The 56780-nt window shown below is 60.6% G+C and carries 53 protein-coding genes and 1 tRNA gene; 19 read left to right on the plus strand and 35 right to left on the minus strand.

Annotation, left to right across the window (positions count from 1 at the left end; all coding sequences use genetic code 11):
• Window positions 1–192 precede the first annotated feature (192 nt).
• Entirely contained in the window at window positions 193–633 is a 441-nt protein-coding gene (locus M5B99_RS11960; RefSeq protein ID WP_248804212.1) for a hypothetical protein, read from the minus strand.
• Window positions 634–1481: 848 nt separating this feature from the next.
• Between M5B99_RS11960 and M5B99_RS11965 the strand changes: the two genes are divergently transcribed.
• The 3 genes from M5B99_RS11965 to M5B99_RS11975 are packed head-to-tail and all read left to right on the plus strand — an operon-like array spanning window position 1482 to window position 7415.
• Entirely contained in the window at window positions 1482–3905 is a 2424-nt protein-coding gene (locus M5B99_RS11965) for a TerB N-terminal domain-containing protein (protein ID WP_248804320.1), read from the plus strand.
• Window positions 3902–5197, plus strand: a complete 1296-nt coding sequence (locus M5B99_RS11970; protein WP_248804213.1) for an ATP-binding protein — start codon at window positions 3902–3904, stop codon at window positions 5195–5197. Before M5B99_RS11965 ends, M5B99_RS11970 begins: the two co-directional genes overlap by 4 nt.
• On the plus strand, window positions 5172–7415 hold the full coding sequence (locus M5B99_RS11975; protein ID WP_248804214.1) for a DEAD/DEAH box helicase: 2244 nt from the start codon (window positions 5172–5174) through the stop codon (window positions 7413–7415). Before M5B99_RS11970 ends, M5B99_RS11975 begins: the two co-directional genes overlap by 26 nt.
• A gap of 324 nt (window positions 7416–7739) precedes the next feature.
• Here M5B99_RS11975 and M5B99_RS11980 read toward each other — a convergent pair whose 3' ends face one another.
• The 11 genes from M5B99_RS11980 to thrS form a co-directional block, all read right to left on the minus strand.
• Complete coding sequence (locus M5B99_RS11980; RefSeq protein ID WP_248804215.1) at window positions 7740–8381, minus strand: DUF4276 family protein; 642 nt, start codon at window positions 8379–8381, stop codon at window positions 7740–7742.
• Window positions 8378–9547 carry an AAA family ATPase gene (locus M5B99_RS11985; protein ID WP_248804216.1) on the minus strand — a complete coding sequence of 390 codons (1170 nt, stop codon included), beginning with the start codon at window positions 9545–9547 and terminating at the stop codon, window positions 8378–8380. Before M5B99_RS11985 ends, M5B99_RS11980 begins: the two co-directional genes overlap by 4 nt.
• A gap of 144 nt (window positions 9548–9691) precedes the next feature.
• A tRNA-Pro gene (locus M5B99_RS11990) sits at window positions 9692–9768 on the minus strand.
• A gap of 91 nt (window positions 9769–9859) precedes the next feature.
• The gene (locus M5B99_RS11995; RefSeq protein ID WP_121132491.1) at window positions 9860–10216 is read right to left on the minus strand and encodes a MerR family transcriptional regulator; all 357 of its coding nucleotides are present in this window, start codon (window positions 10214–10216) and stop codon (window positions 9860–9862) included.
• Window positions 10197–10499, minus strand: coding sequence for an integration host factor subunit alpha (gene ihfA, locus M5B99_RS12000; protein ID WP_002553164.1), 303 nt, complete (start codon window positions 10497–10499; stop codon window positions 10197–10199). The genes M5B99_RS11995 and ihfA overlap by 20 nt, the downstream gene beginning before the upstream one ends.
• 3 nt (window positions 10500–10502) lie before the next feature.
• Window positions 10503–12884 carry a phenylalanine--tRNA ligase subunit beta gene (pheT, locus tag M5B99_RS12005; RefSeq protein ID WP_248804217.1) on the minus strand — a complete coding sequence of 794 codons (2382 nt, stop codon included), beginning with the start codon at window positions 12882–12884 and terminating at the stop codon, window positions 10503–10505.
• An 83-nt stretch (window positions 12885–12967) separates the two neighbouring features.
• Complete coding sequence (pheS, locus tag M5B99_RS12010) at window positions 12968–13984, minus strand: phenylalanine--tRNA ligase subunit alpha (protein WP_248804218.1); 1017 nt, start codon at window positions 13982–13984, stop codon at window positions 12968–12970.
• Between the two features lie 110 nt (window positions 13985–14094).
• Window positions 14095–14451: a 50S ribosomal protein L20 gene (rplT, locus tag M5B99_RS12015; protein WP_002553161.1), complete on the minus strand. Its 357-nt coding sequence runs from the start codon at window positions 14449–14451 to the stop codon at window positions 14095–14097.
• Window positions 14452–14480: 29 nt separating this feature from the next.
• Window positions 14481–14675 (minus strand): 50S ribosomal protein L35, encoded by a 195-nt coding sequence (rpmI, locus tag M5B99_RS12020; RefSeq protein WP_002553160.1) that lies wholly within the window; start codon window positions 14673–14675, stop codon window positions 14481–14483.
• Window positions 14676–14735: 60 nt separating this feature from the next.
• The gene (gene infC, locus M5B99_RS12025) at window positions 14736–15287 is read right to left on the minus strand and encodes a translation initiation factor IF-3 (RefSeq protein ID WP_191486997.1); all 552 of its coding nucleotides are present in this window, start codon (window positions 15285–15287) and stop codon (window positions 14736–14738) included.
• Window positions 15287–17209 (minus strand): threonine--tRNA ligase, encoded by a 1923-nt coding sequence (gene thrS / locus M5B99_RS12030; RefSeq protein WP_248804219.1) that lies wholly within the window; start codon window positions 17207–17209, stop codon window positions 15287–15289. The genes infC and thrS overlap by 1 nt, the downstream gene beginning before the upstream one ends.
• Window positions 17210–17585: 376 nt before the next feature.
• On the opposite strand from thrS, the gene M5B99_RS12035 reads away from it, so the two are divergent.
• Together M5B99_RS12035 and M5B99_RS12040 are read left to right on the plus strand one after the other, a co-directional pair.
• Window positions 17586–17885: a hypothetical protein gene (locus M5B99_RS12035; RefSeq protein WP_248804220.1), complete on the plus strand. Its 300-nt coding sequence runs from the start codon at window positions 17586–17588 to the stop codon at window positions 17883–17885.
• A gap of 293 nt (window positions 17886–18178) precedes the next feature.
• Window positions 18179–18391, plus strand: a complete 213-nt coding sequence (locus M5B99_RS12040) for a cold-shock protein (RefSeq protein ID WP_003179963.1) — start codon at window positions 18179–18181, stop codon at window positions 18389–18391.
• A gap of 71 nt (window positions 18392–18462) precedes the next feature.
• Here M5B99_RS12040 and M5B99_RS12045 read toward each other — a convergent pair whose 3' ends face one another.
• From M5B99_RS12045 to M5B99_RS12085, 9 genes are all read right to left on the minus strand, one after another.
• On the minus strand, window positions 18463–18789 hold the full coding sequence (locus M5B99_RS12045; RefSeq protein ID WP_248804221.1) for an I78 family peptidase inhibitor: 327 nt from the start codon (window positions 18787–18789) through the stop codon (window positions 18463–18465).
• 171 nt (window positions 18790–18960) lie between these two features.
• Window positions 18961–19266 (minus strand): hypothetical protein, encoded by a 306-nt coding sequence (locus M5B99_RS12050; RefSeq protein WP_248799965.1) that lies wholly within the window; start codon window positions 19264–19266, stop codon window positions 18961–18963.
• Between the two features lie 4 nt (window positions 19267–19270).
• Window positions 19271–20299, minus strand: coding sequence for a nucleoside hydrolase (locus M5B99_RS12055; protein WP_248804222.1), 1029 nt, complete (start codon window positions 20297–20299; stop codon window positions 19271–19273).
• A 27-nt stretch (window positions 20300–20326) separates the two neighbouring features.
• Window positions 20327–20731 carry a D-ribose pyranase gene (gene rbsD, locus M5B99_RS12060; protein ID WP_248804223.1) on the minus strand — a complete coding sequence of 135 codons (405 nt, stop codon included), beginning with the start codon at window positions 20729–20731 and terminating at the stop codon, window positions 20327–20329.
• The gene (gene rbsK, locus M5B99_RS12065) at window positions 20728–21648 is read right to left on the minus strand and encodes a ribokinase (protein ID WP_248804224.1); all 921 of its coding nucleotides are present in this window, start codon (window positions 21646–21648) and stop codon (window positions 20728–20730) included. Before rbsK ends, rbsD begins: the two co-directional genes overlap by 4 nt.
• A 23-nt stretch (window positions 21649–21671) precedes the next feature.
• On the minus strand, window positions 21672–22691 hold the full coding sequence (locus M5B99_RS12070) for a LacI family DNA-binding transcriptional regulator (RefSeq protein ID WP_248804225.1): 1020 nt from the start codon (window positions 22689–22691) through the stop codon (window positions 21672–21674).
• Window positions 22692–22694: 3 nt separating this feature from the next.
• Window positions 22695–23672, minus strand: a complete 978-nt coding sequence (locus M5B99_RS12075) for an ABC transporter permease (RefSeq protein WP_248804226.1) — start codon at window positions 23670–23672, stop codon at window positions 22695–22697.
• Window positions 23669–25222 carry a sugar ABC transporter ATP-binding protein gene (locus M5B99_RS12080; RefSeq protein ID WP_248804227.1) on the minus strand — a complete coding sequence of 518 codons (1554 nt, stop codon included), beginning with the start codon at window positions 25220–25222 and terminating at the stop codon, window positions 23669–23671. Before M5B99_RS12080 ends, M5B99_RS12075 begins: the two co-directional genes overlap by 4 nt.
• A gap of 56 nt (window positions 25223–25278) precedes the next feature.
• Complete coding sequence (locus tag M5B99_RS12085; RefSeq protein ID WP_248804228.1) at window positions 25279–26238, minus strand: sugar ABC transporter substrate-binding protein; 960 nt, start codon at window positions 26236–26238, stop codon at window positions 25279–25281.
• A gap of 359 nt (window positions 26239–26597) precedes the next feature.
• On the opposite strand from M5B99_RS12085, the gene M5B99_RS12090 reads away from it, so the two are divergent.
• Both M5B99_RS12090 and M5B99_RS12095 read left to right on the plus strand, forming a co-directional pair.
• Entirely contained in the window at window positions 26598–26870 is a 273-nt protein-coding gene (locus M5B99_RS12090; RefSeq protein ID WP_248799973.1) for a DUF1654 domain-containing protein, read from the plus strand.
• Window positions 26871–26874: 4 nt separating this feature from the next.
• Complete coding sequence (locus M5B99_RS12095; RefSeq protein WP_248804229.1) at window positions 26875–27564, plus strand: endonuclease; 690 nt, start codon at window positions 26875–26877, stop codon at window positions 27562–27564.
• Window positions 27565–27763: 199 nt separating this feature from the next.
• On the opposite strand, the gene M5B99_RS12100 is transcribed toward M5B99_RS12095, so the two are convergent.
• Window positions 27764–28144, minus strand: coding sequence for an SPOR domain-containing protein (locus M5B99_RS12100; protein ID WP_248804230.1), 381 nt, complete (start codon window positions 28142–28144; stop codon window positions 27764–27766).
• A 250-nt stretch (window positions 28145–28394) separates the two neighbouring features.
• Here M5B99_RS12100 and csrA point away from each other — a divergent pair, with 250 nt between their 5' ends.
• Window positions 28395–28586 (plus strand): carbon storage regulator CsrA, encoded by a 192-nt coding sequence (csrA, locus tag M5B99_RS12105; RefSeq protein ID WP_121132523.1) that lies wholly within the window; start codon window positions 28395–28397, stop codon window positions 28584–28586.
• A gap of 91 nt (window positions 28587–28677) precedes the next feature.
• Here csrA and bkdR read toward each other — a convergent pair whose 3' ends face one another.
• Window positions 28678–29166 (minus strand): Bkd operon transcriptional regulator BkdR, encoded by a 489-nt coding sequence (gene bkdR, locus M5B99_RS12110; protein WP_177093589.1) that lies wholly within the window; start codon window positions 29164–29166, stop codon window positions 28678–28680.
• A 195-nt stretch (window positions 29167–29361) separates the two neighbouring features.
• On the opposite strand from bkdR, the gene M5B99_RS12115 reads away from it, so the two are divergent.
• Genes M5B99_RS12115 through lpdA form a run of 4 tightly spaced genes read left to right on the plus strand, consistent with a single transcriptional unit; the run spans window position 29362 to window position 34328 of the window.
• Window positions 29362–30597, plus strand: a complete 1236-nt coding sequence (locus M5B99_RS12115; protein WP_248804231.1) for a 3-methyl-2-oxobutanoate dehydrogenase (2-methylpropanoyl-transferring) subunit alpha — start codon at window positions 29362–29364, stop codon at window positions 30595–30597.
• A gap of 3 nt (window positions 30598–30600) precedes the next feature.
• Window positions 30601–31656, plus strand: coding sequence for an alpha-ketoacid dehydrogenase subunit beta (locus M5B99_RS12120; protein ID WP_248804232.1), 1056 nt, complete (start codon window positions 30601–30603; stop codon window positions 31654–31656).
• On the plus strand, window positions 31657–32937 hold the full coding sequence (locus tag M5B99_RS12125) for a dihydrolipoamide acetyltransferase family protein (protein ID WP_248804233.1): 1281 nt from the start codon (window positions 31657–31659) through the stop codon (window positions 32935–32937).
• A 2-nt stretch (window positions 32938–32939) separates the two neighbouring features.
• On the plus strand, window positions 32940–34328 hold the full coding sequence (gene lpdA, locus M5B99_RS12130) for a dihydrolipoyl dehydrogenase (RefSeq protein WP_248804234.1): 1389 nt from the start codon (window positions 32940–32942) through the stop codon (window positions 34326–34328).
• Window positions 34329–34555: 227 nt separating this feature from the next.
• On the opposite strand, the gene M5B99_RS12135 is transcribed toward lpdA, so the two are convergent.
• Window positions 34556–35341 (minus strand): class II aldolase/adducin family protein, encoded by a 786-nt coding sequence (locus tag M5B99_RS12135; RefSeq protein WP_248804235.1) that lies wholly within the window; start codon window positions 35339–35341, stop codon window positions 34556–34558.
• Window positions 35342–35685: 344 nt separating this feature from the next.
• On the opposite strand from M5B99_RS12135, the gene M5B99_RS12140 reads away from it, so the two are divergent.
• The 3 genes from M5B99_RS12140 to M5B99_RS12150 all read left to right on the plus strand — a co-directional run bounded on the left by M5B99_RS12140 (window position 35686) and on the right by M5B99_RS12150 (window position 39828).
• The gene (locus M5B99_RS12140; protein WP_248804236.1) at window positions 35686–36786 is read left to right on the plus strand and encodes a DNA alkylation repair protein; all 1101 of its coding nucleotides are present in this window, start codon (window positions 35686–35688) and stop codon (window positions 36784–36786) included.
• Between the two features lie 110 nt (window positions 36787–36896).
• A complete protein-coding gene (locus M5B99_RS12145; RefSeq protein WP_248804237.1) occupies window positions 36897–38273 on the plus strand; it encodes a nucleobase:cation symporter-2 family protein in 1377 nt (458 codons plus the stop codon).
• Window positions 38274–38475: 202 nt separating this feature from the next.
• Window positions 38476–39828: an OprD family outer membrane porin gene (locus M5B99_RS12150; protein ID WP_248804238.1), complete on the plus strand. Its 1353-nt coding sequence runs from the start codon at window positions 38476–38478 to the stop codon at window positions 39826–39828.
• A gap of 186 nt (window positions 39829–40014) precedes the next feature.
• Here M5B99_RS12150 and M5B99_RS12155 read toward each other — a convergent pair whose 3' ends face one another.
• Window positions 40015–40230, minus strand: a complete 216-nt coding sequence (locus tag M5B99_RS12155) for a DUF2790 domain-containing protein (protein WP_248804239.1) — start codon at window positions 40228–40230, stop codon at window positions 40015–40017.
• A 622-nt stretch (window positions 40231–40852) separates the two neighbouring features.
• On the opposite strand from M5B99_RS12155, the gene M5B99_RS12160 reads away from it, so the two are divergent.
• Both M5B99_RS12160 and M5B99_RS12165 read left to right on the plus strand, forming a co-directional pair.
• Complete coding sequence (locus tag M5B99_RS12160) at window positions 40853–42712, plus strand: DAHL domain-containing protein (RefSeq protein ID WP_248804240.1); 1860 nt, start codon at window positions 40853–40855, stop codon at window positions 42710–42712.
• A 70-nt stretch (window positions 42713–42782) separates the two neighbouring features.
• A complete protein-coding gene (locus M5B99_RS12165) occupies window positions 42783–43361 on the plus strand; it encodes a DUF4337 domain-containing protein (RefSeq protein ID WP_248804241.1) in 579 nt (192 codons plus the stop codon).
• Between the two features lie 69 nt (window positions 43362–43430).
• On the opposite strand, the gene M5B99_RS12170 is transcribed toward M5B99_RS12165, so the two are convergent.
• From M5B99_RS12170 to M5B99_RS12205, 8 genes are all read right to left on the minus strand, one after another.
• Window positions 43431–43739, minus strand: a complete 309-nt coding sequence (locus M5B99_RS12170; protein WP_248804242.1) for a hypothetical protein — start codon at window positions 43737–43739, stop codon at window positions 43431–43433.
• A gap of 319 nt (window positions 43740–44058) precedes the next feature.
• A complete protein-coding gene (locus tag M5B99_RS12175; RefSeq protein ID WP_248804243.1) occupies window positions 44059–45381 on the minus strand; it encodes an AAA-associated domain-containing protein in 1323 nt (440 codons plus the stop codon).
• 15 nt (window positions 45382–45396) lie between these two features.
• Window positions 45397–47139, minus strand: coding sequence for an ABC transporter permease (locus tag M5B99_RS12180; protein WP_248804244.1), 1743 nt, complete (start codon window positions 47137–47139; stop codon window positions 45397–45399).
• 351 nt (window positions 47140–47490) lie between these two features.
• Entirely contained in the window at window positions 47491–48255 is a 765-nt protein-coding gene (locus M5B99_RS12185) for an ABC transporter permease (RefSeq protein WP_248804321.1), read from the minus strand.
• On the minus strand, window positions 48255–49454 hold the full coding sequence (locus M5B99_RS12190) for an ABC transporter substrate-binding protein (RefSeq protein WP_248804245.1): 1200 nt from the start codon (window positions 49452–49454) through the stop codon (window positions 48255–48257). Before M5B99_RS12190 ends, M5B99_RS12185 begins: the two co-directional genes overlap by 1 nt.
• Window positions 49441–50262: an ABC transporter ATP-binding protein gene (locus M5B99_RS12195; RefSeq protein ID WP_248804246.1), complete on the minus strand. Its 822-nt coding sequence runs from the start codon at window positions 50260–50262 to the stop codon at window positions 49441–49443. The genes M5B99_RS12190 and M5B99_RS12195 overlap by 14 nt, the downstream gene beginning before the upstream one ends.
• Window positions 50259–51329 carry an acyl-CoA dehydrogenase family protein gene (locus M5B99_RS12200; protein WP_248804247.1) on the minus strand — a complete coding sequence of 357 codons (1071 nt, stop codon included), beginning with the start codon at window positions 51327–51329 and terminating at the stop codon, window positions 50259–50261. The genes M5B99_RS12195 and M5B99_RS12200 overlap by 4 nt, the downstream gene beginning before the upstream one ends.
• 49 nt (window positions 51330–51378) lie before the next feature.
• Window positions 51379–51939, minus strand: a complete 561-nt coding sequence (locus M5B99_RS12205; RefSeq protein WP_248804248.1) for a carboxymuconolactone decarboxylase family protein — start codon at window positions 51937–51939, stop codon at window positions 51379–51381.
• Window positions 51940–52043: 104 nt separating this feature from the next.
• Between M5B99_RS12205 and M5B99_RS12210 the strand changes: the two genes are divergently transcribed.
• Window positions 52044–52955, plus strand: coding sequence for an AraC family transcriptional regulator (locus M5B99_RS12210; protein ID WP_248804249.1), 912 nt, complete (start codon window positions 52044–52046; stop codon window positions 52953–52955).
• A gap of 231 nt (window positions 52956–53186) precedes the next feature.
• Here M5B99_RS12210 and M5B99_RS12215 read toward each other — a convergent pair whose 3' ends face one another.
• Window positions 53187–54677, minus strand: a complete 1491-nt coding sequence (locus M5B99_RS12215) for a hypothetical protein (RefSeq protein WP_248804250.1) — start codon at window positions 54675–54677, stop codon at window positions 53187–53189.
• Window positions 54678–54816: 139 nt separating this feature from the next.
• Window positions 54817–55782: an NAD-dependent epimerase/dehydratase family protein gene (locus M5B99_RS12220; protein WP_248804251.1), complete on the minus strand. Its 966-nt coding sequence runs from the start codon at window positions 55780–55782 to the stop codon at window positions 54817–54819.
• A gap of 107 nt (window positions 55783–55889) precedes the next feature.
• Between M5B99_RS12220 and M5B99_RS12225 the strand changes: the two genes are divergently transcribed.
• Window positions 55890–56780, plus strand: coding sequence for a LysR family transcriptional regulator (locus tag M5B99_RS12225; protein WP_412548726.1), 891 nt, complete (start codon window positions 55890–55892; stop codon window positions 56778–56780).

Consider the following 56780-nt stretch of genomic DNA (forward strand, 5'->3'; position numbering starts at 1 on the left):
ATCGAGCCATTATATGTCGATCCTGCCGCGCAGGCCCCAAGTGAGATGTGTTCGGGCAAGCAAGGTTTGATCGACCTGACAACTAGATGATCAAGCCAACCGTGTGCCAGACGTTGGCACAAGGCTTTGCCCGGGCCCTTACGAAAAAGAGATCAAGCTGCCAAGCGCTTGATCTCTTTCTGCGCAACAACCTCAATCAATCGGAAGGTTGTCCAACGCGGACGTTAGTTGACGGGACGGGGACGCCCCCTCAAGCAGCGCATCCACGACCGCCCGCGCTACCTCCACCGAATGCAGCATGCCCCAGAACAGCGCCCGTTCGACGGGGTTGGTGTGCAGGCTGATTTCATCACCATTGAGTTCCGCCGTTTCGAGCAGATTGGAAACGTAAATCAGGGCGTCCTGGGCGCTTACCCCGTGTTGGATGGCGAATAGTGTGGGTTTGTACGGGGCTTCGGGCGTGACGGGCTTGGAGCAGGTGAACGCGAGGGTGTCGAGCAAACGGTGCGTGTTTGCCGGAGCCGGCTCGGGTTGACTGGATGGGGTATCAGAGAGTTTACGTAGGTACATCGCCCTGTCGGCAGTGCTGAGAGCTTTACGAATGGGGGGATCGGGGGTGATTTTCTTAGCCATGGTGAATCTCCTGTTTAATAAAAGGAGTTCATCCATCCTCGCTGCGACGCAAGGGTGGCGAACTGCGCGCAGGTTCGCAGACCAGGGTAAACAGGAACCCGGCAGGCCGAAGCCTCCTGCGCACAGCTCGCCATAACGCGAACACAAAAAAACCGCTTCCGCGGCGCTGTGCGCCTGTTTACGACCGGGCTGCGAAACCCGTATCGCTGAATTTGCAGCGACAACAGGAATGTAGACCCGGCAGCGAGTGCACACAACATTCTCCCACGACTAAAACACGTAGGAAATATTAGTTTTTCTGGAAGGCCATTTCTCGTCATTACCAGGCGCTGGCGAGCTACGGACGAGTAAGGGAATCACCATCAAAGAACTCGAGTCGCTGTCACTATCGGTGGGGCGAGCGGAACTAAGAGTACGTCTGCGGCGTCTTGGCCGCGCAAATCCCTGATAGGCATCCGCAGGCACGCAACCAAGCCCAAGCGCTCACCTATGAGCAGATCAATCCCAACGAGCACAAGAAAACCGCCAAGGCATAGGCGCGCGCCGAGGCTAGTCGAATAGAGATGGCCAACGCAACAATCCTAGCTTCGGCGAACGGGGCTAACATCATTGACTAGTGAGCTTCCACTACTGGCCGATAGCTACCCACAATGAATCGCAGCTATCAGCAATGGAGCGGGGATGATCTGCGCGCTTCCTGCTGAGAAAGCTACTTTCGATGATTGTAGCTATTCGTGCGCAAGCAAAATTTTCCGATCAATAGCTTTCCTCAGCACATGGTTCTCGTGGGGAAATTATCGGATACTGCCATTGCGCCAGCACCCATCTTTTCAAGGTTGAAACGACTCATGGCAAGGAAGAAGGCAAAAAACTCCACAAGTAACGGCATCCTGATCATTTTCGCTCTGGCCTTCGGCGCAGTCGCATCAATCCCGAAAAATGCTTGGATCGCCATTGGTGTTATTGCTTGCATTGCCGCGGTTTTTTGGCTGCTGGTTCGTCGCTCAAGGCGGCATGCTGAGCAATTGTCAGTGACCATTTCGGAGGCGGAACATCTGCGAGAGCATCAACGATCCGGCCTCACTTTCTCTATGCGTGAGGTTTCAGGGAGCCATATGGGTACTGAGGAAGCCTCTGACTTTTACACTGTCCAACTCGGCTCAGCACCTTCAAAGTCCTTCAAAATTCCAAATGCGAGCACGCAAAAACCTGATGTTCGCTGGGTACCAGCGGGTGAATCTGTCACCGTTTCCGGCTTTTCAATTCCCGGTGGCATGTTCTATATGGGCAGCGTGCTAGGTGGCCGGCACGATGCCGAAGAACCCTCACTGATAAACCCCAAGCTCCGTATCGCAAAGACACACGTCGATCTAGAAGAACCGCTGATGTCCTATTGGCCCAGTTTTCACTCCATCACGTCAGAGGCTCGCCGTGGATACCTTCAATGGCTGGAGGGTGGTCGTCGTTACCCACTGGCAGACACCGGCTACGTCTTTTTGTATTTCTATGGTCTAGAACGTCGAGCACTCGTTGACGCAGTTAGTGACCCGGGCGTCAAGGCTGAGCTTCCTTTGATCCTCGAAGAAGTCCAACGCCTATTGAGTATCTATGGGGAAAATAGGTCATTCAGGGGATATGCGGAAGGTTTTCTGGATTACCTGAGCAACACCAAGATCGATCCAGACCTTTACCTTGGCCCACCTCCCAACGTTGTCGCTTGTAGCTACGAGATGCCACTGCCACTGCGCGTAGGCCTGGGGCAATTCGCTTCCAACAAGCGCCCCCTTGATGCCGATTGGGCATTAGCCTGGGTGCTAGCTGACCCCAACATCAGCAAACGCACGCCCGTGACCCGCTGTAAGGATGTCTTTTCGAGACTGTTCAAGCTTAAGTACACAAGCGCCCATCCTAAGGGTCTTGTCCTGGCGCAGAACAAGACCAAACTTAAAACCAGCTATCGGCCGGCCTCGGCGGTCTTAATGGCGCCCACGCTTAGCTTGGGTGACCTTCCTGATGTCCTAGCCACGTCAGGCACACGAAAGAGCCTGCAGTTGCTGGTTGAGCTATGCACTACCGAGCTTGAACCCTACAGCCGATATTTGGGCCGCAACCCTGATAGCGCAGAAGCTCTCGAAGGTCTTCTGCAGCTTCCCGTCGCTCTCTGGCCGACGGCAGCTCGTACAGAATTGGACGAGCTTCAACTCAGAATTGGCGACGACCTGATTGTCATGAGCTTTGGCGAACTCGCAGGCCGGTTCAAGAGCGCCGGCGCCCTGTCCCGCGACAAAGTACTTGCACTTGCCCGCGCACTGGAATCGCTTCACATCGGTATTGAACCCGACGTACTGGCTGGCAGTAAGACACCGAAGACAGAGGATCAAATCGCGCTGTTCGTGACTCAACCAGAAGACGGGGCACTGCGAGCTTCTGCAGCTTACAATGCTGCTTCGGTGACGCTCGACCTTGCTAGTGCTGTGGCTTCTGCCGATGGTGATACCTCCACTGAGGAAGTTGCGCTGCTTGCTCAACACATCGACTCCTGGAATCACCTGAGTGTGGCCCATCGCAAACGCCTTAAAGCACACCTGCGAATCCAGATCCAACAACCACCAACGCTGACCAGCCTGAAGAAAAAACTCGCCCCACTAACGGTCGAAGCCAAACGCACGATTGCCAGCTTTCTGGCCCATCTGGCGCAAGCTGATGGCATCGTCAGCCCATTGGAAGTGAAACTTCTTGAGCGCGTTTACAAGGCCCTGCAGCTAGACAGTCAGTTGCTGTACAGCGATCTCCACGGTGCTGCATCTGGAGCAAGTATTGCCTCCGTAAAACCAAAAGCCGGCACTCCTCGTTCCGAGCCTGGTACCCCGATCACCGCCACTGCGAATCAAGGGTTCGTGCTTGATCACAAGCGCATTGCAGAACTGCAACGAGAAACCGCAGAGGTCTCCGCCCTCCTTGCCAAAGTCTTCACTGATGACCAAGTTGACGAACCGGAACAGTTGGTCGATGTGGCAGAATCAGTACAGGAATCGAGTGCAGACATTGATGGTCTCGATTTAAAACACTCTGCATTCCTTCGGTTGCTGATCTCACGCCCTGAGTGGAGCCGCTCCGAACTTGAAGCTGCCGCCAGCGACATGGAGCTGATGCTCGATGGTGCCCTGGAACAAATTAACGACATGGCTTTTGAACGTTTCGACATGCCCGTCACTGAGGGTGATGACCCTGTCGAGATCAATACAGACATTCTGGAAGAGTTAGCCCTATGAGCACTATCAGAGCCAAGGATCGCGATGCGGTCATCCAGTCGCTACGCGCAGGCGTCGTTCCTCGCGTGGGCCAACACCTGATTCAGGTTGGCCGGGTAGGCGAACTAGATGCACTGATCAAGGACGTCAATCGCCTGGTTGAAAGTGGATCGGCATTTCGAGTCGTCATTGGCGAGTACGGTGCGGGCAAGACGTTTTTTCTGAACCTGGTACGAGCCATTGCCATGGAGCGCAAGCTTGTCACCATGCATGCCGACTTGAACCCAGATCGCAGATTACATGCCACGGGTGGACAAGCACGTTCGCTTTACTCCGAGTTGGCTAAAAACATGTCGACGCGTACGAAGCCCGACGGTGGGGCTATGCAAGGCATTGTTGAGAAATTCATCTCTCAGGCCAAAACCGAAGCCAAGGCGGCGGGTACGGACAGCGAGACTGTTATTCGTGCTCACCTGGCCGAACTGACCGAGATGGTCAACGGGTATGATTTTGCGGAGGTGATTGCCGCCTATTGCCGAGGTTTCGAAGAAGGCAACGAGCAGCTCAAGGCCGACGCCACCCGTTGGTTGCGTGGAGAGTTCACCACTAAGACTGATGCCCGAGCAGCCTTGGGCGTACGAACCATCATTGATGATGCCTCCGTCTACGATCAGCTCAAGCTCCTGTCGAGATTCGTCAGACTTGCAGGTTTTGGCGGTCTGATGATCTGCCTCGACGAACTGGTCAATCTCTACAAACTGGCCAATACCCAAGCTCGTAATGCCAATTACGAACAGATCCTCCGTATTCTCAACGACTCTCTGCAGGGATCGTCCGAAGGGCTTGGTTTCGTTTTAGGTGGCACGCCTGAGTTTTTGATGGACACTCGTCGAGGGCTATTCAGCTACCCTGCCCTGCAATCTCGATTGGCCGAGAACTCGTTTGCGAAATCAGGATTGGTGGATCTGTCGGGGCCGGTCATTCGCCTGACCAGCCTGACCCCGGAAGACTTCTACGTACTGCTTCAGAAACTTCGTCACGTATACGCTGGCGGAGATGCTGAAAAGTACTTACTGCCTGACGAGGCGCTCCCACTGTTTATGGCGCATTGTAATCAGCGCTTGGGGGAAGCCTACTTCCGTACGCCGCGCACCACGATCACAGCGTTCATCAACCTGCTAGCCATCTTGGAGCAAAACCCAGGCGCCGATTGGCGGACGCTGCTTGGAGCTGTCGAGGTCGCCCGGGACTCAGGCGGCGAAGACGATACCAAAGTCGATGCGGACGATGAACTTGCCACCTTCACACTCTGAGTCATCGGGTTTCGATCAACTTGAGTCCCGAATCCAGCGATGGATTTGGGCGGAAGGCTGGACTTCTTTGCGCGACGCCCAGGAATGGGCGGTACCTGTGCTGGTGGATGCCGATCAGGATGTCATCATCGCCGCAGCAACAGCGGCAGGCAAAACCGAGGCTGCTTTTCTTCCCATCCTCACCAATCTGCTGAATCATGATGACCCACCCGGTTCGGTGCTGTATATCAGCCCGCTCAAGGCCCTGATCAACGACCAGTGGGACAGGTTAAGCCGTCTTTGTGAGCAGCTTGAGATTCCCGTAGTGGCTTGGCACGGGGACATCTCCTCAAGCAAAAAACATCGTTTTTTGAAGTCCCCTGAGGGGGTGCTTCTGATCACTCCTGAATCCCTTGAAGCCCTGTTCGTCAACCGTGGTTCTAGTCTTGGCGGGGTGTTCCAACACCTGCGCTATATCGTCGTGGATGAGCTGCATGCGTTCATCGGTAGCGAACGAGGCAAGCAACTTCAGTCACTGATGCATCGGGTAGAACTTGTTGCCGGGTACCGTCTCCCTAGAGTCGGGCTCTCAGCCACCCTCGGCGACATGAAGATGGCGTCGGAGTTTTTGCGTCCGGGAAATGCCGATGGCGTTACCGTCATTGAATCAAAAAGCTCCAACCAGACTCTCCAGGTGCAAGTTCGTGGTTACATTCAGCCACCCATGAGCGAGTTCAAGAAGAAGCCCATAAAGCTTTCTGAGCAAGAGGGAAATGAAGACGAGACAGAGAACGAGGCAAGCCCAGACTTCGCGATCGCTGATCATCTTTACAAGGTGTTACGCGGCAGTAATAACCTAATTTTCCCAAACAGTCGGTCACAGGTTGAATGGTACGCAGATCAACTGCGTCGGCGCTGCGAGAAAGACGGCATGCCTAACGAATTCTGGCCTCATCACGGTAGCCTTTCGAAGGACCTACGTGAGCAAGCTGAGCATGCTCTCAAGACAGGGACTCACGCGGCATCCGCGATTTGCACTACGACGCTTGAGCTCGGCATAGACATCGGCAGCATCAAAACAGTCGTGCAGATTGGTGCCCCACCATCGGTGGCGAGTCTGCGACAACGTCTAGGGCGATCGGGAAGGCGCCCAGGAGAAAAAGCAACGCTGCGCGTTTACTGCAAGGAATCGCCACTCAAAGATGGATCGAGCCTCTCGGATCAACTGCGCCAAGGTTTGGTTCAAACCATTGCCATGGTTCGACTGCTGGCCAAGGGGTGGTTTGAACCTCCCAGGGCTCAAGGCATTCACGCGTCCACCCTCGTTCAACAATGTCTTTCAGTGATTGCCCAGTGCGGCGGTGCATCTGCTGCAGATCTCTGGAAAAGTTTGATCGCTGAGGGAGCATTTCCAAAAGTTGAGAAACCAGACTTTGTGAAGCTGCTCAAGGCGCTCGGAGAACACGAGCTCATTGTTCAGGACAGCTCAGGATTGCTGCTTCCTGGGACGGTTGGAGAGCGATTGATCAACCACTATGAGTTCTACAGCGCATTCACCAGCGACGAAGAATTTCGCCTTGTATGCGATGGTAGGGCACTGGGATCTGTGCCGGTAAGCCGTCCACTGACCAAGGATCAGCGCATTATTTTCGGAGGCCGGAGGTGGCAGGTTCGTGATGTTGATCTCCAGGCCAAAGTCATCATCGTTTCAGCAGCTCGCGGTGGTGCCCCTCCTCAGTTCGATGGTCTGGGTGCGATGGTGCATGACAACGTACGCCAAGAGATGCGAGCCGTCTTGGCAGACACACTCCCCTGCCCCTTTATTGATCAAGTGGCTCAAGAGCTTCTCGACGAGGCTCGAAAGACATTTGTTTCGCTGGGCCTTGGTAAGCGCTACATAGTAGAGTCGGGCGGAAAGTGCTATTTGATGAGCTGGCTAGGTGATCATGCCAACGATGCACTGCGCTTGTTACTCAATCATGTCGGCCTTTCTTGTGATAACGCAGGCTTTGCCATTGAGGTTGACGCCGACATCGGTCGAACCCAAATGGCGCTGAAGGAAGTCGGAAGCCTGGATGCCGCTGATCTAGACTCGATACTTTCGGAGGTAGAAAACATGCTGCGCGAAAAGTGGGACTGGGCGCTGCCGCAATCCTTGCTGATGAGGTCGTTTGCTTCCATATCGCTCGATATCTCGACCGCAATTTTTTTTGCACAGAGTCATTCTGTAGAAAAATAAGCAGAAGAAACTGCCCTGCATTGATCCGATGCAACGACACAAAAACACTGCGATGCTTCGCCGCTGGGCTGGTGATGAGTGATCACCACCGGCCCCGCTGTGCTTAATCCTGGGCCTGTTTACACGTGTCGGGTCCGCTGCCACGCCTTTGAAGCTGGATTGTTCATGATGGGCTATGACCTACGCAGTCTAGTCCCCGACGGCTATACGATCCCAGTGCCGCCCAAGCCTATGATACTTAGACCTTAATATCAGCGTGTCATTCGGAACAGATATTTAGTCCCAATCTGCCCCACGGCCTACCTTGACCTCGATGTTCACACGTCACATACGCAACTCAAGAATCTCAAAAAACCGCTTAGCCCAAGGAGAAGCCTCACTCACCTTGCCCGGATCGATCAACCCCAGCAACTTGAAAGAATACTCACCCTTACCGTATTGACTCTTGGATTTGCAGTCTCGGGAGGCCTTGGCAAGAGCATCGTAGACCCGCTCTTTAGCCACACGCTCAACCGGGTTCCCAAGCGCCGGTAATTGATTTTCCTGAAAGCCCTGCCCGAAAAAAACCTTGAGTGCTTGCCGGTCCGCCAGTAACCAGCTTTCCATGCACTGCACCATCAAGTGACAGTGCAAATCCTCTGAGCCTGCGGGCTTTTGCCAACCATCGCCTTTACGCTGCTGCAAATGCTGCCAGGGCAGCCATTTTGCCCGGTCGGACGCTTCGTTTGCATCGCCAGGTTGCCCAGCATCGGATACCGGCGCTTCACTATCGACCAACAACATCGCCGGCTCACCAATACGAATAGCCGTACAAAAAGAATCAAACGCATCGTTACGGCTACCGCACGCCACGATCCTGGGCATACGCCCCTTGAAACCGGCCTTTTCAAGAAGCTTAGAAAAACCTTCGCGACAAGCTGTTTTCAATGAAGCGGCGTTGCCGCCTCCTTCGACGTAGAGTTTCACCAGCGTGTTCCTCCGATCTCACCCCGCGTCCACAACTGCCCGAGCCTGTACTTCTCCAGCCAGGGCTTGAGCTTTTCAGCATCCAATCGCGTCAGTGCCGTACCCGATTCAGTTTTTTCCGCCACCAGAACAGATTCCGGCTGATCGCTCATGGCATCTACCAGCACATCGGAATGCGTTGTCACAATCAGCTGAGTGCGAGTAGCCGCTTCCTTCAGCAGCTCTGCCAAGGTCGGCAAAATGTCAGGGTGCAGCCCAAGCTCCGGCTCCTCGATACAGATCAGCGGTGGTGGGTTGGGATGGCACAGTACGGCCAGTAGACACAGATAACGCAAAGTGCCGTCAGACAGTCGGGTCGCTGGTACCGTCATTCCACCCTCGTGGAAAAACACCTGCACCGTGCCACCCTCGATCTGCACGTCGTAGTCATCAATACCACTGTAAAGCGCCTGCAAGGCCGTCAACAGACGCTGCTTGACCGCAGGGTCGCGCCGCAGCCGATTGAGCACCAACCCCAGATTGCTGCAGTCCGGCTCCAGTACGTCGTTGGGCAGGTCCGCTTTTTGCGGCAGTCGAGGCGCCGTATAGCGACCGAAACTCCATTCCCTATAAAGCCGAATTTTGCCTAGCGTCTGCCCCAGATAAGTTATTTCGGGATACTGATCCGGATCACGACGCTGAGACAGAATGGACTTTTCCAGATCGACATCTTCCTGACGTAGGGAACGACTCTCCCCACCTTTCAGATTCAGAACGGGTCGACCATTGTTGAAATGGTAAAAAAAATACGGCTGAGAGTGCTTCGGGCCATCCGGCTTTTCGTATTCAACCCGCTCATCCGCGATCTCGAAACGCTGCCCGACTTCAGTAAAAGCCAAGTGATAACGCAGGTTCTGCGGCCCCTTGGGGTGAGTGAGCAGAACATCCAGAGAAGCGACTGGCGTACCCTGCGCACCTTTCCAAAGCCAATCGCGAACGCCCCCTCCTTCACGGATAGGCTTCAGCAATTGCTCCGGCGCACTGCGCAACAACTCGATGGATTCCAACAGGTTGGACTTGCCCGACCCGTTAGGCCCGATAATGACATTCAGCGAACGTAGAGGAATGGCGGTGGATGACGCGCCGAAACTCAGAAAGTTCGTCAGTTGAATGGACTGGATCAGCATTGCATCTGCTCCTGGGTTAAACGTCATTAGTCTCCCGCCTTGCCACTCCATCATAGATGGAGCGTTTGCTGATACCTACACAAGACGAGATATCTCCGGGCACAAAAAAGCCCAACCGGTAAAGATTGGGCTCTTTCAAAAATATGGTCGGGACGGAGTGATTCGAACACTCGACCCCTAGCACCCCATGCTAGTGCGCTACCGGACTGCGCTACGCCCCGACTAGGCGTGAAACTGGGTTTTGCTTCTTGTGGAAGCGAGGAGAAATATACCGCAAGCTTTTGAAATGTCAAAGTATTTTAAAACCTTGAATCACTTCTTCAGCACCACCAGCACATCCTCCAGCTCCGAGATCATCTGGCGGATCAGTTGCCTGTACTGGGTATTATCATCCTTGGCCTCATCGCCGGAGAGACGCAGACGCGCCCCGCCGATGGTGAACCCCTGGTCGTACAGCAACGCGCGAATCTGCCGGATCATCAGCACGTCATGGCGCTGATAATACCGGCGATTGCCACCACGCTTGGCGGGGTTGAGTTGAGGAAACTCCTGCTCCCAGTAACGCAGCACGTGCGGTTTTACCGCACACAGCTCGCTGACTTCACCAATGGTGAAGTAGCGTTTGCCTGGGATCGGCGGAAGCTCGTCGTTATGACTTGGTTCCAGCATAGGCCTCAACTCGGGCTTTCAACTTCTGCCCTGGACGAAAGGTGACCACACGGCGAGCCGTGATCGGGATTTCCTCTCCCGTTTTTGGATTGCGGCCAGGCCGCTGGCGTTTGTCCCGCAAGTCAAAATTGCCGAAACCCGACAGTTTGACCTGCTCGTTGTCTTCGAGAGCGTGTCTGATTTCTTCAAAAAACAGTTCGACCAATTCCTTGGCCTCCCGCTTATTCAGACCCAGCTCCTCGTAGAGACGTTCCGCCATTTCAGCTTTCGTCAGAGCCCCCATACGTCACTTCCTTAACGTGGCGTTCAACCTGGTTTCGAGCGAGGTGAGGATATTTTGCGTCGTGGAATTCACCTCATCGTCATTAAGAGTGCGCGATGGATGCTGCCAGGTCAAGCCAACTGCAAGGCTTTTTCTATGCGGATCAATGCCTTTACCCTCATAGACGTCAAAGAGCCTGAGCTCTGTGAGCCATTCGCCTGCATTTTCACGGATTACGTCCAGCACGGCACTGGCCGCCACGCCCTTGTCCGCCAGCAACGCGAGGTCACGACGCACTTCAGGAAAGCGCGACAGCTCGCTGAATTTAGGCATTTTTCCCAATGCCACTTCAGCCAGTACCAGCTCGAAAACAAAGACCGGACGGTCAAGACCGAGAGTTTTCGACAATTCCGGGTGAATCGCGCCGACGAAACCGACCAGACGCCCTTCCCGCTCGATGCGCGCGGTCTGACCCGGGTGCAACGCAGGGTGCTTGCCCGGCACGAAGCTGAACGAATCCAGTGCACCGGCAAAGCCCAGCAGCGCTTCCACGTCAGCCTTGACGTCGAAGAAATCGACGGTGTCGCGACCCTGTGCCCAGCCTTCCGGCAGACGGCTGCCGCAGACCACGCCAGCCAACATCGGCTCTTGCTTCAGGCCTTCCAACTGGCCGACAAAACGCAGGCCGCTTTCGAACAGACGCACACGATCCTGCTGACGGTTCAGGTTGTGCTGCAACGCCTTGACCAGACCCGGCCACAAGGACGAGCGCATGGCCGCCATGTCGTTGGAGATCGGGTTGGCCAGCAGCAACGGCTCGACGCCCGGGTTGAACAGTTCGAACTGCTTCGGATCGATGAAGCTGTAGGTGATCGCTTCCTGGTAACCACGAGCCACCAGCAGGCGACGCAGCTCAGGCAAGTCGCTCCGCGCTTCGGCCTTGGCTTGCGGGGCCAGGCGAGCTTGCGGGTAACGAACCGGCAGGCGGTTGTAGCCGTACAGGCGCGCCAGCTCTTCGATCAAGTCGACTTCCAGGCTGATATCGAAGCGATGGCTTGGCACTTCAACGCGCCACTGCCCCGCTTCGCCCGCGGAAACCCCCAGGCCCAGACCGGTCAACAGACGCTCGACCTCGGCCGCCTCCATCTCCATGCCGAGCATCTGGCTGATGCGCTCGGCACGCAGGGTCACCGGAGCCACGGCAGGCAGGTGCGCCGCGCTGACGGTTTCGACGATCGGGCCGGCTTCGCCACCGGTGATTTCCAGCAGCAGGCCAGTGGCGCGCTCCATGGCTTCACGGGCCAGCTGCCAGTCCACGCCACGCTCGTAGCGGTGCGAGGCATCGGTGTGCAGGCCGTAGGAACGGGCCTTGCCAGCGACGGCGATCTGATCGAAGAACGCGCTTTCAAGGAAGATGTCACGGGTGGTCGCGGTGTTGACGCCGCTGTGCTCGCCGCCCATCACGCCGGCAATCGCCAGGGCGCGGGTGTGGTCGGCAATCACCAGGGTATCGCTACGCAGGGTGACTTCCTGGCCGTCGAGCAGCACCAGCTTCTCGCCCTCTTCGGCCATGCGCACGCGGATACCGCCATTGATCTCGGCGAGATCGAAAGCGTGCAGCGGCTGGCCCAGCTCGATCATCACATAGTTGGTGATGTCAACGGCGGCGTCGATGCTGCGCACGTCGGAACGCCGCAGGCGCTCGACCATCCACAGCGGGGTCGGCTTCGACAGGTCGACGTTACGGATAACGCGGCCCAGGTAACGCGGGCAAGCGGCCGGCGCCAACACTTCGATCGAACGGACTTCGTCATGCACGGCAGGCACCACCGGCACCACCGGACGCTCGACCGGAGCGGCATACAGCGCGCCGATTTCACGGGCCAGACCGGCCAACGACAGGCAGTCACCACGGTTCGGGGTCAGGTCGACCTCGATGCTGGCGTCATCCAGGTTCAGGTAGTCACGAATATCCATGCCCACCGGCGCATCGGCCGCCAGCTCCATCAGGCCATCGTTGCCTTCGCCGATCTGCAGCTCAGCCTGCGAGCAGAGCATACCGTTGGACTCGACGCCGCGCAGCTTGGCTTTCTTGATCTTGAAGTCGCCGGGCAGTTCAGCACCGATCATCGCGAACGGGATCTTCAGGCCCGGGCGCACATTCGGCGCGCCGCAGACAACCTGGAAGGTCTCGGAACCGTTGCTGACCTGGCACACGCGCAGCTTGTCGGCATCCGGGTGCTGTTCGGTGCTGAACACTTCACCGACGACCACACCACTGAATTCACCGGCGACCGGCGTCACGCTATCGACCTCAAGACCGGCCATCGACAGACGAGCCACCAGCTCGTCACGGCTCACCAGCGGGCTTACCCAGCTGCGCAGCCATTGTTCACTGAATTTCATCCTATTCTCCTAATAGATTCGTTACGGACCGCGACCCGGAGCTTGCCAAAACTGCCTGCGCGACGAGTTTCGGCAGAGCCCCTCTAGCGAAATTGCTCGAGGAACCGCAAATCGTTGTCGAAGAACAGGCGCAAGTCATTCACGCCGTAACGCAGCATCGCCAGACGCTCAACGCCCATGCCGAAGGCAAAGCCCTGGAACTCTTCCGGGTCGATCCCGGACATGCGCAGCACGTTGGGGTGAACCATGCCGCAACCCATGACTTCCAGCCAGCCGGTCTGCTTGCAGACGCGGCAGCCTTTACCGTTGCACATCACGCATTCCATATCGACTTCAGCGGACGGCTCGGTGAACGGGAAGTAGGACGGACGGAAACGCACCGCCAGTTCTTTTTCGAAGAACACCCGCAGGAACTCTTCGATGGTGCCTTTGAGGTCGGCGAAATTGATGTCGCGATCGACCAGCAGGCCTTCGACCTGGTGGAACATCGGCGAGTGGGTGATATCCGAGTCGCTACGGTACACACGGCCTGGGCAGACAATGCGGATCGGCGGTCGTTTCGACTCCATGGTGCGGACCTGGACCGGCGAGGTATGGGTGCGCAGCAACATGTTGGCATTGAAATAGAAGGTGTCATGCATCGACCGGGCCGGGTGGTGGCCTGGGATGTTGAGCGCTTCGAAGTTGTGGTAGTCGTCTTCCACCTCGGGACCTTCGGCGATGCCGTAGCCGATGTGGGTGAAGAATTGTTCGACACGTTCCAGAGTCCGGGTGACCGGATGCAGACCGCCGGAAGTCTGGCCGCGGCCAGGCAGGGTCACGTCAATGGACTCGGCGGCGAGCTTGGCGGCCAGATCCGACTCCTCGAACGACGCCTTGCGCGCATTGAGAACCTCTGTGACACGCTCCTTGGCAACGTTGATCAGCGCACCGACCTGCGGTCGCTCTTCGGCCGGCAAGCTGCCCAGGGTCTTCATCACCTGAGTCAATTCACCTTTCTTGCCAAGGTATTGAACCCGGATTTGCTCCAGGGCATTGATATCTTCAGCGCTTTGCACAGCCTCGAGAGCTTGAGAGACCAGCGCGTCCAGGTTTTCCATGTACAGACTCCAGATACGAAATAGGGGAAGAGCTTTAAGGCTCTTCCCCTATTTATGACGTTTAACACCGGACCTCACAAAGGCAAGATCCGGTGATTGTCGGGGGGTACTTAAGCCAAGGTGGCTTTAGCTTTCTCGACAATCGCAGCAAACGCCGCTTTTTCGTTCACAGCCAGATCAGCCAGAACCTTACGGTCGATCTCGATGGACGCTTTTTTCAGGCCAGCGATGAAACGGCTGTAGGACAGACCGTTAACACGTGCACCAGCGTTGATACGAGCGATCCACAGAGCGCGGAACTGACGTTTTTTCTGACGACGGTCGCGGTAGGCGTATTGGCCTGCCTTGATGACCGCTTGCTTGGCAACACGGAATACGCGCGAGCGAGCGCCGTAGTAGCCTTTTGCAAGTTTCAGAATCTTTTTGTGACGCTTACGGGCAATGACGCCACGCTTTACACGAGCCATGAGTTACTTCCTCTATTCTTGATCCAAAATTAACGAAGGCGCAGCATGCGCTCGACTTTTGCCACGTCAGACGGATGCAGCAAGCTGCTACCGCGCAGTTGACGCTTACGCTTGGTCGACATTTTGGTCAGGATGTGGCTCTTGAAAGCGTGCTTGTGCTTGATGCCGTTAGCAGTTTTCAGAAACCGCTTGGCAGCACCACTCTTAGTTTTCATCTTTGGCATGTTCGGATACTCCGCATTCAGTTGATAAACATAACCGCAAGGCCTGCCGTGCCCTGGTGGTTACTTCTTCTTTTTCGGGGCGATGACCATAATAAGCTGGCGTCCTTCCATCTTAGGATGCTGTTCGACCGAACCGTACTCGAGCAGGTCACCTTCAACCCGCTTGAGGAGTTCCATCCCCAGCTCCTGGTGGGCCATCTCACGACCGCGGAATCTCAAGGAAACCTTGGCCCTGTCCCCATCACACAGGAAACGTACCAGGTTGCGCAGTTTTACCTGGTAATCCCCTTCCTCCGTCCCTGGACGAAACTTGATTTCTTTGACCTGCACTTGCTTCTGGTTTTTCTTCGCAGCAGCAATTTGCTTTTTCTTTTCGAAAATCGACTTGCCGTAGTCCATCACCCGGCAGACGGGTGGCACTGCATCGGCGGAAATCTCCACCAGATCCAGCTTGGCTTCTTCGGCAATCCGAAGCGCTTCATCAATCGAGACGATGCCAATCTGCTCGCCATCAGCGCCAATTAACCGAACCTCGCGTGCCGAGATATTCTCGTTGATCGGGGCCTTCGGTGCAGCTCGTTTATCTTGTCTCATTTCACGCTTAATAGTAATTACTCCGAATCTGGGCGACCACGCCGGGAAACCGCTTGCGCGAGGAACTCGGCGAACTGGGCGACGGGCATCGAGCCCAGGTCAGCACCTTCACGAGTACGCACAGCGACAGTCTGCATCTCGACTTCCCGATCTCCGATAACCAAAAGATAGGGAACCTTGAGCAAAGTATGCTCGCGGATTTTAAAGCCGATCTTTTCATTTCTCAAGTCGGACTTGGCACGAAATCCGCTTTCGGCCAGAGTTTTTTCCACTTCGAGGGCAAAATCAGCCTGCTTGTCCGTGATATTCATGATCACGGCCTGGGTTGGCGCCAGCCACGCAGGGAACGCACCTTCGTAGTGTTCGATCAGAATTCCGACGAACCGCTCGAAGGAGCCGAGGATCGCCCGGTGCAGCATGACCGGGTGCTTACGGCTGTTGTCTTCGGACACGTATTCGGCGCCCAGACGGATCGGCAGGTTGAAATCGAGCTGCAGGGTACCACACTGCCACACGCGACCGAGACAGTCCTTGAGCGAAAACTCGATTTTCGGACCGTAGAAGGCGCCCTCGCCCGGCTGCAGGTCGTACGCCAGGCCGGCGCTGTCGAGCGCGGCGGCCAGTGCGCTTTCGGCGCGATCCCACAGTTCGTCGGAACCCACGCGCTTTTCAGGGCGGGTGGACAGCTTCATTTCAATGTCCTTGAAGCCGAAATCGGCGTAGACCGCCATGGTCAGCTTGATGAACGCCGCGGATTCAGCCTGCATCTGTTCTTCGGTGCAGAAGATGTGGGCGTCGTCCTGGGTGAAGGCACGCACGCGCATGATGCCGTGCAGCGCACCCGATGGCTCGTTGCGGTGGCAGGCACCGAACTCGGCCAGGCGCATTGGCAGCTCGCGGTAGCTCTTCAGGCCCTGGTTGAACACCTGCACGTGGCACGGGCAGTTCATCGGCTTGATGGCGTAGTCGCGGCTTTCCGACTCGGTGGTGAACATGTTCTCGGCGTAGTTGGCCCAGTGCCCGGATTTCTCCCACAGGGAGCGATCGACCACTTGCGGAGTCTTGATCTCCAGGTAGCCGTTTTCACGCTGCACCTTGCGCATGTACTGCTCGAGCACCTGGTACAGGGTCCAGCCATTGGGGTGCCAGAACACCATGCCCGGCGCTTCTTCCTGGGTATGGAACAGGCCCAGGCGCTTGCCGATCTTGCGATGGTCGCGTTTTTCCGCTTCTTCGATGCGCAGGACGTAGGCAGCCAGTTGCTTCTTGTCGGCCCAGGCGGTGCCGTAGACACGCTGCAGTTGCTCGTTCTTGGCATCACCGCGCCAGTAGGCGCCGGACAGCTTCGTCAGCTTGAAGGACTTCAGAAAGCGGGTGTTCGGCACGTGCGGACCACGGCACATGTCGACGTATTCTTCGTGATAGTACAGGCCCATGGCCTGTTCGTTCGGCATGTCCTCGACCAGGCGCAGCTTGTAGTCTTCGCCGCGCTGGGTGAACACGTCGATGACTTCGGCGCGTGGCGTGACCTTCTTGATCACGTCGTAGTCTTTTTCGATCAGCAGTTGCATGCGCTGCTCGATCGCGGCCAGGTCGTCCGGGGTGAACGGACGCTCATAAGCGATGTCGTAGTAAAAACCTTCATCGATGACCGGACCGATGACCATTTTCGCCGTCGGGTACAGCTGCTTGACCGCGTGGCCAACCAGGTGCGCGCAAGAGTGGCGAATGATCTCCAGCCCCTCTTCGTCCTTGGGCGTGATGATTTGCAGGGTGGCGTCGCTGTCGATCAGGTCGCAGGCGTCGACCAGCTTGCCGTTGACCTTGCCGGCCACGGTGGCCTTGGCCAGGCCGGCGCCAATGGAAGCGGCGACCTCGGCTACGGAAACCGGATGGTCGAACGAACGTTGACTGCCGTCGGGAAGAGTAATAGTGGGCATGGCGCCTCCTCTCCTAGTGGTGACCCCTACCAAAGGTCACGTGGGTTGGGATGAGCAGCCAGTACGCGATTCGTCCAGCCGTTTAATGAAAAACGCCTGCCGCACAGTGGCAGGAGCCGTAAGGCCAACCGAAAACGAACCAGAGTGACTGGAGTTCAAAAAAAGGGGTTGATGGCTCGGTATCGAGCGTGAGACACGCCTGCAATACCGAAAATAACCAAGTCTGGGATGCTAGCACAGATGAACGGTCATCGCCTCGTTCACAAACTGCTAAAGTCGCGGGGATTTTGTGCCTTGGGTGAACTTGCCCCACGCGCCAACCTCAAATATCCACAATGCTGCACCGTATCCACCCGTCTTCAAGGAGTACCCGAACATGCGCCTGATTCACCTTTTCGCCTTTGCCGCCCCGCTCGTCCTGCTGCTGCCGCTGAGCGCACAGGCCGCCTGGCCGGCCGGCGCCAAAGCCAGCTACATGAAAGACTGCGTTGGCGCGGCCAGCCAGAGCGTCAACCCCACCGTCGCCAAGCAGCACTGCACCTGCGGTGCCGATGTCCTGGAGAAGAAATTCACCACCCAGGAAATCACCCAACTGATGAACTCCAAGACCATGCCGCCGGCTGATCTACGGACCCGCGCCTTGAACGAAATCGCCGTCTGCAAGGTGCAGAAGTAACCCGCGGCCATGGGGCTTTTGGGCCTCAAGCCAGGTGAAAACAGCCAGAAAAGATGATTTTTATCAATATTTACGCAGCTTTTATGGGTTTTTTTAGGGGCTGTCATTTCCAGTAAAAGCCTTTAAAACCGGGGCCTCCAGCCAATAAAACGACTGAAGAAAGCGCGACCGACAGGCAATCCGCTGCCGGGGGGGGCTCCCAAGTCGAACATTTCGACTATGATAGCCCAGTGTGCCCAGTTGGCCTGAGCAGCACAGTACTACTGAAAATATATGTTTCTTGGAGATACACCATGTCTAATCGCCAAACCGGCACCGTAAAATGGTTCAACGATGAAAAAGGCTTCGGCTTCATCACTCCTCAAGGTGGCGGTGACGACCTGTTCGTACACTTCAAAGCTATCGAAAGCGACGGTTTCAAAAGCCTGAAAGAAGGCCAGACCGTTTCCTTCGTGGCTGAGAAAGGCCAAAAGGGTATGCAAGCTGCACAGGTTCGTCCGGAGTAAGTTTCCGCGAACTGAAAAAACCCCGTCCATGCGACGGGGTTTTTTATGGGCGCGACAAAAGCCCGAAGGCCTCAGCCGCAGTTGGCGCGAATGACCTTGCCGCTGCTGTCGGTGTTGAGGTTCAGGCGGTCCGAGCGGTATTCCAGGGTGACCATGTCGTTGGGACCCAGGACTCGGGCGCTCTGCGCGCCGCTACGGCTGCGGGCCTGTTCCAGCAAGGCGGCCGAGGCCGTCTGGCCGATGGTGAAATCAGCGCCCTTGGCTTCGCAACGCTCGTAGGTGGTCTGGGTGCCCGAGTCCTTGGCCGGCTGTTTAGCCGCGGATGACTCGGAGGTGGTGCAACCCGCCAGTACCGACAGGGCCAACAACGTCCCCAGGGATGCAAGCTTCCAAGGCATGAAGCCTCCTTCAAATAATATAAGTAGAGTGTGTGCGACCGCGATTTGCGGCATTGGTTGCACACCAGGTGCCAGATCATCCGATTCCGACAGCCGCAGCCGACAAGTCTGCCTGACCTGTCCTGCGACTTCTGCGCGCAATCGTGACTGAATATGAACGAGCAACGCCGCTCAGTAGATATCGATGTAATCGAAGGGCGGGTTGGGCCAGTTCTGCTTCAAGGCATTGAACACCTGCATGACCCAGACTTCGTCGGCGGCCGCGACCTTGCCGACGTAGCCGGAACCGGCCGCCCAGGTTTCCAGGCGGAACAGCAGGTCGTCGATCTGCGCACCACCGACAACCCCCGAGGAAATATAAGCGATACCCGAGCGCGTCACGCGCAACTGGGTATGCACCTCATCGCTGGCCGCCGCGAGTAGCTGGCGCACGGCGTCCTGGGTCAGGTTGTCGGGGTTGTTCAGATCGATTTGCATGGGATCACTTAAGGCGTGCCAGACGCTCTGTCAGCAGATTGAAGAAGCCTTGGGCATCGCCATTCTCGACCCAGAACACGTTCTTGGGCTGTTTCAGGCCGTCGTACCAGTCGACGATGGTCTGGCCGAAGGTCGGGCCCTCACGGCTGTCGATCACCAGGTTGACCTGACGTCCGCTGAACAGCTCGGGCTTGAGCAGGTAGGCGATGACGGTGGCGTCGTGTACCGGGCCACCCGGAATACCGTAGTGTTCCATGTCGCCCTTGACGTATTCGTTGAGGATATCACTGACCACCTTGCTGGCGTTGTTGTTCAGTGCCGCGATCTTCTTCAGGCGCTCGTCGCTGGTGAGGATCTTGTGGGTCACGTCCAGGGGCAGGTAGGTCAGCTTGACGCCGCTCTTGAGCACCACTTCGGCGGCCTGGGGATCGGCGAACATATTGAATTCGGCGACCGGGGTGATATTGCCGCCGTTGAAGTGCGCGCCGCCCATGACCACCACTTCCTTGATGCCCTGGGTGATCTCGGGATCCTGGATCAGCGCCAGCGCCAGGTTGGTTTCCGGCCCGAGCATGGCAATGGTGATGCTGTGGGGCTTGGCCGCGCGCAGGGTCTCGATCAGGTAGTTGACCGCGTTGCCCTTGGCCAACGGCGCCTTGGGTTCATGCACGGCGACGCCGGAGATGCCTTCCTTGCCGTGGATATTCTCGGCATAGATCGGTGTGCGCAGCAGTGGCTTCGGCGCACCGGCGTAGACCGGTACCTCTTCGCGCCCCGCCCATTCGCGGGCCAGCCGGGCATTGCGCGAGGTCTTGTCCAGGCGCACGTTGCCGGCCACGGTGGTCAACGCGCGGACGTGCAATTCTTCCGGCGAGGCCAGGGCGAGCAGCAGCGCCACGACGTCGTCGGCCCCCGGGTCGGTGTCGATGATCAGGTCGATTTTTTCCGCCGCCTGGGCGCCTGTAGCCGTGAGGAAAGACAAAATCAGCAAACTCCGGAACCAACCTTGCAAGATCTGAGCATAGCGGTGCATAGCGCACTCCTTGTGCGGGGAAGAAAGCTAGAAAGTAACGCCGGCCACCAGCACGACGTTGCAGTAGGGCTGGCATTCGCCGGTGCGGATCACCGCCCTGGCCTTGCAATTGAGCACTTTGAATTCTTCGTGGCTGAGCAGCCGGCGCTGCCCCAGGGCACCCTCGGCGGTCAGCACATCGAGCTGTTCCAGGGCCGGCGGACGCTTGAGCAGGATTTCCTCGGCCAGCACGTGGCTCTCCACCTGCATTTCGCTGAGTATCGTGCGCAAGGTGCTGACGAAGTCGGGAATCCCGTGGGTCAGGGCCAGGTCGATCAGTTCCACACCCGGCGGCACCGGCAGGCCGGCGTCGCCGATGACCAGCATGTCGCCGTGGCCCAGGGAGGCGATCAGGCGCGACAGGGCGATATTGAGCAGCGGTGTCTTTTTCATGGCGATTTGAAACCTTGAACGTCGGACAAGTGGGGAATGGAGGGTTGGGCACCGGCGCGGGTCACCGACAGCGCCGCCGCGACCTGGCCGAAGCGAATCGCCTCGACCTCGCTTTGTCCTTGGGCCAGCGCCGCGGCGAATCCGCCGACAAAGGTGTCGCCGGCCGCCGTGGTGTCGATAGCCTTGACCTTGGGCGCGGGGAAATGCGCGGAACCCTGGCTATCGGCGAACAACAAGCCCTGGGCGCCAAGGGTAACGATCACCTTCCCTGCCCCGGCGCCCATCAGTTGGCTCGCGGCCGCCTTGGCACTGTCCAGGGAGTCCACCGGCAGGCCGCTCAGGGCCGAGGCTTCGCTTTCATTCGGAATCAGGTAGTCGATCGAGGCGTACCAGTCGGCCGGCAGCGGCGCACTGGCCGGCGCCGGGTTGAGGATCACCGTCTTGCCCAGCTCGCGGCCGCGCTTGAGCGTGTAGCCGACGGTCTCCATCGGCACTTCCAACTGGCAGATGATCACATCCGCGTCCTGCAGCACCGCATCGAAGCCCTTGAGCACCTCGGGGGTGAGACAACCGTTGCCGCCGGCGACAATCACAATAGCGTTCTGGCTGTTGTCATCGACGACGATCAGCGCCACGCCACTGGACACGCCCGGGGCGACCGTGACCGCCTGGCAGTCGATGCCCTCCGCCAGCAGCGCAGCGCGCAGTTGCGCACCGTAGGCATCGTCACCGACGCAGCCGATCATTGACACCGTGGCACCCAGGCGCGCGGCCGCCACGGCCTGGTTCGCGCCCTTGCCGCCGGACACCGTGGCGAACGACCGGCCCACCAGGGTCTCCCCCGCTCGCGGCAAACGTTCGGCACGGGTGACCAGATCCATATTGAGGCTGCCCACCACCACTACTTTTGCTTGCATACATCAGTACCCATCAATTCGATTCAGCGGTATTGCGCAAACACGCCCGGCACCGGGGCCGTCGATTCGCGCAGGACAATACTTGGCGTCACGATCCGCCGGTCAACCGCCAGGAACGGCGAGGCAATTCGGTTCAAGAGCATTTCGGCCGCGGTTTCCCCCAGTTGGAGAATCGACTGGCCGACCGTGGTCAACGCCGGAAAAACATAACGGCTCATCTGGATATCGTCGAAGCCGATCACCGACAGCTCGCCGGGCACGCGAATATTGCGTTCCGCCGCGGCGCGCAGCACGCCGATGCCGAGCATGTCGTTACCGGCGAAGATCGCACTCGGCGGGTCCCGCTCCAGGAGCAAGGCCGCCGCCTGATAACCGCCGGTGCTGGTGAAATCGCTTTCCACCACCCAGCGCTCGGGCACCTGCACCGCGGCCTGTTCAAGAGCCCGCCGATAACCGGCCAGACGCATCTGCGCCACACTGGTGTCGGCCGGGCCGCCGATAAAGGCAATCGCCCGATGTCCCAGTTCCAGCAGGTGCCGGGTCGCCAGGTAGGCGCCCTCTTCGTGGTCGATGCGCACCAGGTCGGTTTCGATCCCGGCAATACCCCGGTCGACAATGACCATGGGCGTGCGCACCGCCGCCAAGCCGCCGGCAAAGCTGTCGTCGCCGCCGGTGGAGGCGACGATCAGGCCGTCGACCCGCTTCTCCAGCAGCACCCGCAGGTAGCTGCGCTGCTTGTCCGGGTCATCGTCGGAGTTGCAGAGGATCACGCAGTAGTTGTTGCGCTCGCAGTAATCCTCGATGCCCCGCGCCAGCTCGGCGAAGTACGGGTTGAGACTGTTGGGCACCAGCAGGCCGATGGTCGCGGTGGTCTTGGCTTTCAGCGAACGTGCCACGGCGCTGGGCACATAGTCGAGCTGGGCGATCGCCTCTTCGACTTTGAGCCGCACCTGTTCGCTGACCGGTCGCGTCTTGTTCAGCACATGGGACACCGTGGTGTACGAGATCCCGGCCAGCGCCGCCACATCCTTGATGGTTGCCATGGCTCAGGCCCGCCGACGGGCGCGTTGGCTGCGGTAGGTATCGAGTACCACCGCGATCACGATCACCGCGCCGGTGATGATGCGTTTGGTCGGCTCGGTGGCGCCGATCTGCGCCAGCCCCGCCGCCAGCACCGAGATGATCAGCACGCCGAAGAAGGTGCTGATCACCGAACCACGGCCGCCCATCAGGCTGGTGCCGCCGATCACCACGGCGGCGATCACTTGCAGCTCCAGGCCGGAACCGGCATTCGGGTCCGCCGCTTCCAGGCGCGAGATCTGGAACAGCGCGGCGACCCCGGCGAGCAGGCCCATCAGGCTGAACACCAGGATCTTGTAGGGCTTGGGATTGATCCCCGCCAGGCGCACCGCTTCCTCGTTGGTGCCGATGCCGATCAGGTAACGGCCGAACACGGTCCGCGTCAGCACCAACTGGGCGACGATGATCACCAGCAAGGCGATGATGAACGACGGCGAAATGCCAAAGGCCACCGGGTTCGACAACCAGGCGAACGAATCGCCGATATAGGCGGTGCGCGAGCCGGTCATCTGGTAGGCCAGGCCTCGGGCCATTTCCAGCACGCCGAGGGACACGATAAACGACGGAATGCGCCAGGCCACGGTGATCGAACCGGTCACGGTGCCGGCCAGCGCCGCGCAGCCCATGCCCAGTACCGAGGCCGGCAACACGCCCCAGCCCCAGCCGAGGATCGCCACGCTGACCGCCGAAGCCGCCAGGGCCAGGACCGAGCCCACCGACAGGTCGATGCCGCCGATAATCAGCACGAAGGTCATGCCCACCGCCAGCACCATCAGGTCGGGAATCTGGTTGGCCAAGGTGCTGAAGGTGTCATAGGAAAGGAAATGACTGCTCAGGCTGGAAAACAGGATGATCATGGCGAGCAAGGCGCCCGCCAGGCCCAGGTAGGTGCCCAGGCCATAAAAGTGACGTGAGGTCTTGCCGGCGGAAGGTGCAGTTTTCATAGGGTATTCCTGGGCGCCGCTTCGTGGAGCAGCGCATCACGTTTTTGGTAGCCGGCGAACGCGGCGGCAAGCAACTCATCCTGGGTCCAGCTATCACGCTCGAAGGTCTCGATCAGGCGTCCGGCCGAGAGCACACCGATGCGATCGCAGATCAGCATCAGCTCGCGCAGGTCGCTGGACACCACCACCAGTGCCTTGCCCTGGCGGGTCAGTTCGCCCAGCAAGGCATAGATATCGAACTTGGCGCCGACGTCGATCCCGCGGGTCGGTTCATCGAACAGCAGCACCGCGCAGTCGCGCTCCAGCCAACGGCCGATCACCACCTTCTGCTGGTTGCCGCCGGACAGCTCGCAGACCAATTGGTCGGGACTGGAACTGCGAATGCGCATGGCATCGATCTGACGCTGCGCCAGCGCCGACTCGTCACGCCCGTTGACCAGGCCGGCGCTGGAAATCGCCGGCATATTGCCCAGGGCGATATTGGCGCTGATCGATTGCGTCAGCAGCAGCCCCTCACCCTTGCGGTCTTCGGTGATCAGGGCGATGCCATGGCGCACCGCATCGACCGGCGAACGGATGTCCGCGACCTTGGCCGGTGAGCCGAGGGCCACCGTGCCGCTGTCGGCGATATCCGCGCCGTAGATCAGCCGCAACAGCTCGGTGCGACCGGCACCGATCAGGCCGGAAATGCCGAAGATCTCACCGGCACGCACTTCGAAGGAAACGTCGAGTACCTTGTCCGCGCGGCTCAGGCCCTTGACGGTCAGGGCCGGCGCGCCAATCGTGCGCACGCCCATGTCCATATGCTCGCCCAGCTCGCGGCCGACCATCAGGTTGACCAGTTGCTCGCTGTTGTAGTTGGCCATCGGCTCGACGCAGACCAGGTTGCCGTCGCGCAACACCGCGATGCGCTGGGCGACCCGGGCCAGTTCTTCGAGCCGGTGGGAGATATAGATGATCGCCACGCCACGGGCTTGCAGGCGGCTGATCTGGTCGAAGAGCATTTCGACTTCGCGGGCGGTGAGCATCGCGGTCGGTTCATCGAGAATCAGCACATGGCAATCGCCGATCAGGTTGCGGGCGATTTCCACCATCTGCTGGTGACCGATGCCCAACTCGCCAACCAGGGTGTCCGGGTCGATGGCATCCAGGCCGACCTGGGCCATGGCTTCGATGGCGGCGCTGCGCAACTGCTTGCGGCTGATCCAGCCACCGTGGCTGGGCAGGTTGTCGAGAAACAGGTTTTCCGCCACGGACAACGTCGGCAGCAGATTGAGTTCCTGCATGACCATGCGGATGCCCAGCTCTTCAGCCTGGGTCCGGCTGCCCGGGGTATAGGCGCGACCGTTGAACAGCATCTGCCCGGTGGTCGGCGTGACCAGCCCGCCGATGATCTTCGACAGGGTGCTTTTGCCAGCACCGTTTTCGCCGGTCAGCGCCAACACTTCGCCGCGCAGCAACGTCAGGTCGATGTTGCTGAGGACAGGTTGCGCGTAGGTCTTGCCGATACCGCTGACCGACAGGACAGCGTTCGGAGCGGAAGATGACATAGGAAAGTCTCCATGCGCCCGCTCAGGACGAGCGGGCACGTTGAACGGCGAGAGGTTTACTTCTTGAGTACCAGCTCGACCGGGGTTTCGATCACACCGTCCTTGCTGTCGACTTTTTCGCCCTTGATGATTTTCAGTGCGGTTTCGATGCCGAACACCGCCTGCTTGGCGGCGAACTGGTCGGCAGTGGCGAGCACGCGACCGTCCTGGAGCATCGGTTTGATGGCATTGATATTGTCATAGCCGACCACTTGCACCTTGCCGGCCTTGCCCGCCGAACGCACGGCGGAGACAGCGCCCAGGGCCATGCTGTCGTTGCCGGCGAGCAGCGCCTTGAGGTTCGGGTATTCGTTGAGCATCGCCGAGGCGACCGCATTGCCCTTGTCGATCTCCCAATCGCCGGACTGCACGGAAACGATTTTCATGTCCGCGGCTTTCATCGCGTCGGTGAAACCGGCGGTGCGCATCTGGGCGTTGGTGGTGGTGGACACACCTTCGATGATCCCAACCTCGTCACCGGCTTTCAGTTGCTTGGCCAGGTACTCGCCGACCAGGCGTGCGCCCTTGCGGTTGTCAGGCCCTACGAACGGCACTTCGATGCCCTTGCTTTTCAGCACGCCGGCATCGAGCTGGTTGTCGATGTTGACAACGACAATCCCGGCATCCTTGGCTTTCTTGATCACCGAGACCATGGCCTTGGAGTCGGCCGGGGCAATCACGATGGCGTTGACCTTGGAGACGATCATCTGGTTGACGATGTCGATCTGCGCGGTGGTGTCGGTTTCGTTCTTGATGCCGTTGGAGATCAGGTCGAAGTCGCCGGTGTGGGTTTTCTGGTAGTCCTTGGCGCCGTCTTCCATGGTGCGAAAGAACTCGTTGGCGAGGGATTTCATCACCAGGCCGACCTTGGGTTTGGCGGCGGCGTCGGCCGCGAAGGCCTGGGACAGCGGCAGGGTGGCAGAAGCGGCGGCAAGTACGGCGACAGCAAGAAGGCGTCCAGCGAATGGCAACTTCATGGGGTTTACTCCGGATCTTATGATTGTTGTGAGCAACGCCAGGAGCGTGACGGGAAATGCGTGTGCACAGCCCTGGAAACGGTTCGCGCAAACGTTTGCGTAATCCAACTATGCGAATCTTGTGCAGATTTGTCAACGGTCTGTCACAGCATAGCCGCCGGTCTTACAAACAAGACGTCCTCGACCGGGTCGGGCAAGGACTTCCCTGGCGTCGGCCCCCCGCCGCCGCCGCCATACTGCGCATCTCACTGTAAAACCTAATAATTTCTCGATTGGCGGGCACCAAATCGCAAAAAGCGCTGTCAGAAGCACCTCACCATTCCCTGACAGTTGCGAAATGGCTTACAGTTAAATACTGTATGCACGTACAGCTAATTGAGGATTGTTCCGTGGCCAACTCAACTTCCGCCGCTCCCAGCACCTACGAACGCATGGGCCTGCGCGTCCAGAAGATCATCAACTCGCCGAACGCCCAGAAAGCCAAGGCCGCCCTGCTCTTTCGGCTGCCGGACGAACCGGTGGACGAGTGGGAGCAACTGCTCGAGGAAATTGCCGAGAACGACAACGTCACGCTGGCCTACCGCGACGACGGTGGCATACAGATTTTCTGGGTTGTGCCGAAGGAAGACTGAACCAATGATTGTCCGCTTTATCGCCTTGCTGTGTTTTTTCTGTGTTTTGCCGGCCCAGGCCGATGCGCCCCGCACCTTCGCCGAAGCCAAGAAAGTCGCCTGGAAGCTCTATGCGCCGCAGTCCACCGAATTTTATTGCGGTTGCAAATACAACGGTAACCGGGTCGACCTGCAGTCCTGCGGGTATGTGCCGCGCAAGAATGCCCAGCGGGCGGCGCGTATCGAGTGGGAGCACATTGTCCCGGCCTGGCAGATCGGCCATCAGCGCCAGTGCTGGCAACAGGGCGGACGCAAGAACTGCAGCCAACACGACACGACCTACAAGAAGGCCGAGGCCGACCTGCACAACCTGGTGCCGAGCATCGGCGAGGTCAACGGCGACCGCAGCAACTTCAGTTTCGGCTGGTTGCCGGTACAGAAGGGCCAATACGGTTCCTGCCTGACCCAGGTCGACTTCAAGGCCAAGAAGGTCATGCCGCGCCCGTCGATTCGCGGGATGATCGCGCGGACCTATTTCTACATGAGCAAGCAGTACGGCCTGCGCCTGTCGAGACAGGATCGGCAACTGTACGAGGCCTGGAACAAGACTTATCCGGTTCAGGCCTGGGAACGCCAGCGCAACCAGAGCGTGGCCTGCGTCATGGGGCACGGCAACGGCTTTGTCGGGCCGGTGAACCTCAAGGCTTGCGGTTGAAGAGGCCCTGAGAATGCGATTCCCAGGGGAGAACGCGGTCCCTGTGGGAGCGGTGCTTGCCCGCGAAGCTTTTAGTGTTCTCACGGGCCTCTTCGCGAGCAAGCTCGGCTCCCACAGGGATCGCGGGTAATCTCGGCTCCCACAGGAACCGCGGGTAAGCTCTGCTCCCTCAGGGATCGCGACAAGCCCTGCTACAGGCTCAATAGCCCGGCGCGGGCGCGGCGTTATTTTGCGCCGAGTTGTCTGCCGGCACCTTGTGCTCCACCACCTCGGAATCCATGTTCTGCTTGTCGGCCAACTGCGCCTTTTTCTGCTCGGCAATCTCCCGGCTCGCGAACGGTCCGGCAATGACCTTGCCGTCATCGAGGATCTTGAACGGATAACCATGCTCGATCAGCCAGGCCGTCCAGTCAGTGAGGGCCTTGGTCTTGTCATCCTTGATCAGCAGGTCCCAGCCGGTAGCCGGCACCGCCGCCGCTACTGGCGTCGCAGCCACTTTCGCCGGCTCGACCTTGTGTCCCGAGCCATCTCCACAACCAGCCAGCACCACGAGTGCCACCATCACTGCTATTCTGCGCACAAAGCGTCTCCCGTAATGATCAGTTAATGTGATTTTATCACCTTGCAGCCTGTCTTAACCTTGTTCCACTGGCTGTGGCGGTCTTATCAGGCTGAATTACCGACGATTTTCCGACCCTGGGGAATTAAATAGAATGAAATGACGTCTGTAATGAACCACCCATTCGGATGCACTTAGCGGTATTCTGTGTGTAAGACCTAAGCCAGGAATGCCTGAGAAAGGCGCCTTAGTAACATTCAAGGAGAAAGACATGCTGATACTCACCCGCAAAGTCGGTGAAAGCATCAACATCGGTGACGACATCACGATCACGATTCTGGGCGTTAGCGGCCAGCAAGTCCGGATAGGCATCAATGCCCCGAAGGACGTAGCCGTGCATCGTGAAGAGATTTACCAGCGCATCCAAGCCGGCCTGACTGCCGGTGACAAAGAGCCAAAGTAAAGCTGCATCCTCGTCAGCCCGCCGTTTTCAGGGTCGCGGCTGACGAAAGCTCCCCCCTCTCCTTGCTGCTCGCTCAACACCCGCCACTTTCTCAACTCCCCAAGGTCAGACCGCCCGCCGGCAACGGCAGCGCCGTCTTGTAACGCACCTGCTTGAGGGCAAAGCTCGAGCGGATGTTCGCCACCCCCGGTACCTTGGTCAGAAAATCCATCATGAAGCGCTCCAGTGACTGGATCGTCGGCACCAGCACACGGATCAGATAGTCCGGGTCCCCGGCCATCAGGTAGCACTCCATCACTTCCGGCCGATCGGCAATCGCCGCCTCGAAATGCTGCAACGCCTCTTCCACCTGTTTTTCCAGGCTGACATGGATGAACACGTTGACGTGCAGGCCGAGCAACTCCGGATCGAGCAAGGTCACCTGCTCGCGAATCAACCCCAGTTCTTCCATGGCCTTGACCCGGTTGAAGCATGGCGTCGGCGACAGGTTGACCGAACGGGCGAGGTCGGCGTTGGTAATGCGGGCATTCTCCTGAAGGCTGTTGAGAATCCCGATATCGGTGCGATCCAGTTTGCGCATGAGATAAAAACACCTGATTTTTATGGTTATGCAGATTTTTTATCTGCAAATCGTCTTAAGCGCAATGAAACAGAGAGAAATATTCTTCTTCGTCCGGCCTATGATTGTTGTAGGACAAGATTTCCCTTACCCAGGGAATGATTGCCAGCTCGCGCGCCCACTACAAGAAATTCACAAGATAGAGCGTAGAAAGCCATGACCCCAGCGTACGAACCGCTGCGCCTGCACGTTCCTGAACCTTCAGGCCGTCCCGGTTGCAAGACCGACTTCAGTTACCTGCACCTGACCGATGCCGGCCAGGTCCGCAAACCCCCGATCGACGTCGAACCCGCCGACACCGCCGACCTGGCCAAGGGCCTGATCCGCGTGCTCGACAACCAGGGCCAGGCGCTTGGCCCCTGGGCCGAAGGCGTGCCGGTGGCGATCCTGCGCCAGGGCATGCGCGCCATGCTCAAGACCCGCATCTTCGACACGCGCATGGTGGTTGCCCAGCGCCAGAAAAAAATGTCGTTCTATATGCAGAGCCTCGGCGAGGAAGCTATCGGCAGCGCCCAGGCCATGGCCCTGAACCTCGACGACATGTGCTTCCCCACCTACCGCCAGCAAAGCATCCTGATGGCCCGGAACGTGCCGCTGGTGGACATGATCTGCCAACTGCTGTCCAACGAACACGATCCGCTCAAGGGCCGGCAACTGCCGATCATGTACTCGGTGCGCGACCATGGCTTCTTCACCATTTCCGGCAACCTGGCCACCCAGTTCGTCCAGGCCGTCGGCTGGGGCATGGCCTCGGCGATCAAGGGCGATACCAAGATCGCTTCGGCCTGGATCGGCGACGGCGCCACCGCCGAGTCGGACTTCCACACCGCCCTGACCTTCGCCCACGTCTACCGCGCCCCGGTGATCCTCAACGTGGTCAACAACCAGTGGGCAATCTCCACCTTCCAGGCCATCGCCGGCGGTGAAGCCACCACCTTCGCCGGACGTGGCGTGGGCTGCGGCATCGCCTCGCTGCGGGTCGACGGCAACGATTTCATCGCCGTCTACGCCGCTTCCGCCTGGGCCGCCGAACGCGCCCGGCGCAACCTCGGGCCGACCCTGATCGAGTGGGTCACCTACCGCGCCGGCCCGCACTCCACCTCCGACGATCCGTCCAAGTACCGTCCCGCCGACGACTGGAGCCACTTCCCCCTCGGCGACCCGATCATGCGCCTCAAGCAGCACCTGATCGCCATCGGCCAGTGGTCCGAAGAGGAACATGCCGCTGTCAGCGCCGAACTGGAAGCCGAGATCATCGCCGCGCAGAAGGAGGCCGAACAGTTCGGCACCCTGGCCGGCGGGCAGATGCCCAGCGCCGCGACCATCTTTGAGGACGTCTACAAGGACATGCCCGAGCACTTGCGCCGGCAGCGTCAGGAATTGGGGTTATAAGCCATGAACGATCACAGCAAACTGCAAACGGAGAACGCCGTGGCCACCAGCACCATGACCATGATCCAGGCCCTGCGCTCGGCCATGGATGTGATGCTTGAGCGCGATAGCAACGTGGTGGTGTTCGGCCAGGACGTCGGTTACTTCGGCGGCGTATTCCGCTGCACCGAAGGCCTGCAGAGCAAGTACGGCACCTCGCGGGTGTTTGACGCCCCGATCTCGGAAAGCGGCATCGTCGGCGTCGCCGTCGGCATGGGCGCCTATGGCCTGCGCCCGGTGGCGGAAATCCAGTTCGCCGACTACTTCTACCCGGCCTCCGACCAGATCGTCTCGGAAGCGGCGCGGATACGCTACCGCTCCGCCGGCGAGTTCACCGTACCGATGACCCTGCGCATGCCTTGCGGCGGCGGCATCTATGGCGGCCAGACCCACAGCCAGAGCCCGGAGGCGATGTTCACGCAGGTCTGCGGGCTGCGCACGGTGATGCCGTCCAACCCCTACGACGCCAAGGGTCTGCTGATCGCTTCCATCGAGAACGATGACCCGGTGATCTTTCTCGAACCCAAGCGCCTGTACAACGGCCCGTTCGACGGTCACCACGAGCGTCCGGTAACCCCCTGGTCCAAGCACCCGGCCAGCGCCGTGCCCGAGGGTTACTACACCGTGCCGCTGGACTGCGCCGCCATTGTCCGTCCAGGCAGTGAGGTGACCATCCTCACCTACGGCACCACCGTTTATGTGGCCCAGGCCGCCGCCGAGGAAACCGGGGTCGACGCCGAAGTCATCGACTTGCGCAGCCTCTGGCCGCTGGACCTGGAAACCATCGTCAACTCCGTGAAGAAAACCCGTCGTTGTGTCGTCGTCCACGAAGCCACCCGCACCTGCGGCTTCGGCGCCGAGCTGATCGCCCTGGTCCAGGAGCATTGCTTCCATTACCTGGAAGCGCCGATCGAGCGCGTCACCGGTTGGGACACGCCCTACCCCCACGCACAGGAATGGGCTTATTTCCCAGGTCCGGTACGCGTCGGTGCGGCCTTGAAACGGGTCATGGAGGTCTGAATGGGTACTCATATCATCAAGATGCCGGATATCGGTGAAGGCATCGCCGAAGTCGAACTGTCGCAATGGCACGTCAAGGTCGGTGACCTGGTGGTCGAAGACCAGGTGCTGGCGGACGTCATGACCGACAAGGCCATGGTCGATATCCCCTCGCCGGTCCACGGCAAGGTGATTGCCCTGGGCGGCGTGCCCGGTGAAGTCATGGCGGTCGGCAGCGTGCTGATCAGCATTGAGGTGGAAGGCGCCGGCAACCTGCGCGAAGGCGCTGAAGCGCCGGCAGCGAAAGCAGCGCCGGCGGCCGTCGTGGAAAAGCCGGTTGCCGAACCTGAAGCCGCGAGCACGCCCGTCGCCAGACCCGCGTCGACCAAGGCCGCCGTGCCGCGCCCGGCCCCGGTGGCCCGTGCCGCCGACGAACGTCCGCTGGCCTCTCCCGCCGTGCGCAAGCGCGCCTGGGATGCCGGGATCGAACTGCGTTTCGTCCACGGCAGCGGCCCGGCCGGGCGCATTCTGCACGATGACCTCGACGCTTACCTGGCTCAATCCGAGCAACCGGCTCCAGCGGTCGCCAGCTATGCCAAGCGCACCGACGAACAGCAGATCCCGGTGATCGGCCTGCGCCGCAAGATCGCCCAGCGCATGCAGGACGCCAAGCGTCGCGCCGCACACTTCAGCTATGTCGAGGAAGTGGATGTCACCGCCCTGGAAGAGCTGCGGGTGCACCTGAACCACAAGTACGGCGACAGCCGCGGCAAACTGACCCTGCTGCCGTTCCTGGTACGGGCGATGGTCGTGGCGCTGCGGGATTTCCCGCAGATCAACGTGCGCTATGACGACGAGGCCCAGGTCATCACCCGCCATGGCGCGGTGCATGTCGGGGTGGCCGCGCAGACCGACGGCGGCCTGATGGTGCCGGTGGTGCGCCACGCCGAGAGCCTCAACCTGTGGGGCACTTCGGACGAGATCAACCGCCTGGCCCAGGCCGCCCGTAGCGGCAAGGCCAGTCGCGAGGAGATGTCCGGCTCGACCATCACCCTGACCAGTCTCGGGGCGTTGGGCGGGATTGTCAGCACGCCGGTGCTGAACCTGCCGGAAGTGGCCATTGTCGGGGTCAACCGCATTGTCGAGCGGCCCGTGGTCATCAAGGGTCAGATCGTCATCCGCAAGATGATGAACCTGTCCAGTTCCTTCGATCACCGCGTGGTCGACGGCATGGACGCGGCCCAATTCATCCAGGCCATTCGCGGCTTGCTCGAACAACCCGCCAGCCTGTTTGTGGAGTGATCATGCAACAGACCCAAAACACCACGCTGTTGATCATCGGCGGCGGCCCCGGCGGTTATGTCGCGGCGATTCGTGCCGGCCAGTTGGGCATTCCCACCGTGCTGGTGGAAGGCCAGGCGCTGGGCGGCACCTGCCTGAACGTCGGCTGCATTCCGTCCAAGGCGCTGATTCATGTCGCCGAGCAGTTCCATACCACCCGAAGCTACAGTGGCGGCACCTCGCCGCTGGGGATCAAGGTGTCGGCACCGACCCTGGATATCGGCAAGAGCGTCGAGTGGAAGGACGCGATTGTCGACCGCCTGACCAGCGGCGTCGCCGCGTTGTTGAAGAAGAACGGGGTCAAGGTGATCCATGGCTGGGCCAACGTCATCGACGGCAAACATGTCGAGGTCGACGGCCTGCGTATCCAGTGCGAGCACCTGCTGCTGGCCAGCGGTTCGCAGACGGTGAACCTGCCGATGCTGCCGCTCGGCGGGCCGATCATTTCCTCCACTGAAGCCCTGGCGCCGACTTCGATTCCCAAGCGCCTGACCGTGGTCGGCGCCGGCTATATCGGCCTGGAGCTGGGGATTGCCTACCGCAAGCTGGGGGCCGAGGTCACGGTGGTCGAGGCGCGCGAGCGGATCCTGCCGACCTATGACCGCGAGTTGACCCAGCCGGTGGCCGAGTCGATCAAGGCCCTGGGTATTACCGTGCATCTGGGGCATAGCGTCGAGAGCTTCGATGCGGCGTCAAGCACCTTGTCGGTGCGCGATCCCCAGGGTGAAACCCTGCAACTGGTAACCGACCAGGTGCTGGTGGCCGTAGGGCGCAAGCCACGGACCCAGGGCTGGAACCTTGAAGCCCTGGCATTGGACATGAACGGCGCGGCGATCAAGATCGACAACCGTTGCCAGACCAGCATGCGCAATGTCTGGGCCATCGGCGACCTGACCGGCGAACCGATGCTGGCGCACCGGGCCATGGCCCAGGGCGAGATGGTTGCCGAGCTGATTGCCGGGCAGCATCGTGAATTCAATCCGACGGCGATTGCGGCGGTGTGCTTTACCGATCCGGAGTTGGTGGTGGTCGGTAAAACCCCGGATGAAGCCAAGGCCGCCGGGCTGGATTGCCTGGTCTCGAGCTTCCCGTTTGCCGCCAACGGGCGGGCCATGACCCTGGAATCGAAAAGCGGTTTCGTCCGGGTGGTGGCGCGGCGTGACAATCATCTGATCGTCGGCTGGCAGGCGGTGGGGGCCGGGGTGTCGGAACTGGCGGCGGCGTTCGGGCAATCCCTGGAAATGGGTGCCTGCCTGGAAGATATCGCCGGGACCATCCATGCCCATCCGACCCTGGGTGAAGCGGTGCAGGAAGCGGCGCTGCGGGCGTTGGGGCATGCGTTGCACCTCTAGGCACCGCTGATCCATGGGTTGAACACGGACACTGTGGGAGCGGAGCTTGCCCGCGAAGAACGATAACGCGGTGTATCTGCTGCTCCGCGTGTCCTCGAGATTCGCGGGCAAGCTCCGCTCCCACAAAAGCAGGGCCCGCGTCCTCCCACAAAAGCAGGGCCCGCGTCCTCCCACAAAAGCCCGGCCCGCGTCCTCCCACATAAAACGGGTCCGAGCCCCTCCAAGCGTCAGTCCCGGTAGTCCGGGGCCACCCGATCCAGCAAGCGCAACATCGCCGCCCACGCCAATCCCATGGCACCCGGGTCGCTCAACTGCCCCTCCTCCACCGGCCGGCCCGGGTCATTGAACTGGCGCTCGGTATGGGCGCACACCGCGTCCGACGGCAACACCAGCTCCCCGCACGCCTGGGCCGCGATCTGGATCTCGCAGGCTTTCTCCAGGTAATACATGCGGAAAAACGCCTGGGCCACACTCTCGCCCACCGTCAACAAACCATGGTTGCGCAACAGCATCACCGACTTGTCGCCCAAGTCGCGCACCAGGCGCGCCTGCTCGTCCAGGTCCAGCGCCACGCCTTCATAGTCGTGATAAGCCGTGCGCCCGAAGAACTCCATGGACATCTGGTTCACCGGCAACAACCCGCACTTGAGCGCCGCCACCGCGCAACCCGCGCGGGTATGGGTGTGCAGCACGCATTGCGCATCCGCACGGGCGCCATGAATCGCACTGTGAATCACAAACCCGGCCGGATTCACCGGATACGGCGAATCCTCTACCGCCCGGCCGTCCAGGCCGATTTTCACCAGGCTCGACGCAGTGATTTCCTCGAACATCAGCCCATAGGGGTTGATCAGAAAATGATGCTCGGGCCCCGGCAAACGCAGGGATATATGGGTGAAGATCAAGTCGGTCATGCGAAAGTGCGCGATCAACCGGTAACAGGCCGCCAGTTGCTCGCGCAATTGACGCTCGATGGCCACCGGTGCGGCAGCGGTGTGCAGAAGGTCGTTCAAGCGGATGACTCCCTCAGGCAGATAGATCGAATCATACAACTGCTGTGCCAGAAAGGCGCCCGCGGGCCCTAATGCCAGCCAGTTAACACAATCTGGAGCCAAGCGCGGTCTTGTGGCGAGCGGGCTTGCCCGCGCCGCGCTGCAAAGCGGCCCTAAAACCAGCGATCGTAATGTGTCAGGTAGAACATGGTGATCGGATTTGCGACTGCTTCGCAGCCGAGCGCGGGCAAGCCCGCTCGCCACAAATCCGGGCAAGACTTGGGATCATCGAGTATCGGGATGCCCCCACCTCAACACTCGCCAAGTGCCTTATACTGCGGCCCTTTCAAGGATTGGAGCAGGCCATGAGCACCGAACCAGCCGCCCCGGCGCTGAAGGAAATCTTCAACAGCGAACGCCTGCTGCATATCGCCAATGAAATGCGCGCGGTGTACCCCGATTTCGACAGCGCCGGCTTTATCAGCCGCACCCACCAGGGTCTCGACGATCTGTCGATCATGCAGCGCCTGGCCCGGGTCAGCGAAAGCCTGCACGCGGTGCTGCCGCTGAGCTACAAGCAGTCCCTCCAGCTGCTGCGCCAGCTCGCCCCGCGCCTGAACAGCGGCTTTGTCAGCATGTGCCTGCCACACTATGTGGCGAGCTACGGTAGCCAGGACTTCGAGCTGTCGATGGACGCGCTGAAGTACTTCACCGCCTTCGGCTCTTCGGAGTTCGCCATACGGCATTTCCTGCTCAGTGATTTCGAACGCACCCTGGCGCTGATGAAAAGCTGGGCCCGGGACCCCGACGAACACGTCCGCCGCCTCGCCAGCGAAGGCTCGCGACCACGTCTGCCGTGGTCCTTCCGGCTGGCCCAGATCCAGTCCGACCCAAGCCTCGCCGCTGAAATACTCGAGACTCTCAAGGCGGACGACAGCCTGTACGTGCGCAAATCGGTGGCCAACCACCTCAACGACATCACCAAGGAACATCCTGACTGGGTGCTGGAACTGATCGAGGGCTGGTCACTGGACGACCCGCGCACCGCCTGGATCGCCCGTCACGCCTTACGCAGCCTGATCAAACAGGGCAATTCACGGGCCCTCACGCTGATGGGGGCCGGCGCCAAGGCCGAGGTCGAAGTGTCGGACTTGAAGGTCGAGCCCACCGTGATCCGTCTTGGCGACAGCGTCACCCTGTCTTTCACCCTGGCCTCCACCGCAGCCGCCAATCAGAAACTGGTGATCGACTACGCTATCGACTACGTGAAGGCCTCGGGCGCCACCTCGAGCAAGGTCTTCAAGCTCAAGACCCTGCACCTGGCCGCAGGTACCCGTGAAACCCTGAGCCGGCGCCAGCACATCCGTGAACTGACCACCCGCAAGCACTACAGCGGTCATCACGCCGTGCATTTGCTGGTCAATGGCGAGCGCCTGGGCAGCAGCGGTTTCGATATTCTCGAATAAGCCGGCCTGCCGGCGATGGCGTCCTCAAGGTCAGTGCCTACCGATTGAGCTTCACGCAAATGAAGGGTGTTGCAGTAGAATCGCGACCTCTTTTTTTCCAGGGCCCCGCCATGACCGCTCACCAGACTCCGCCCGCCGCCGAGCCCCAGGCCAGCGAACTGATCCTCGGCCTTGAGGATCGCCCAAGCCTGCCGATCGGCATTCTGGCGGCGTTGCAGCACTTGCTGGCGATCATCGTGCCCATCGTCACTCCCGGCCTGCTGATCTGCCAGGCCCTGGGCGTGTCGGCGCGGGACACCAACCTGATCGTCTCGATGTCCCTGGTGATCTCCGGCATCGCCACCTTCGTCCAGTGCCGCCGCTTCGGCCCCTTCGGCGCCGGGCTGTTGATCGTCCAGGGCACCAGTTTCAACTTCGTCGGCCCGCTGATTGCCGGCGGCGCGCTGATGGTCAAGCAAGGCTCGCCGGTGGAAGCGGTGATGGCCGCCATTTTCGGCGTGGTCATCGCCGGCTCCTTCGTCGAGATGGGCATCTCGCGGATCCTGCCCTTCGTCAAGCGCATGATCACTCCGCTGGTGACCGGCATTGTCGTGCTGATGATCGGCCTGACCCTGATCAAGGTCGGCCTGATCAGCATGGGCGGCGGCTTCAGCGCCATGGCCAACGGCACCTTCGCCAACGGCGAGAACCTGCTGCTGTCGGGCATGGTGCTGGCGATCATCGTGGCCCTCAACCGCATCCCGCTGGTGTGGATGCGCAGCTGCGCCATCGTCATCGCCCTGGCGGTCGGCTATGCCCTGGCCGGTTACCTGGGCCGCCTGAACTTCACCGGCATGCACGAGGCCGCGCTGTTCCAGATCCCCATGCCACTGCACTTCGGCCTGGGGTTCTCCTGGGCGCTGTTCATTCCGATGCTGGTGATCTACCTGGTAACCTCCCTGGAAGCCATCGGCGACGTCACCGCCACCAGCAAGGTCTCGCGCCAGCCGGTGGAAGGCCCTCTGTGGATGCAAAGGATCAAGGGCGGCGTGCTGGTCAACGGCGCCAACTCTTTGCTCGCCGGGCTGTTCAACACCTTCCCCAGTTCGATCTTCGCCCAGAACAACGGGGTGATTCAGCTGACCGGCATCGCCAGCCGGCATATCGGCAAGTGGATCGCCCTGATGCTGGTGCTACTCGGCCTGTTCCCTTCGGTGGCCGGCGCGATCCAGGCGGTGCCCGAGCCGGTGCTCGGTGGCGCGGCGATGGTGATGTTCGGCGCGGTGGCGGCCTCGGGGATCAATATCCTCGCCAGCATCCACCTCGACCGCCGGGCGCTGCTGATCATCGCCGTATCCCTGGCCCTGGGCCTCGGCGTCTCCCAGGTACCGGAATTCCTCGCCCATATGCCGGCGGCGCTACGTAACGTGCTGGAGTCCGGCGTGGCCACCGGCGGCATCTGCGCGCTGCTGCTGAACTGGTTCCTGCCAGAAGCGCCAAAAGCTTGATGGGCGACACCGGCGGCGGCCTTGAAAGCCGCCGTCTTGAGCCTTCCAGCCGGAAAAAAACCTGACCGAAATCAGACTCTTATTAAACTAAAGTTCATGTCCCTCAGAGGGCTTTTGACTCGGAACTGTCACATACCGTCCCTTTAATTGTTTCAAGAGTTTGCAGCTCTTATTTCAATTCTGTGACTAGGATCCGAACCCAATGAACAAGTTGTTGAGCCCCCTGGTGGGCGCCGCCCTGGCGAGTGTCACGATCTACGCCCATGCGGACTTCATCGATGACAGTCACGCCGACGTGACCCTCCTTAACCGCTACCTGAACCAGGATGGTCAAGGCGTCAGTGGCAGCACGGCCAAGGCCAAGAGCTATCACGATTGGGGCCAGGGCTTCCAGTTCGACTTCAAGTCCGGCTACACCGAAGGCACCATCGGCCTGGGCCTGGACCTGCAAGCGTTCTACGGCCTGAAGCTCGACTCCGGCGGCGACCTGAACGACAAGACCCACCAGGGCCGCTACCCCGGCAGTATGTTCCCGCTGGACAACGGCAAGTCCGTCGACCAGTTCGGCGTGCTCAGCCCGACGGTCAAGGCGCGTTTCCTCAAGGATGAACTGCGCGTCGGTACCCTGTACCAGAACAACCCGATGCTGGCCAACACCGACGGCCGCCTGTACCGCCAGACCAACACCGGTGCGCAACTGGTGTCCAAGGACCTGGATAACTTCACCTTCACCGTCGGCGATATCACCCAGACCAAGATTCGCAACGAAAGCGGCGACGTCGGCATGATCACCGCCGGCGGCACCAAGAAAAGCAATCGCTTCCTCTACGGCGGTGCCGACTACGCCGGTATCCCGGGCACCACCCTGAGCGCCTGGTACTCGAACCTGTCGGACTACTACCAACAGGCGTTCCTCGGTGCCAAGCGGCATGACGCCCTGCCCGTCGGCGCCATCGACAGCGACTTGCGCGCCTACCGCAGCCTGGGCACCGGCGGCAACGCCGATGGCGACAGCCAGTACGCCGCCGCCGGTTACTACGGCAACGGCCTGACCAAGGGCCGGATCAACCAGTCGACCATCAGCCTGATGGAAAGCTACAGCCTGTCCGGCCACACCGTTGGCCTGGGCGTGCAGAAGAACAGCGGCAACAGCGACTTCCCGTACCTGGACTCCGGCCTGAACAGCGGTGCCGAACTCCAGGGCCCGGGTTCGGGCGCCGACACCCCGGCACTGACCAACATGCAATTGAACAAATTCCAGCACGCCGGTGAGCGCAGCTGGTTGGCCCAGTACAAATATGACTTCGCCCATCTGGGTGTGGATGGCCTGGTCTTCGCCACTACCTACGTCCATGGCGACCAGATCCGCACGCCGACCAACCCCGACGCCAACGAATGGGAACGGGATATCTCGCTGGCCTACAACGTTCCAACTGGTGAACTGAAAGGTCTCGGCGTGCGCTGGCAGAATGCCCATGCAAGCCCGGACATCACCGGCCAGACGATCCAGGACGAAAACCGCTTCTACGTGAGTTATGTGATTCCGCTCTGGTAGGAAACCAAGCGGCCGGGAAAGCCCTGATGTTGTTCAATCAGGGCCGAATCCGGTCCTTGCAGGAGCAGAGCTTGCTCGCGAAGAGGCCCTTGAGGCCGCCAAAAGCTTCGCGGGCAAGCTCCGCTCCCACATTAGGTGATGTGGCGTTTTCAATCCTCCAGGATGCGGATCAACACACTCGCTCACTCAACCCCCGGAACAGCCACTGCCCCAGGTTTTGTACTTGTATTCCTTGATCTCCCCGCTCTGGGTCTTGTAGGTCATCTTCGCGTCGACAATGCCACAGGCATAAGGGTCGGAGTCCACGCGAATAACTTCGGCGATGTCTTTTCTGTCCAGGGCAAAGGCCTGGGCACTGAAAAGGAAGATCGCAACGGTCAAGCACTTCGTATAGATATTCATGGTAACTGACTCGATATGAGAAATAGGGAATAACCCGCCGCGCTGGGCAGACTGCACCTGCGCAGGCTCTCAATCGATCATTATCTATGGATTAAGGAAATGGCCGAACTTATTAACTAATAATTTATAAACAGCCTGACACTTATCCAGTTGAATTCTATCTCGCGCCCATTATCACGCCCTCACTTGAACGATGAAAAAACATTTAATAACCTTGAACTTCTCCAACGCGCCGAACTGATTGCGCCGATCAACGGTGACGCCCTCCTCATCAAACACCTCTGCCCCAAGGCCATGACGCTTGAGTATTCGCGCCCTGATCACGCACCGTTTGAGCCTGCCCCCAGGTGAGCGGCTCGGTCCTCATACACCGATCTACCGGGCGGCCACTCGGAACTGATCGTGCTGATCCCCCGGGGTGATCACCGGCAACAACGACGCCCGGCAGGTCACCGACCGGTGCCGCCCGCAATTGCAGTCGATGCCCCCCCTTGGAAACACTGCCCGGTAAAGCCGCCCATGCAAAGAAATCACACTTTTCCAGGACCTTGAGACGCAGCGGCACTACACTTTGCGAAAATAGCCTGACGCCACTACGTCAACCGGACACAGGAAGTACGCAATGATGCGATGGAGCCGATACAGAAGCGCGGCGCTGGTCACCCTGTTTGCCATTCTGGTCAGCCTCCTGGCGTTCCTGCTGATCAAGGCCTTTTCCCGGGAAACCTCCACCTACTTCGAGTCCCGCGACCTGCTCCGCCAGCTCAAGCAACTGGATGCCCGGCTCGACGCCAAGATTCTCAAGACCCGCATCAGCGACGAATACAATTACAACCTGCTCGCCATCCCCATCGCCGATTCCGGCCGGCGCTGGGATCAATTGGTCGCGCTGAACAGCTCCCTGGACAACTCCACCATCTGGCAGGCGCGCAAGAAGGCCTACCTGGACGCCACGGCGGAAAAGAACAAGCAGATCGAGCAATTCCAGGCCCATAACACCGCCTTGCGCGATGATCTGGAAACCCTGTCGGCGATCGAAGACAGCATCCAGACCGACCTGGAACCCTTCAGCGCCGAGCACCCGGTGGAAACCCTGAGCGTGCTCTACAGCGCCTCGAAACTGACCTTGAGCGCGCTGGAATATGCGCAACACGTCTCCAATGGCAAAGCCGACAAGATCGAACGACAGATCCAGCACCTGACAGCGCAAAAGGCCAGTCTGCCGGCGGCCTTGGGCCCGTCCATCGACAAGCTGATCGAACAGGCCAATGTGGTGCTCCTCGAACAACCCCAGGTCAATGACCTGCTCGACCGCATCGGCTTTATCCCGGTTGCCGCCAGCCTCGACGGGATCAACGAACTGTTGAATGAAATCCAGCGCCGCGCCGAGCTCCAGGACCGCCAGTACCTGATCTATCTCAGTGTCTGTGCCGCCCTGATGGCCATGCTGGTGTTCTACCTGATCATTCGCCAGTTGCGCAGCTATGCGCTGATCAACCAGATGAACAGCGCCTTGCAGTTGTCCAATGATCGCCTCGAACAGCGCGTTGAAGAACGCACCCGCGAGCTCAAGGAAGCCCAGAGCGAGCTGATGGAAACCGCGCGCACGGCCGGCATGGCGGAAATCGCGACCAACGTCCTGCATAACGTCGGCAACGTGCTCAACAGCGTGAATATCTCCGCCGATCTGGTGACCCGCAAGGTCCGCTCCAGCAAGGCCCAGGGGCTGACCAAGGCGGTGCAACTGATGAACGAGCACGCCGACGACCTGGGGGGCTTTGTCAGCCAAGACGAAAAAGGCAAGCTGCTGCCCGCCTACCTCAACCAACTGGCCGCGGCCATTGCCACCGAGCAGACGGAAATCATCCAGGAACTGGCGCAGTTGAGCAAAAGCGTCGATCACATCAAGGAAATCGTCGCCACGCAGCAATCCTATGCCAGCGCGGCCAAGCTGCTGGAGGCGGTGAACATCACCGACCTGTTCGAAGATGCCCTGCGCATGAATTCAGGGGCCCTGAACCGGCACAAGGTCACGGTGCTCAAGGACTACCAGCCGGTCCCGCCCTTCCTCGGCGATAAGCACCGGTTGCTGCTGATCCTGATCAACCTGATCAGCAACGCCAAGTATGCGGTGTCCGACCTGAGCAACCGCGACCGGGACATCACCCTGAGCGTGCGGGTGGTCGACGGCAAGACCTTGCGCATCGGCGTCAAGGATGAGGGCGAAGGCATTCCTGAGGAAAACCTCGCGCGGATCTTCACCCATGGTTTCACCACCCGCAAGGACGGCCACGGCTTCGGTCTGCACAGCTGCGCCCTGGCGGCGCTCGAGATGGACGGCCGCCTCTATGTGCACAGTGACGGACCGGGCAAGGGCGCGCTGTTCACCCTGGAAGTCCCCCTGCAAACCATCCACCTGCAAGACGAACGGCCAGCGGCGAACGCCTCCCCCACCTTGGCGTATTCGAATATTCATCAATGAGAGAGAGCCTTCCGCCAGTACTGGCTTTACACTTTGCCCCTGCCCTTTTTCAGCCAAAGATCCGCCTCCGATGACCGAAAACTTCGAAGTCCCAAGCCCTCACGAAAAACACGTTGAACACACCACCGAACACGCCCATGCCCGTGGTGACGGCTTTGCCAGCCGGATCGCGGTGATGACCGCGATCATGGCCACCCTAGGCGCCATGCTCAGCTACCAGGCCGGCTCCACGGAAAGCGAAGCGGCGATGGACAAGAACAACGCCGCGATCTTCAAGACCGAAGCCGCCAACCAGTGGAACTACTACCAGGCCAAGTCCAGCCGGCAGAACCTCTCGGAGATGGCCAGCCATATCCCGGGCCTGGATGCCACGCACTACGCGGCCGAGGTCGAGCGCTACAAGAAGGAAAAAGAAGTCGTGCGGCAGAAAGCCGAAGGCCTGGAAGCCAAGAGTCGCGAGTGGGATGACAAATCCGAGCAGGTCCTGCACCAGCACCATCGCTGGGCCCAGGCGATGACGGCGATCCAGATTGCCATTTCGCTGGCGGCGATCACCCTGCTGACCCGCAAGGAATGGCTCAAGCGCCTGGCCTACAGCGCCGCGGGTGTCAGCGTGGTGCTCGGCGGCCTGGCCGCGTTACATATCTGAAGCGCCAATGCCCGACGTCAGTCAACCCGGCCCAGGCCGGGCTGACTGATGGAGCCGTGTGAACGCGGCTTACGCCTTGGTATTGATGGTTTCCCCGATCGGCTGGCCGCTGCCGTTGGAAACGGCTTTCGGCGCGGCGATGGCCGTGGCGTTGTGATGCAGGTGCTTTTGCACCAGCTTCTGCGCTACGCGGTCGCCATGGCTGGCTTCCTGGGCGGTTTGTGCCGCGGTTTCGGTTGCCTCTTTCAAGGCGTCGCTGACCACGTTGGCGGTGGTGGTCGCGGAAGAAGATTTCTGTGCCGGTGTCGGGGTCGCCTGGGACTGACCGGCAATACGCACAGAGGCTGGATTTGCAGCCGGAATCGCGCCGATGGACATTGGACTCTCCTTAAGTTGGGATCAGCAGACGTGCCCGGCCATGACTTCGACCGGCGCACGATTCACTACGACATACTGTCTCGACCCTTCAAACTGGCCCGCCTGCGAAACAACCGGAGGTGAGAGAGAGACTACTCCTCGGTATGTACCCGATCTGTTATGGTCAGGTGAAAACTTCGTATTTCCCGGATTTGCGAGGGGTTCGCAGTCAGGTACAAACAGGCCCGGACACCGCGAAACCTGTAGGAGCAGAGCTTGCTCGCGAAGGGGCCCTCAAGATCGCCAAAAGCTTCGCGGGCAAGCTCCGCTCCCACAGGTGTCAGATCTCGCCTTCCACGTCTTCCAGGCTGAAGGTTTCCGTGGTGTCGTTGTAGGAGAAAATCTCGGCGTAACGGCCCCAACTGATCACGCTTTCCAGGGTCTGCTCGACGAAGTCTTCGCTGAGGGAGTCTTCCAGTTCCTGTTCGAAACGCACCCGCGGCGCCCAATGCCCGTTACGCTCCTGCAACACCTGGCGAATCCGCGCCGCCAGGGGCACGGTACGCAACAGGTGCTCGGCAAACATCACCTTGCGCTCCTGGGTACCGTCCTCGGCGAAGCGCTTGCCCGAGTCGGTGAGCTTGATATCGGCCCCGCGCAGTTCGGCAAAGCCCAGGTGTTCCAGCATTTCGGCCACCGGAAACAGGTCATCGACTTCCAGCAGCAACCGTTCGGCGACATTCGGTAAACCGGCATGGCCGTGATACGGCTCGGCCGCCAGGGCTTCGATCAGACCAGCCATCAGGTTGGTCGGGACTTCCGGCAGGCGGCTGCCCAGTTGCAGCTCGGCCTTGCCGGTGCGCTCGTCGGCACTGCGACGGTTGGTCATCAACGCATAGATATCGTCGACCATCTTGCGGAAGATCGGGTCCAGGCGGTTGCGCGGGTGGGCGAACGGCACCTTGATCTGCGCCACCACGCGTCCCGGGTTGGACGACAGCACCAGGATGCGGTCGCACATCAGTACCGCTTCCTCGATGTTGTGGGTCACGATCAGGATCGACTTGATCGGCAGTTGCCCGCCGCTCCACAGTTCCAGCAGGTCGGTCCGCAGGTTTTCCGCGGTGAGCACATCAAGGGCGGAAAACGGCTCGTCCATCAGCAGCAGCGTCGGGTTGACCACCAGGCCGCGGGCAAAGCCCACGCGCTGGCGCATGCCACCGGACAGCTCACGCGGGTAGGCGTTCTCGAAACCGTCGAGGCCGATCAGGTCGATGGCCGCCAGCGCGCGCTTGCGCGATTCCTTGGGTTCGACCTGCAAGGCCTGCAAGCCGGCTTCGACGTTTTCCAGCACGGTCAGCCAGGGAAACAGGGCGAAGGTCTGGAACACCATCGCCACACCCTTGGCCGGGCCATCCAGGGCTGCGCCGTTATAGAGCACTTCGCCGGAAGTCGGCTGGATCAGGCCGGCAATGATCCGCAGCAAGGTCGACTTGCCGGAGCCCGAGCGCCCCAACAGCCCGACCACTTCGCCCTCGTGCAGGTGCAGGTCGACTTCGCTGAGTACCTGACGCTCATCCTTGCCATTGCCAAAGCCCTTGCTCACATTGGTGAGCGAGTAGATTTCGCGGGCGCTGCTGGTGTATTCGATATGACTGTTCATAAGAGCGGCTCGGAATTAATTCAGACGAAGTTTGTTTTCGGCGATGGCGTACATCGGCCGCCAGAGCAAACGGTTGAAGGCCACCACAAAGACCGACATGACCACTACGCCCAGAGTGATTTTCGGAAAGTCGCCGGCTGCAGTGGTCTGGGCGATATAAGCCCCCAGGCCATGGGCCACGACCTTGTCCTGCCCCCAGGAAACGAACTCGGACACAATACTGGCGTTCCACGCACCGCCCGAGGCGGTGATCGCACCGGTCACGTAATACGGGAAGATCCCCGGCAGCATGACCTTGCGCCACCATTGCCAGCCACGGATATGGAAGTTGGCGGCGGCTTCGCGGAAGTCGTTGGGGAAGGCACTGGCCCCGGCGATCACGTTGAACAGGATGTACCACTGGGTACCGAGCACGATCAGCGGGCTCAGCCAGATATCCGGGTTCAGGTGGAAGTGCAGGATCACGATGACGAACACCGGGAACAGCAGGTTCGCCGGGAACGCCGCGAGGAACTGCGCCAACGGCTGGATCTTCTCGGCCAGGTGCGGACGCAGGCCGATCATCACCCCCAGCGGCACCCAGATCAGCGAAGCCACGGCGATCAGCAAGGTCACCCGGACCAGGGTGATCGCCCCCAGGCCAATGACCTCGCCGACGTCGGCGAAGGTCACTTCACTGCTGACATAGTTAAAGATGCGATACAGCGCATAGGCCGCGAGCAAGGTGATGAACCCCCCCCAGACCCAGTCGACCACTCGCGAGGTCGAGGGGCTCGGTGCGCTGGCCCGGGACTTGACCCGGGGCAGGCTCAGGCGCAGATGGCCGATACGGGTAAAGAAGCGTGAAATCGGCCGGATCAGGCGCTGGATGACCCGGGTTCGCTGGATCAGGTTCAGCACCCAGGATTCCGGCGCCCCGCCCTGGGCCGCGGTGTCTTCCATGCGGAACTTGTCCGCCCAGGCCACCAGCGGACGGAACAGGAACTGGTCGTAGACCAGGATCACCACCACCATCGCCAGGATCACGTAACCCACGGCGGTGAGGTCACGCTGTTCGATGGCGGTGGCCAGATAGGAGCCGATGCCCGGCAGGGTGATGGTCTTGTCGCCGACGGTAATCGCCTCCGACGCCACCACGAAGAACCAGCCACCGGACATGCTCATCATCATGTTCCAGATCAACCCGGGCATGGCGAACGGCACGTCGAGCTTCCAGAACTTCTGCCAGCCGGACAGTTGCAGGCTCTCGGAAACTTCCGTCAGGTCGCGCGGCAACATGCGCAGCGACTGGTAGAAGCTGAACGTCATGTTCCAGGCCTGGCTGGTGAAGATCGCGAAGATCGCCGCGCACTCGGCGCCCAGCACCCGCCCCGGAAACAGCAGGAGGAAGAAGGTCACGGTGAACGAGATATAACCCAGCACCGGCACCGACTGGAGGATATCCAGCACCGGCACCAACAGTTTCTCCGCGCGCTTGCTCTTGGCCGCCAGGGTCCCGTAGAGAAAGGTGAAGACCAATGCCGCGACCATCGCCGCGAGCATGCGCAGGGTGGTGCGTATGGCATATTCCGGCAGGTTGGCCGGGTCGAGGGAGATCACCTGGGTCTGCAAGGTCGAGATCGGTGCCCAGGTTTCCCGCGCGCCGATCGAGAAAAACAGCAGGAAGCCCACCACCAGCGGCAGTGCAATCAAGTCCCAGCGATTGGGCAGCAAGCGCCGGGTACTGGCCGGGATGTAATGGCGTAATACTTTATTCATCGTCAATGATTCCAGCAGCGTTCTGAAATACAGGCCCACGAGCTCCAGGGTACAAACGCACAAAGCGCTGCGGCGCCGGCAGTCTAAGCACAGCACATTCTGGAGAAGTGGTTGGAAAATCGTCGAAGCAAGGCCACGTACTGAACGCTACAGACTGGATACCGGGGCGACAGCTGCGCACCGGCGGTATCCCATTGTAAATCCCGCTACGTGGCCCACCGAGAATGGGCAGGGTCCAAGTTCGAATCTCCTGGGGGTGGCGGTTGAAACGTAGGGGCATGGCTACGGGCGGGATTATACATTTCAAATTGTTACAGTAATGTAAATTCCTTATAAATTGAGAAGATAGCCTCAGGCATGGACCCAACGCCGATGCAGGCCGCGGGCCAGGGCATCGAGCATGAAACCCAGCACGCCGATCAACAGCACCATGGCCATCAGTTCCGAGTAGGCCAGACGGTCACGGGTATCGAGGATAAAGTAGCCGAGCCCGGCACTGACCCCGAGCATTTCGCAGGGCACCAGCACGATCCAGAGGATCCCGATGGACAGCCGCACACCGGTCAGCACATGGCCGAGTATACCGGGCAGGATGACCTGGCGCAGGGTTTCCCAGCGGGTCGCGCTGAGGCTGCGGCTCAGTTGCAGCCAGCGCGGGTCGAGTTGGCGCACCCCGGCCACGGTGTTGAGCAGGATCGGCCAGACGGCGGCAAAAGCCAGCAGGAAATAGATCGGCTGGTCGCCGACCCCCATCAGCATCACCACCACCGGCATCCAGGACAACGGCGAGATCATCCGCAGGAACTGGAACGCTGGAGTGGTCGCCGCCTCCAAGTGACGATAGCTGCCGATCAGCAACCCCAGCGGCACGCCGACCAGCAGTGCCAGCAACAACCCGATCAGAATGCGCTTGAGGCTGACCAGCACGTTTTCATAGAGCTCGGCACGCCCGAGCAACTCCGCCAGGCTGGTCAGCGTCGCTTCGGGCGAGAAGCGCGCCGACAGCCCGTCGGGGCTGCCGAACAGGTGCACGCCCAGCCACCAGAGCAGCAACAGGCAGAGCAACCCCGCCACGCCCAGCCCCCAATGCAGGAGCGATGAGGAAGGCTTGCCGATCAAATGCCGAACTCCTCGCTGCGTTCAAAGCTTTCCGGCAAGCCGAAGGCCTTGAGCCCGCCCACCGCCGCCAGGCTGTTGCGCACGAAGCGGTCGTCCACCAGGTCGCGAGCGGTCTGCCGCGGGTCGAGGCCGGCGAGGAATCCCTTGTCGCCCTCGATCAGGGTGTCCTTGAGGCGTTTGACCAACTCCTCGGTGTAACTGGGAAACGGATAAGGCTGGAAGTCGATGCGATGTTCGTCCCAGTTGCCGTGCTGGATCGCACCGCTGGCGAGGTAGGCATCATGATCGGCGGTGCTCGGCGCCAGCACCCGGCTGAGCACTTGCGGGGTGTGCGGCGTGTAGCGGTTGGCGCCGTCCTTGGACAGCAATTGGGCCGCCTCGGCGCGGTGGTCACGGGTCCAGAGCTGGGCCTTGACGATGGCGTTGACCACCTTCTGCGACCACTCGGGCCGGTTGTTCAGGTCCTGCTCGTGCATGAACACCACGCAGCAGGCGTGATTGCGCCAGAGATCGCCGGTGAAGCGCTGCACCCGGCCGACCTTCAGTTCCTCGGCCAGGGCATTGAACGGCTCGGCGACGATATAGCCGGCAATGCGCTTGCTGGCCAAAGCCGGCGGCATGTCCGAAGGTGGCAGCACCACCAGGTTGACCTCGTTGGCCGCCAGCACGCTGTTGGCCGCCTTGCTCACCGGTTGCAGGCCGTTGTCGCGCAGCAGTTGCTGGACCACCACGTTGTGGACCGAGTACCAGAACGGAATCGCCACCGACTGCCCGCCCAGTTGCTTGACCTCGGTAATGCCCGGCGCCACGGTCAGGCCGGAACCGCCGACATGGTTCCAGGCCACCACCTTGGCCGGCACCTTGCTGCCATAGCGCGCCCAGACGGTCATCGGCGACAACAGGTGGATCACGTTGACCTGCCCGGAAATGAACGCCTCGATCACCTGGGCCCAACTGCGCAACAACACCGGACGCTCGGCCTGGATACCTTCGGCCTCGAACAGGCCGTTGTTATGGGCCACCAGCAGCGGCGTGGCATCGGTGATCGGCAGGTAGCCGATCCGCACTGGCGCGTTGGGCTCCGACGCGGCACGGGCCTGCAGGCTGTTGAGCAGCGGCAGGGCACCGCCGGCGGTCAGCAAGGCGCTGAGTTTGAGGAAGTCACGACGTGTATGGGTGAAGTCATCCAGGCACATGGGCCATCTCCGACGTTTCGAGCAAAGAATGAGAGGGTGAGGTGCGGCTGGCCCGCCGAAGGGTCTTGAGAATCTCGATACGCAGGGCGCCCAGTTCCTCCACCAGCTCGGCACGCGGCTGAGGCAGGTCGATACGCCACTCACCGAGGGTCCGCGCCGGGCTGTGGCCCAGTAGCAGAATCCGCTCGGAGAGCAGCAGGGCTTCATCGATGTCATGGGTGATCAGCACGGCGGCGGTGTTGTGCTCGGCGATCACCTTGAGCAGCAGTTGTTGCATGTCGGCACGAGTCACTTCATCCAGGGCGCCGAAAGGTTCGTCGAGGAACAATACCTGTGGCTGGCGGGCCAGGCAGCGGGCCAAAGCCGTACGCTGGGCCATACCGCCGGACAACTGCGCCGGATACTGGCCCCGGGCGTGTTGCAGGCCGACGGCGGCAATCGCATGGTCGATCCGCGCCTTGCGCACCTGGGCGTCCAGGTGCGGTTGACGGGCGAAGTCGAGGCCGAAGGCGACGTTCTTTTCCAGGCTCAGCCAGGGCAGCAGGCTGGGGTCCTGAAAAGCCACCGCCACCCGTGGGTGCGGGCCGTCCAGGGGTTCACCGAGGAAATGCACACGGCCTTCGTGAGCCGTCTGCAAACCGGCCAGGACCCGCAGCAGGCTGGATTTGCCGACACCGCTGGGGCCGAGGATCGACACCACCTCGCCGGCTTGCAGTTGCAGGTCGAAACCTTCCAGCACCGTTTGCCAGCCCTGTTCGCGGGGATAACCGAGGCTGATCTGCCGGGCCTCCAGTAACGGCGCACTCATGCCGTGGCTTCCCAAGCCTGACGTTGCAGCTCGGCGCGCAACTGCACCAGACTCGGGGTGACGATCGGCACGAATGCCGACTCGCGCCAGCGCCGGGCGAAGCCACTGCCGTATTCATTCAGATAGGCCTTGCCGCCACTGGCCTGCAACTCCAGTTGCACCGCCTGCGCGACCGATTCGGCCAGGTTGATGCGGATCTGGAACAAGGCACTCGGTCGGGCCAGGAAGCGCCCGTCGTGCAGGCCGCTCTTGAGCTCCTCAATCGTTTGTTCAAGGGTGAGGCGTTGCTCCAGCAAGGGTTCGCACAAAATCGAGCGGGCATCTCGCAAGTGGCAGTCCACCTCCTTCAGCGCCTGGCGCGCCAACCCGATGGCCATGCCGCATTGCAAGCCGAGGAAGGCCGGGCGCACCGCCGGCAGAAAGACCCGGGCATCGTCATGCAGCAACCAATCGCGGCTGACCTCCACCTGTTTGAAGTCCAACGCGGCGGTATTGCTCGACTGCAGGCCCATCAGCTGCAGGTCATCCGAGCGTTGCAGGCCGCTCAAGGCATCCGGGATCGCCAGTACGAACGGCGCACCGCCCTCCTCGCGCTCGATGGCGGCCGCCACCACAAAGCCGCTCTTGCGCAGGTTGGTCACCCAGTGCAGGCGGCCATCGAGGCGCCAGCCGTCGCCTTGATCGTGAGCCCGTAACTGCAGCGACTCGATGCCCGAGAGGAACTTCATCGCATTCGACAGCCCGGTGGCGCCGGCCAGCTCGCCGCTGAGCAGGGACGGCAGCAGTTGATCGCGCAAGGTCGTGTTGGGACTGTGCAGCAGGTACTCGATAAAGGCCCGCTGGCCCCAGAACACAAAGGCCGCTGCCAGGGAATGGCTGGCTACCTGGGCGATGCTTTCCACCGCGTCGGCCACCGTGCCGCCGCTGCCGCCCAGGACTTCTGGAACACCGACCCGCAGCACCTTCGCCGTGGCCAGCCGGGAAATCACATCCTGTGGGTCGCACTGCCCCAGGTCCAGAGCCTGGGCTTGTGCGTCCAGCCATTGACTCAATGCCGGATTGAGCATGTCGTTTTCTCCTTGAAGACAGCGTCGAATAATAACCGACGCTGATGAGTCATTGATCCATTGACTGCCAACGATAGTTCGCCAGTTCGGGATTGAGCGGCGTGCGGGCGAAGACGTTGGCGAAATTGCACAAGGTAGCCAGGCTCACCCCCAGGATCACCTCCAGGGCATTGCCCTGGGTGTAGCCGGCGGCGAGGAAGTCGCTGAAGGCCTGATCACTGACATTGCCACGGGTGGCGATCACTTCCCGGGCGAAGGCGGCGAGGACTTCGAGTTTTTCCTCTGGCAACTGGCGTTGTCCGCGCAAGGCGTCGATCACTCCGGCCGGCAACTTGGCCTTGTTCAAGGCCACCGCCGTGTGCCCGGCGACGCAGAAGTCGCAGCCGTGGGTGGTGGCGGCCACCAGTTGTACCACTTCGCGCTCGGCCAGGCTCAGCTCGGCCTTGCCATTGAGCGCCGATACCGTAACGTAGGTTTCCAGCGCCGCCGGTGCATTGGCCAGTACGGCGAGCAGGTTGGGGATGAACCCGGAGTTCTTCTGGGCGTTTTCCAGGAAGGGCTTGGCCGCTTCGGGAGCGCTTTGCGGCGTGTGGAGAGTGAGGCGCGACATGGAGTGGACTCCTGTTGTAGGGTGGTCCGGCAAGTCTGTTGGTTATAAGAATTTCGATCCATATTCAAAAGTAGCGATTCCTTGCTCCTGAGTGTTTCCATTAGATGATTTCGTCGAGCCCACTGGTTGATTGGTTATTAGAAAGCCTCGAACTCGATGCGAGCCTGTTCCATGTGGGCCGTTATTGCGGCGGCTGGCACGCCAGCACCCATGGACTGGCGCGGGCAAGCTTCCACCTGATCGTGCAGGGTCATTGCTGGCTGCATATTGATGGGCAGCAAGAAAGCCTGCGGCTGGAGGCCGGGGACGCGGTGTTTTTGCTGCGGGACCTGGATTATCGGTTGTCCAGCGCCCAGTCCAGCGTGGAGGCGCAACGCTTGCCGCGCCAGGCGATGACCGGGCTCGACAGCGCCGCCCAGGAGGGTGTGGGGCTGGTATGTGGGTTCTTTCATTTCAAGTCCGGGCTGTCGTCATTGATTATCGACGGGCTGCCGGACTGGATCGTCCTGCGGGCAGGCGATCCGTCGCTGAGCGCGGCGCGGGCGCTGTTCGCGCTGATCCTGGCCGAGTGCGAGCGGTCACCGGCGCCCTCCTCGGCGCTGCTGGAGCGCTTGAGTCACCTGCTGTTCCTGTATGTGCTGCGCCAGCAGGTGGCGGATAACCAGAGCCTCGGCGGGCTGGTGGCGCTGGCCCGGCATCCGGGGTTTGCCCCGTTGCTGGAGCAGTTGATCGAGCGTCCGGGGGAGAGTTGGTCGCTGGAGAGCATGGCGACCTGTACCGGGATGTCGCGCTCGGCGTTTTTCAAGCGTTTCAATGAACTGGCCAGGCAGTCACCGGGGCAGGTGCTGCTGGCGTTGCGGATGCGCCATGCCAGTCAGTTGCTGCGGGCCAACAATACGGTGGAACAGGTGTGTGTGGCGGTGGGATATCAGTCGATTGCGGCGTTTACCCGGGCGTTTGCCAAAGCGCTTGGGGTGCAGCCGGGGGCTTATCGGCGCCAGCATGAGGGGCGCTGACGCCGACGCGCTGAAATAGGCTTTTGCCCCAAGCCTGGCTTGCTGGCGAGGGGCCCGTGAGGACGCCAGAAGCTTCGCGGGCAAGCTCCGCTCCCACAGGTTTGGGTCGTACCTCAGATGGGCGTTCGACGCAGCCCTGTAGGAGCCGGGCTTGCCAGCGAAGGCGTCCGCAAGATCGACGCAAGTCTCACCAGCCCCATCGCCAGCAAACCAGGCACAAGACGCCCCCTCTCACTGCAAACCATAGGAATAAATCCCGTCATCATTGCTGTTGTACCAATTGCCCTTGGCCCAGATCACGCGGTCCTGCGCGCCTTGAAAGCCGAGAATCCCCAGGTAACCGTCGACCGCCAGCCGGTGCCAGGAGTGCCCCCAGTCCTTGGAGTAGAACACCCCGTCGGCGGAGATGCGTGCATCCGACCACCAGTACAACCACCGCGGCGGCCGGTGTTCGCTGGTGGTGTTGATCAGCAGGCTGTTCTGTCCCATCCAAAAGTTCCCGCCTCGCAACTGACTGTCCGACGCCAACGGCGAAAACACACTGGGCAGTTTGCCCATGGACTTCCAGGTCAGCTTGGCGGTATCCAGCTCGGCGATCATGTCTTCACCGTGCTCGCTCTGGTCGATCAAGCCCATCACGCGTCCGGCGCCGTTCTCCACCAACTCATCGATAAACAGACCGTCTTCGCGCTGCACCGTCCCGACCTGCCACTGCCCCGCCTTGCGCTGCAGTTGCGCCCGGGTCGTTACGTTGATGGCCAGGCTGCCATTTTCACTGTCCGGATTGGTCCCCCAGAAGCGTTGGGACACCCAGATAAACGCACGCTGGGCATCCAGTTGGGTGACATGGGTCTGGACTTCCCCATAGGTGCCCAGGTCCGTGCGCCACTCAACAATGTCAGGCCGCTTGCCCCGGGCATACTCGGCAGGCACCAGCAGCGATTCGGCAGCGAATATCGGGGTACTGCTCGCGCCGCGATCGGCGGAGTAGAAGACCCCGGTGGCGATGGCGCCCGGTGTGTCTTCGCCGCTCTCGTTGTCGCTGCCGCTCGGGGTGCCCCAGGCCCAGACGTCATCCTGGCCATGAAAATAGGGTTTCAGGCTCCAGGCCAGTTGATTGGCCTTGGGAAACAGACCTTTGGCCAACCAACTCCAGTGCTTGCCCTGATCGTCACTGCGAAAGACCACGGTCTGGCTGATGTCATCGCTGCTCGCGCTAGCGGTTTCCGGACGATTGAGCCCCGTCAGCAGGAAAACACTGGCCCCATCCGGGCTGGCCACCAGGCAGGCGGCGTCACCAACATGGGCCACCAGTTGAAATTTCCCCTGGGCGTCCAGGCGCGAGATAAAGGAGGTTTCCTTGTCGCTGTGAGCGAGAAAGCTGGAAAATGCCCCCGAATCTTCCGGCGCCTGATCCTTATCCTCGACCGGCTTGCCCTGGAGCACGGCATCCAGGTCCACCACGTCGGCGCTCGGTTGCAGCTGTTTCGCGTCACCCTCCAGGCGCCCCACCAACCAGGTGCCCTGCGGGGTCACCACCACGCCGGTGCAGTACTGGGTCATCGCGCGCTGGCGGATGTCCCGCACCGAGCCGATCTGCCGCCGATCAGGGCGACTCCCGCCCCACTCCAACTTGGCGCTGGCAATCATCCACATGTACCAAAGCCCGGCGCCGACCAACAACACGACAAACAGTTTGGTGAACCACTTCGATCGAGACATGAGGGGGATCCGAATCCATGGAAAAGACTGAGAAGCTTTTCGCATTTCTTTCGCCGGGAGTAAATTTTTATTGCTCGCGAACAACAGGTTCCAGTCGAAAAAATCTCAGTGCTGTGACGCCGGTTCCATTCATCCTGCCTTACAGACACCCCACCCCTTTCAGTGTCGCTTCCATCGCCTGGTCCAGCGGCGTATGCGGCTCCGCCCCCAGTACGCTCACCAGATGGGCATTGCTCATCCGCACTGGCCTGCGCCACAAGTAGCGCATCTCCAGCATCTCGCGAAAGGTGGTCACAAACGGCGAGGCCAGCCCCACCAACCACCAGGGAAAACGCCGCAACTTCGTCCGGCCGCCCGTGCGTTCGACCAGGCGGGTGATCGCGGCCGCCATCCGGGTGCCGTCGGCGTCCCAGTGCCCAGCCATATGGAAGGTCGCGAAAGGTGCCAGGGTCTCCCGCCGCCCCAACAATTCGACCATGGTCCGCGCCACATCCGGCAAAAAGGCCCATTGATGGCCGACACCCGGATCGCCCGGCAGCTTGATCACCTTCACCGCCTGCCCGGGCTTGATCATGCCCAGGGACAGCCAACTGCTGCCGGAACGCGGTCCGAAGAAGTCGCCCGTCCGCAGCACAATCGCCCGGACCCCATCCCGCGCCGCCTCCCGCAAGCGTTGCTCAAGCTCGACGCGGATACGCCCCTTGCGCGTCACCGGACGCTGCGCCGCCTGTTCGTCCAACGCGGCAAAGGCGTCCGGGCCGTAGTTGTAGACCGTGCCCGGCAACAGAATGGTCGCGCCTTCAATACGTGCCGCGGCAATCGTATTGTCAATCATCGGCAGCACCTGCTCGGCCCAGTTCCGATAGCCCGGCGGGTTGACCGCATGCACGATCACGCTGCAACCCTGCGCCGCCCGCACCACGTCGTCACGGTTGAGGGCATCGCCACGCAACCACCGGATACCATCGCTCTCAAGCGCCGCCGTCGCCAAGCCACGCTTGAGCGCCTGCACCTGCCAGCCGCCGTCGCGCAGTTGCCGCGCCACTTCGCCGCCGATGCTGCCGCCGGCGCCCAGTACCAAAACCTTGTTGCTCAATGCCGCCATGTCGATTCTCCAGGAAGGTAACGATGAGCAGAGTCTGGCCCTGCCCCTTCAGGAAATAAATTGCATAGCACAAGCTATCGGCCATACATTTATGCATGGACCAGATCATGAGTTGGGAACTGTACCGAACCCTGCTTGCCGTGCTGACGGAGGGCTCGCTCTCGGGCGCCGCGCGGGCCCTGGGGATTGCCCAGCCCACCGTGGGCCGGCATATCGCCGCGCTGGAAGCGGCGTTCAAGCAACCGTTGTTCACCCGCTCGCAGACCGGCTTGCTGCCCACCGAGACCGCCCTGGCGCTGCGCAGCTATGCCGAAGCCATGCAACACACCGCCGCCGCCCTGGAGCGGGCCGCCACCGGCCAGGGCCAGGCGGTGAACGGCACGGTGCGGATCTCCGCCAGCGAAATGATTGCCGTCGAGGTACTACCGCCGACGCTGGCGCTGCTGCGCCAGGCCCATCCGCACCTAAGGATCGAGCTGCTGGCCACCGACAAGATGCACGACCTGCTGCAACGGGAGGCCGATATCGCGGTGCGCATGACTGCGCCGAAGCAGGAGCAACTGATCGCCCGGCGTGTCGGTCAGGTGGAGTTGGGGCTTTACGCCCACGAGGACTATCTGCAACAACAGGGCACGCCCAAGGCAATGTCCGATCTGTCACGCCATGCGCTGATCGGCTTCGATAGCACCACCCCCTTTATCCGCGCCGCCAGCAAACAGCTGCCCGGCTGGAATCGCGAGGCCTTCACGCTGCGCACCGACAGTACCCTGGCGCAACTGGCGATGATCCGCGCCGGCTGCGGCATCGGCATCTGCCAGGTCGCCCTGGCGATCCGCACACCGACACTGGTGCGGCTGCTGCCAGAGCAGTTCACCTTCCAGCTGGAAACCTGGGTGACCATGCATGAGGACCTGCGCACCAGCCCCCGTTGCAAGACAACGTTCGATGCACTGGTGGCGTGTTTGCTGGCTCACACTCGCCTTGTACAGACAGCCTAG

It is taken from the genome of Pseudomonas sp. MWU13-2100, from assembly GCF_023242365.1.
In the GTDB taxonomy this organism is placed as follows: domain Bacteria; phylum Pseudomonadota; class Gammaproteobacteria; order Pseudomonadales; family Pseudomonadaceae; genus Aquipseudomonas.

Excerpts from the sequence above, each read along its gene's own strand:
- M5B99_RS12115 (WP_248804231.1), top strand. The coding sequence starts at position 29,362 with ATGACCCCAGCGTACGAACCGCTGCGCCTGCACGTTCCTGAACCTTCA.
- M5B99_RS12125 (WP_248804233.1), top strand. The coding sequence starts at position 31,657 with ATGGGTACTCATATCATCAAGATGCCGGATATCGGTGAAGGCATCGCC.
- M5B99_RS12075 (WP_248804226.1), bottom strand. The coding sequence starts at position 23,672 with ATGAAAACTGCACCTTCCGCCGGCAAGACCTCACGTCACTTTTATGGC.
- M5B99_RS11970 (WP_248804213.1), top strand. The coding sequence starts at position 3,902 with ATGAGCACTATCAGAGCCAAGGATCGCGATGCGGTCATCCAGTCGCTA.
- M5B99_RS12055 (WP_248804222.1), bottom strand. The coding sequence starts at position 20,299 with ATGCACCGCTATGCTCAGATCTTGCAAGGTTGGTTCCGGAGTTTGCTG.
- M5B99_RS12035 (WP_248804220.1), top strand. The coding sequence starts at position 17,586 with ATGCGCCTGATTCACCTTTTCGCCTTTGCCGCCCCGCTCGTCCTGCTG.
- M5B99_RS12195 (WP_248804246.1), bottom strand. The coding sequence starts at position 50,262 with ATGAGTGCGCCGTTACTGGAGGCCCGGCAGATCAGCCTCGGTTATCCC.
- M5B99_RS12170 (WP_248804242.1), bottom strand. The coding sequence starts at position 43,739 with ATGTCCATCGGCGCGATTCCGGCTGCAAATCCAGCCTCTGTGCGTATT.
- thrS (WP_248804219.1), bottom strand. The coding sequence starts at position 17,209 with ATGCCCACTATTACTCTTCCCGACGGCAGTCAACGTTCGTTCGACCAT.
- M5B99_RS12160 (WP_248804240.1), top strand. The coding sequence starts at position 40,853 with ATGATGCGATGGAGCCGATACAGAAGCGCGGCGCTGGTCACCCTGTTT.
- M5B99_RS12085 (WP_248804228.1), bottom strand. The coding sequence starts at position 26,238 with ATGAAGTTGCCATTCGCTGGACGCCTTCTTGCTGTCGCCGTACTTGCC.
- csrA (WP_121132523.1), top strand. The coding sequence starts at position 28,395 with ATGCTGATACTCACCCGCAAAGTCGGTGAAAGCATCAACATCGGTGAC.
- rpmI (WP_002553160.1), bottom strand. The coding sequence starts at position 14,675 with ATGCCAAAGATGAAAACTAAGAGTGGTGCTGCCAAGCGGTTTCTGAAA.
- M5B99_RS12225 (WP_412548726.1), top strand. The coding sequence starts at position 55,890 with ATGAGTTGGGAACTGTACCGAACCCTGCTTGCCGTGCTGACGGAGGGC.
- M5B99_RS12200 (WP_248804247.1), bottom strand. The coding sequence starts at position 51,329 with ATGCTCAATCCGGCATTGAGTCAATGGCTGGACGCACAAGCCCAGGCT.
- M5B99_RS11975 (WP_248804214.1), top strand. The coding sequence starts at position 5,172 with ATGAACTTGCCACCTTCACACTCTGAGTCATCGGGTTTCGATCAACTT.
- M5B99_RS12040 (WP_003179963.1), top strand. The coding sequence starts at position 18,179 with ATGTCTAATCGCCAAACCGGCACCGTAAAATGGTTCAACGATGAAAAA.
- M5B99_RS12080 (WP_248804227.1), bottom strand. The coding sequence starts at position 25,222 with ATGTCATCTTCCGCTCCGAACGCTGTCCTGTCGGTCAGCGGTATCGGC.
- rplT (WP_002553161.1), bottom strand. The coding sequence starts at position 14,451 with ATGGCTCGTGTAAAGCGTGGCGTCATTGCCCGTAAGCGTCACAAAAAG.
- M5B99_RS12150 (WP_248804238.1), top strand. The coding sequence starts at position 38,476 with ATGAACAAGTTGTTGAGCCCCCTGGTGGGCGCCGCCCTGGCGAGTGTC.
- pheT (WP_248804217.1), bottom strand. The coding sequence starts at position 12,884 with ATGAAATTCAGTGAACAATGGCTGCGCAGCTGGGTAAGCCCGCTGGTG.
- M5B99_RS12120 (WP_248804232.1), top strand. The coding sequence starts at position 30,601 with ATGAACGATCACAGCAAACTGCAAACGGAGAACGCCGTGGCCACCAGC.
- M5B99_RS12190 (WP_248804245.1), bottom strand. The coding sequence starts at position 49,454 with ATGTGCCTGGATGACTTCACCCATACACGTCGTGACTTCCTCAAACTC.
- ihfA (WP_002553164.1), bottom strand. The coding sequence starts at position 10,499 with ATGGGGGCTCTGACGAAAGCTGAAATGGCGGAACGTCTCTACGAGGAG.
- M5B99_RS12165 (WP_248804241.1), top strand. The coding sequence starts at position 42,783 with ATGACCGAAAACTTCGAAGTCCCAAGCCCTCACGAAAAACACGTTGAA.
- rbsK (WP_248804224.1), bottom strand. The coding sequence starts at position 21,648 with ATGCAAGCAAAAGTAGTGGTGGTGGGCAGCCTCAATATGGATCTGGTC.
- M5B99_RS12205 (WP_248804248.1), bottom strand. The coding sequence starts at position 51,939 with ATGTCGCGCCTCACTCTCCACACGCCGCAAAGCGCTCCCGAAGCGGCC.
- M5B99_RS12210 (WP_248804249.1), top strand. The coding sequence starts at position 52,044 with ATGATTTCGTCGAGCCCACTGGTTGATTGGTTATTAGAAAGCCTCGAA.
- M5B99_RS12050 (WP_248799965.1), bottom strand. The coding sequence starts at position 19,266 with ATGCAAATCGATCTGAACAACCCCGACAACCTGACCCAGGACGCCGTG.
- rbsD (WP_248804223.1), bottom strand. The coding sequence starts at position 20,731 with ATGAAAAAGACACCGCTGCTCAATATCGCCCTGTCGCGCCTGATCGCC.
- lpdA (WP_248804234.1), top strand. The coding sequence starts at position 32,940 with ATGCAACAGACCCAAAACACCACGCTGTTGATCATCGGCGGCGGCCCC.
- M5B99_RS12215 (WP_248804250.1), bottom strand. The coding sequence starts at position 54,677 with ATGTCTCGATCGAAGTGGTTCACCAAACTGTTTGTCGTGTTGTTGGTC.
- M5B99_RS11965 (WP_248804320.1), top strand. The coding sequence starts at position 1,482 with ATGGCAAGGAAGAAGGCAAAAAACTCCACAAGTAACGGCATCCTGATC.
- M5B99_RS11985 (WP_248804216.1), bottom strand. The coding sequence starts at position 9,547 with ATGCTGATCCAGTCCATTCAACTGACGAACTTTCTGAGTTTCGGCGCG.
- pheS (WP_248804218.1), bottom strand. The coding sequence starts at position 13,984 with ATGGAAAACCTGGACGCGCTGGTCTCTCAAGCTCTCGAGGCTGTGCAA.
- M5B99_RS12145 (WP_248804237.1), top strand. The coding sequence starts at position 36,897 with ATGACCGCTCACCAGACTCCGCCCGCCGCCGAGCCCCAGGCCAGCGAA.
- M5B99_RS12180 (WP_248804244.1), bottom strand. The coding sequence starts at position 47,139 with ATGAATAAAGTATTACGCCATTACATCCCGGCCAGTACCCGGCGCTTG.
- M5B99_RS12175 (WP_248804243.1), bottom strand. The coding sequence starts at position 45,381 with ATGAACAGTCATATCGAATACACCAGCAGCGCCCGCGAAATCTACTCG.
- M5B99_RS12220 (WP_248804251.1), bottom strand. The coding sequence starts at position 55,782 with ATGGCGGCATTGAGCAACAAGGTTTTGGTACTGGGCGCCGGCGGCAGC.
- M5B99_RS12090 (WP_248799973.1), top strand. The coding sequence starts at position 26,598 with ATGCACGTACAGCTAATTGAGGATTGTTCCGTGGCCAACTCAACTTCC.
- M5B99_RS12140 (WP_248804236.1), top strand. The coding sequence starts at position 35,686 with ATGAGCACCGAACCAGCCGCCCCGGCGCTGAAGGAAATCTTCAACAGC.
- bkdR (WP_177093589.1), bottom strand. The coding sequence starts at position 29,166 with ATGCGCAAACTGGATCGCACCGATATCGGGATTCTCAACAGCCTTCAG.
- M5B99_RS12095 (WP_248804229.1), top strand. The coding sequence starts at position 26,875 with ATGATTGTCCGCTTTATCGCCTTGCTGTGTTTTTTCTGTGTTTTGCCG.
- M5B99_RS11995 (WP_121132491.1), bottom strand. The coding sequence starts at position 10,216 with ATGCTGGAACCAAGTCATAACGACGAGCTTCCGCCGATCCCAGGCAAA.
- M5B99_RS12155 (WP_248804239.1), bottom strand. The coding sequence starts at position 40,230 with ATGAATATCTATACGAAGTGCTTGACCGTTGCGATCTTCCTTTTCAGT.
- M5B99_RS11960 (WP_248804212.1), bottom strand. The coding sequence starts at position 633 with ATGGCTAAGAAAATCACCCCCGATCCCCCCATTCGTAAAGCTCTCAGC.
- M5B99_RS12070 (WP_248804225.1), bottom strand. The coding sequence starts at position 22,691 with ATGGCAACCATCAAGGATGTGGCGGCGCTGGCCGGGATCTCGTACACC.
- M5B99_RS12045 (WP_248804221.1), bottom strand. The coding sequence starts at position 18,789 with ATGCCTTGGAAGCTTGCATCCCTGGGGACGTTGTTGGCCCTGTCGGTA.